The sequence below is a fragment of the Mycolicibacterium frederiksbergense genome, from assembly GCF_012223425.1.
Classification (GTDB): domain Bacteria; phylum Actinomycetota; class Actinomycetes; order Mycobacteriales; family Mycobacteriaceae; genus Mycobacterium; species Mycobacterium frederiksbergense.
Map to the genome: position 1 here is coordinate 4797741 of NZ_CP038799.1, position 56978 is coordinate 4854718.

At 68.0% G+C, this 56978-nt stretch carries 54 protein-coding genes and 1 tRNA gene (2 of these 55 cut by a window edge); 24 read left to right on the forward strand and 31 right to left on the reverse strand.

Annotated features, from left to right (window positions below; all coding sequences use genetic code 11):
- The 3 genes from EXE63_RS26270 to EXE63_RS26280 form a co-directional block, all read right to left on the reverse strand.
- Positions 1 to 31 carry the 5' portion of a bifunctional cytochrome P450/NADPH--P450 reductase gene (locus EXE63_RS26270; protein ID WP_168144358.1) on the reverse strand. It extends 3128 nt beyond the left edge of the window, so 31 of the gene's 3159 nt are visible here — the first part of the coding sequence; it begins with the start codon at positions 29 to 31; the stop codon falls past the left edge of the window.
- A 98-nt stretch (positions 32 to 129) separates the two neighbouring features.
- Positions 130 to 1263 (reverse strand): cellulase family glycosylhydrolase, encoded by a 1134-nt coding sequence (locus EXE63_RS26275; RefSeq protein ID WP_168144359.1) that lies wholly within the window; start codon positions 1261 to 1263, stop codon positions 130 to 132.
- 81 nt (positions 1264 to 1344) lie between these two features.
- A complete protein-coding gene (locus EXE63_RS26280) occupies positions 1345 to 2193 on the reverse strand; it encodes an SDR family NAD(P)-dependent oxidoreductase (RefSeq protein WP_168144360.1) in 849 nt (282 codons plus the stop codon).
- 69 nt (positions 2194 to 2262) lie between these two features.
- On the opposite strand from EXE63_RS26280, the gene EXE63_RS26285 reads away from it, so the two are divergent.
- A complete protein-coding gene (locus EXE63_RS26285; RefSeq protein WP_168144361.1) occupies positions 2263 to 3576 on the forward strand; it encodes an HNH endonuclease signature motif containing protein in 1314 nt (437 codons plus the stop codon).
- Between the two features lie 67 nt (positions 3577 to 3643).
- A complete protein-coding gene (locus EXE63_RS26290; protein WP_234904280.1) occupies positions 3644 to 4546 on the forward strand; it encodes an alpha/beta fold hydrolase in 903 nt (300 codons plus the stop codon).
- On the opposite strand, the gene EXE63_RS26295 is transcribed toward EXE63_RS26290, so the two are convergent.
- The 6 genes from EXE63_RS26295 to EXE63_RS26320 form a co-directional block, all read right to left on the reverse strand.
- Positions 4543 to 5622, reverse strand: coding sequence for a sensor domain-containing diguanylate cyclase (locus EXE63_RS26295; RefSeq protein WP_168144363.1), 1080 nt, complete (start codon positions 5620 to 5622; stop codon positions 4543 to 4545). The genes EXE63_RS26290 and EXE63_RS26295 overlap by 4 nt on opposite strands.
- A 205-nt stretch (positions 5623 to 5827) precedes the next feature.
- Positions 5828 to 8704, reverse strand: a complete 2877-nt coding sequence (locus tag EXE63_RS26300) for an MMPL/RND family transporter (RefSeq protein WP_168144364.1) — start codon at positions 8702 to 8704, stop codon at positions 5828 to 5830.
- Between the two features lie 93 nt (positions 8705 to 8797).
- Entirely contained in the window at positions 8798 to 9601 is an 804-nt protein-coding gene (locus EXE63_RS26305) for a transglutaminase-like domain-containing protein (protein WP_105365438.1), read from the reverse strand.
- 55 nt (positions 9602 to 9656) lie between these two features.
- Positions 9657 to 10352 (reverse strand): TVP38/TMEM64 family protein, encoded by a 696-nt coding sequence (locus EXE63_RS26310; protein ID WP_168144365.1) that lies wholly within the window; start codon positions 10350 to 10352, stop codon positions 9657 to 9659.
- Entirely contained in the window at positions 10349 to 11761 is a 1413-nt protein-coding gene (locus EXE63_RS26315; protein ID WP_168144366.1) for an NCS2 family permease, read from the reverse strand. The genes EXE63_RS26310 and EXE63_RS26315 overlap by 4 nt, the downstream gene beginning before the upstream one ends.
- A gap of 9 nt (positions 11762 to 11770) precedes the next feature.
- Positions 11771 to 14107 carry an AAA family ATPase gene (locus EXE63_RS26320; protein ID WP_168145786.1) on the reverse strand — a complete coding sequence of 779 codons (2337 nt, stop codon included), beginning with the start codon at positions 14105 to 14107 and terminating at the stop codon, positions 11771 to 11773.
- 239 nt (positions 14108 to 14346) lie between these two features.
- On the opposite strand from EXE63_RS26320, the gene EXE63_RS26325 reads away from it, so the two are divergent.
- Positions 14347 to 16116 carry a hypothetical protein gene (locus EXE63_RS26325; RefSeq protein WP_168144367.1) on the forward strand — a complete coding sequence of 590 codons (1770 nt, stop codon included), beginning with the start codon at positions 14347 to 14349 and terminating at the stop codon, positions 16114 to 16116.
- 18 nt (positions 16117 to 16134) lie between these two features.
- Here EXE63_RS26325 and EXE63_RS26330 read toward each other — a convergent pair whose 3' ends face one another.
- Positions 16135 to 16557 carry a hypothetical protein gene (locus tag EXE63_RS26330; protein WP_168144368.1) on the reverse strand — a complete coding sequence of 141 codons (423 nt, stop codon included), beginning with the start codon at positions 16555 to 16557 and terminating at the stop codon, positions 16135 to 16137.
- The gene (locus EXE63_RS26335; RefSeq protein WP_168144369.1) at positions 16557 to 17297 is read right to left on the reverse strand and encodes an SDR family NAD(P)-dependent oxidoreductase; all 741 of its coding nucleotides are present in this window, start codon (positions 17295 to 17297) and stop codon (positions 16557 to 16559) included. The genes EXE63_RS26330 and EXE63_RS26335 overlap by 1 nt, the downstream gene beginning before the upstream one ends.
- Positions 17298 to 17361: 64 nt before the next feature.
- Between EXE63_RS26335 and EXE63_RS26340 the strand changes: the two genes are divergently transcribed.
- The 3 genes from EXE63_RS26340 to EXE63_RS26350 all read left to right on the forward strand — a co-directional run bounded on the left by EXE63_RS26340 (position 17362) and on the right by EXE63_RS26350 (position 20654).
- Positions 17362 to 17898 carry a hypothetical protein gene (locus tag EXE63_RS26340; protein ID WP_168144370.1) on the forward strand — a complete coding sequence of 179 codons (537 nt, stop codon included), beginning with the start codon at positions 17362 to 17364 and terminating at the stop codon, positions 17896 to 17898.
- 73 nt (positions 17899 to 17971) lie between these two features.
- Positions 17972 to 19000, forward strand: coding sequence for an NAD(P)H-dependent amine dehydrogenase family protein (locus EXE63_RS26345; RefSeq protein ID WP_234904647.1), 1029 nt, complete (start codon positions 17972 to 17974; stop codon positions 18998 to 19000).
- Between the two features lie 37 nt (positions 19001 to 19037).
- Entirely contained in the window at positions 19038 to 20654 is a 1617-nt protein-coding gene (locus EXE63_RS26350; protein ID WP_168144371.1) for an Hsp70 family protein, read from the forward strand.
- Positions 20655 to 20673: 19 nt separating this feature from the next.
- Here the strand turns inward: EXE63_RS26350 and EXE63_RS26355 are convergent, their stop codons facing one another.
- Entirely contained in the window at positions 20674 to 21750 is a 1077-nt protein-coding gene (locus EXE63_RS26355; protein WP_168144372.1) for a class I SAM-dependent methyltransferase, read from the reverse strand.
- Between the two features lie 66 nt (positions 21751 to 21816).
- Here EXE63_RS26355 and EXE63_RS26360 point away from each other — a divergent pair, with 66 nt between their 5' ends.
- On the forward strand, positions 21817 to 22557 hold the full coding sequence (locus EXE63_RS26360; protein ID WP_168144373.1) for an SHOCT domain-containing protein: 741 nt from the start codon (positions 21817 to 21819) through the stop codon (positions 22555 to 22557).
- A gap of 12 nt (positions 22558 to 22569) precedes the next feature.
- Here the strand turns inward: EXE63_RS26360 and EXE63_RS26365 are convergent, their stop codons facing one another.
- The 3 genes from EXE63_RS26365 to EXE63_RS26375 all read right to left on the reverse strand — a co-directional run bounded on the left by EXE63_RS26365 (position 22570) and on the right by EXE63_RS26375 (position 25578).
- Entirely contained in the window at positions 22570 to 23703 is a 1134-nt protein-coding gene (locus EXE63_RS26365; protein ID WP_234904281.1) for a type III PLP-dependent enzyme domain-containing protein, read from the reverse strand.
- A 172-nt stretch (positions 23704 to 23875) separates the two neighbouring features.
- The gene (locus EXE63_RS26370; RefSeq protein ID WP_168144374.1) at positions 23876 to 24496 is read right to left on the reverse strand and encodes an MBL fold metallo-hydrolase; all 621 of its coding nucleotides are present in this window, start codon (positions 24494 to 24496) and stop codon (positions 23876 to 23878) included.
- Positions 24493 to 25578, reverse strand: a complete 1086-nt coding sequence (locus EXE63_RS26375) for an S-(hydroxymethyl)mycothiol dehydrogenase (RefSeq protein WP_168144375.1) — start codon at positions 25576 to 25578, stop codon at positions 24493 to 24495. Before EXE63_RS26375 ends, EXE63_RS26370 begins: the two co-directional genes overlap by 4 nt.
- Before the next feature lie 111 nt (positions 25579 to 25689).
- Here EXE63_RS26375 and EXE63_RS26380 point away from each other — a divergent pair, with 111 nt between their 5' ends.
- The 4 genes from EXE63_RS26380 (at position 25690) to EXE63_RS26395 (ending at position 29957) form a co-directional block, all read left to right on the forward strand.
- Positions 25690 to 27309 (forward strand): helix-turn-helix domain-containing protein, encoded by a 1620-nt coding sequence (locus EXE63_RS26380; protein ID WP_168144376.1) that lies wholly within the window; start codon positions 25690 to 25692, stop codon positions 27307 to 27309.
- A gap of 86 nt (positions 27310 to 27395) precedes the next feature.
- Positions 27396 to 28469 carry a class I SAM-dependent methyltransferase gene (locus EXE63_RS26385; RefSeq protein WP_168144377.1) on the forward strand — a complete coding sequence of 358 codons (1074 nt, stop codon included), beginning with the start codon at positions 27396 to 27398 and terminating at the stop codon, positions 28467 to 28469.
- Between the two features lie 10 nt (positions 28470 to 28479).
- Positions 28480 to 29334, forward strand: a complete 855-nt coding sequence (locus EXE63_RS26390; protein WP_168144378.1) for a serine hydrolase domain-containing protein — start codon at positions 28480 to 28482, stop codon at positions 29332 to 29334.
- Between the two features lie 110 nt (positions 29335 to 29444).
- Positions 29445 to 29957 carry a DUF3145 domain-containing protein gene (locus EXE63_RS26395; protein WP_168144379.1) on the forward strand — a complete coding sequence of 171 codons (513 nt, stop codon included), beginning with the start codon at positions 29445 to 29447 and terminating at the stop codon, positions 29955 to 29957.
- On the opposite strand, the gene EXE63_RS26400 is transcribed toward EXE63_RS26395, so the two are convergent.
- From EXE63_RS26400 to EXE63_RS26410, 3 genes are read right to left on the reverse strand one after another with little or no spacing between them, the layout of a single operon-like run.
- Positions 29954 to 30241 (reverse strand): DUF1905 domain-containing protein, encoded by a 288-nt coding sequence (locus tag EXE63_RS26400; protein ID WP_168144380.1) that lies wholly within the window; start codon positions 30239 to 30241, stop codon positions 29954 to 29956. The genes EXE63_RS26395 and EXE63_RS26400 overlap by 4 nt on opposite strands.
- A 9-nt stretch (positions 30242 to 30250) precedes the next feature.
- Complete coding sequence (locus tag EXE63_RS26405) at positions 30251 to 31153, reverse strand: diacylglycerol kinase (RefSeq protein ID WP_168145789.1); 903 nt, start codon at positions 31151 to 31153, stop codon at positions 30251 to 30253.
- Positions 31153 to 32721 (reverse strand): FAD-binding oxidoreductase, encoded by a 1569-nt coding sequence (locus EXE63_RS26410; RefSeq protein ID WP_168145790.1) that lies wholly within the window; start codon positions 32719 to 32721, stop codon positions 31153 to 31155. Before EXE63_RS26410 ends, EXE63_RS26405 begins: the two co-directional genes overlap by 1 nt.
- A gap of 50 nt (positions 32722 to 32771) precedes the next feature.
- Between EXE63_RS26410 and EXE63_RS26415 the strand changes: the two genes are divergently transcribed.
- Together EXE63_RS26415 and EXE63_RS26420 are read left to right on the forward strand one after the other, a co-directional pair.
- On the forward strand, positions 32772 to 33371 hold the full coding sequence (locus tag EXE63_RS26415; protein ID WP_210000902.1) for a TetR/AcrR family transcriptional regulator: 600 nt from the start codon (positions 32772 to 32774) through the stop codon (positions 33369 to 33371).
- Entirely contained in the window at positions 33368 to 34903 is a 1536-nt protein-coding gene (locus EXE63_RS26420; RefSeq protein WP_168144382.1) for a glycerol-3-phosphate dehydrogenase/oxidase, read from the forward strand. Before EXE63_RS26415 ends, EXE63_RS26420 begins: the two co-directional genes overlap by 4 nt.
- Positions 34904 to 34977: 74 nt before the next feature.
- On the opposite strand, the gene EXE63_RS26425 is transcribed toward EXE63_RS26420, so the two are convergent.
- The 7 genes from EXE63_RS26425 to aceE form a co-directional block, all read right to left on the reverse strand.
- Positions 34978 to 36399, reverse strand: a complete 1422-nt coding sequence (locus tag EXE63_RS26425) for an acyl-CoA carboxylase subunit beta (protein WP_168144383.1) — start codon at positions 36397 to 36399, stop codon at positions 34978 to 34980.
- Positions 36400 to 36452: 53 nt separating this feature from the next.
- Positions 36453 to 37649 carry a 3-oxoacyl-ACP synthase KasB gene (kasB, locus tag EXE63_RS26430; protein ID WP_436277725.1) on the reverse strand — a complete coding sequence of 399 codons (1197 nt, stop codon included), beginning with the start codon at positions 37647 to 37649 and terminating at the stop codon, positions 36453 to 36455.
- 111 nt (positions 37650 to 37760) lie between these two features.
- Complete coding sequence (gene kasA, locus EXE63_RS26435; protein ID WP_168144385.1) at positions 37761 to 39011, reverse strand: 3-oxoacyl-ACP synthase KasA; 1251 nt, start codon at positions 39009 to 39011, stop codon at positions 37761 to 37763.
- Entirely contained in the window at positions 39008 to 39301 is a 294-nt protein-coding gene (gene acpM, locus EXE63_RS26440; RefSeq protein WP_057169783.1) for a meromycolate extension acyl carrier protein AcpM, read from the reverse strand. Before acpM ends, kasA begins: the two co-directional genes overlap by 4 nt.
- A 69-nt stretch (positions 39302 to 39370) precedes the next feature.
- Positions 39371 to 40279 (reverse strand): ACP S-malonyltransferase, encoded by a 909-nt coding sequence (locus tag EXE63_RS26445; RefSeq protein WP_168145791.1) that lies wholly within the window; start codon positions 40277 to 40279, stop codon positions 39371 to 39373.
- 145 nt (positions 40280 to 40424) lie between these two features.
- The gene (locus EXE63_RS26450; RefSeq protein WP_168144386.1) at positions 40425 to 41711 is read right to left on the reverse strand and encodes a PucR family transcriptional regulator; all 1287 of its coding nucleotides are present in this window, start codon (positions 41709 to 41711) and stop codon (positions 40425 to 40427) included.
- Between the two features lie 79 nt (positions 41712 to 41790).
- The gene (gene aceE / locus EXE63_RS26455; protein ID WP_168144387.1) at positions 41791 to 44580 is read right to left on the reverse strand and encodes a pyruvate dehydrogenase (acetyl-transferring), homodimeric type; all 2790 of its coding nucleotides are present in this window, start codon (positions 44578 to 44580) and stop codon (positions 41791 to 41793) included.
- A gap of 152 nt (positions 44581 to 44732) precedes the next feature.
- Between aceE and EXE63_RS26460 the strand changes: the two genes are divergently transcribed.
- The 5 genes from EXE63_RS26460 to EXE63_RS26480 all read left to right on the forward strand — a co-directional run bounded on the left by EXE63_RS26460 (position 44733) and on the right by EXE63_RS26480 (position 47242).
- Positions 44733 to 45314, forward strand: coding sequence for an Rv2240c family protein (locus EXE63_RS26460; RefSeq protein WP_168144388.1), 582 nt, complete (start codon positions 44733 to 44735; stop codon positions 45312 to 45314).
- A 110-nt stretch (positions 45315 to 45424) separates the two neighbouring features.
- The gene (locus tag EXE63_RS26465; protein WP_168144389.1) at positions 45425 to 45859 is read left to right on the forward strand and encodes a DUF3052 domain-containing protein; all 435 of its coding nucleotides are present in this window, start codon (positions 45425 to 45427) and stop codon (positions 45857 to 45859) included.
- A gap of 2 nt (positions 45860 to 45861) precedes the next feature.
- Positions 45862 to 46323, forward strand: a complete 462-nt coding sequence (locus EXE63_RS26470; protein ID WP_168144390.1) for a peroxiredoxin — start codon at positions 45862 to 45864, stop codon at positions 46321 to 46323.
- A gap of 44 nt (positions 46324 to 46367) precedes the next feature.
- Positions 46368 to 46442: transfer RNA gene (locus tag EXE63_RS26475), tRNA-Val, on the forward strand.
- Positions 46443 to 46543: 101 nt separating this feature from the next.
- Positions 46544 to 47242, forward strand: a complete 699-nt coding sequence (locus EXE63_RS26480; RefSeq protein ID WP_168144391.1) for an SDR family NAD(P)-dependent oxidoreductase — start codon at positions 46544 to 46546, stop codon at positions 47240 to 47242.
- Positions 47243 to 47443: 201 nt separating this feature from the next.
- On the opposite strand, the gene EXE63_RS26485 is transcribed toward EXE63_RS26480, so the two are convergent.
- Complete coding sequence (locus EXE63_RS26485; protein WP_168144392.1) at positions 47444 to 47692, reverse strand: hypothetical protein; 249 nt, start codon at positions 47690 to 47692, stop codon at positions 47444 to 47446.
- A gap of 577 nt (positions 47693 to 48269) precedes the next feature.
- Between EXE63_RS26485 and EXE63_RS26490 the strand changes: the two genes are divergently transcribed.
- Positions 48270 to 48548: a hypothetical protein gene (locus tag EXE63_RS26490; protein ID WP_168144393.1), complete on the forward strand. Its 279-nt coding sequence runs from the start codon at positions 48270 to 48272 to the stop codon at positions 48546 to 48548.
- Positions 48549 to 48571: 23 nt separating this feature from the next.
- On the opposite strand, the gene EXE63_RS26495 is transcribed toward EXE63_RS26490, so the two are convergent.
- Together EXE63_RS26495 and EXE63_RS26500 are read right to left on the reverse strand one after the other, a co-directional pair.
- Positions 48572 to 49198, reverse strand: a complete 627-nt coding sequence (locus tag EXE63_RS26495) for an SOUL family heme-binding protein (RefSeq protein WP_168144394.1) — start codon at positions 49196 to 49198, stop codon at positions 48572 to 48574.
- Between the two features lie 29 nt (positions 49199 to 49227).
- Positions 49228 to 50055, reverse strand: coding sequence for an oxygenase MpaB family protein (locus EXE63_RS26500; protein ID WP_168144395.1), 828 nt, complete (start codon positions 50053 to 50055; stop codon positions 49228 to 49230).
- A 36-nt stretch (positions 50056 to 50091) separates the two neighbouring features.
- Here EXE63_RS26500 and EXE63_RS26505 point away from each other — a divergent pair, with 36 nt between their 5' ends.
- Entirely contained in the window at positions 50092 to 51054 is a 963-nt protein-coding gene (locus EXE63_RS26505) for a cobalamin biosynthesis protein (protein ID WP_168144396.1), read from the forward strand.
- Here EXE63_RS26505 and EXE63_RS26510 read toward each other — a convergent pair.
- The 3 genes from EXE63_RS26510 to EXE63_RS26520 all read right to left on the reverse strand — a co-directional run bounded on the left by EXE63_RS26510 (position 51008) and on the right by EXE63_RS26520 (position 53052).
- Positions 51008 to 51850, reverse strand: a complete 843-nt coding sequence (locus EXE63_RS26510) for an SURF1 family cytochrome oxidase biogenesis protein (RefSeq protein WP_168144397.1) — start codon at positions 51848 to 51850, stop codon at positions 51008 to 51010. The two genes, EXE63_RS26505 and EXE63_RS26510, sit on opposite strands and share 47 nt — an antisense overlap.
- 25 nt (positions 51851 to 51875) lie before the next feature.
- On the reverse strand, positions 51876 to 52304 hold the full coding sequence (locus tag EXE63_RS26515; protein WP_234904648.1) for a low molecular weight protein-tyrosine-phosphatase: 429 nt from the start codon (positions 52302 to 52304) through the stop codon (positions 51876 to 51878).
- 82 nt (positions 52305 to 52386) lie between these two features.
- A complete protein-coding gene (locus EXE63_RS26520; RefSeq protein WP_210000017.1) occupies positions 52387 to 53052 on the reverse strand; it encodes an HAD-IA family hydrolase in 666 nt (221 codons plus the stop codon).
- A 115-nt stretch (positions 53053 to 53167) separates the two neighbouring features.
- Here EXE63_RS26520 and cobC point away from each other — a divergent pair, with 115 nt between their 5' ends.
- The 4 genes in view from cobC to EXE63_RS26540 are tightly spaced (each overlapping or abutting the next) and all read left to right on the forward strand, a layout consistent with a single transcriptional unit that may run on beyond the window.
- Positions 53168 to 54118: an Rv2231c family histidinol phosphate aminotransferase CobC gene (gene cobC / locus EXE63_RS26525; protein ID WP_234904649.1), complete on the forward strand. Its 951-nt coding sequence runs from the start codon at positions 53168 to 53170 to the stop codon at positions 54116 to 54118.
- On the forward strand, positions 54115 to 55245 hold the full coding sequence (locus tag EXE63_RS26530) for a Nif3-like dinuclear metal center hexameric protein (protein WP_168144400.1): 1131 nt from the start codon (positions 54115 to 54117) through the stop codon (positions 55243 to 55245). The genes cobC and EXE63_RS26530 overlap by 4 nt, the downstream gene beginning before the upstream one ends.
- On the forward strand, positions 55242 to 55970 hold the full coding sequence (locus EXE63_RS26535) for a zinc ribbon domain-containing protein (RefSeq protein ID WP_168144401.1): 729 nt from the start codon (positions 55242 to 55244) through the stop codon (positions 55968 to 55970). The genes EXE63_RS26530 and EXE63_RS26535 overlap by 4 nt, the downstream gene beginning before the upstream one ends.
- Positions 55967 to 56978: the 5' portion of a bifunctional RNase H/acid phosphatase gene (locus tag EXE63_RS26540; protein ID WP_168144402.1), read on the forward strand. Its footprint extends 47 nt past the window's final position; only the first 1012 of its 1059 coding nucleotides appear in the window; the start codon lies at positions 55967 to 55969; the stop codon falls past the right edge of the window. Before EXE63_RS26535 ends, EXE63_RS26540 begins: the two co-directional genes overlap by 4 nt.

Consider the following 56978-nt stretch of genomic DNA (forward strand, 5'->3'; position numbering starts at 1 on the left):
TCGGCGGCAGCGACGGCGAAAAGTCGGGCATTGACGCAGCGTATGCGCTTGTCGGGGTGTGTCTCAGCCGATCGCCCGCAATTTACGACTTCGACATTTAATCGTTGGGTGCAGGGTGACCGGATGATGTCAGGCGGGTGGGGCCTTCGCCGTCAGCTTCTGGATGGTCGCGATCTCGCTTGCACGGTACGCGCTGCCGTCCGGCTGGATCAGGTCGTGGAACCAGGTCTTGGGGGCCTCTTTGTAGGGCTTGTCCCAGGAGTCCCACGGAAGGTAGGTCTGCGTGCGGCCCGCGATGAGTCCCCAGTTGTAGACGCCGACACCCCGCTTCTTCGCGATGGGGAGAATGCCCTCGACGGTGCTGCCCTCCTCGCGGGCCAGATACTCGGTGCACATCATCGGACGTCCCAGCGGCTCGAGTTCGTCTATGCGAGCGTCGAATTCGTCCGGGTTGCCGTAGCTGTGGAAGGTGATGACGTCGGAGTTGTCCAGCTGAATCGAGGCGATGGCGCTGCGGCGGCCGGAGGCCCAATTGCCCTGCCACACCCCGCTGGTCAGCGGTTGGACCGGATCAACCGACCGTGCCCACTCGAAGACCTGCGGCAGGAGTTTCGCGACCACCTGCTGCTTGTCGGCGCGTTCGACTTTGCGGTACTGCTTCGCGGGGTTGTCGGGTTCGTTCCAGAGGTCCCAGCCCAGGATGCGACTGTCATTGCGGAACGCCCCGATGACCCCGGTGACGTAGTCACGCAACACGGGACGGTAGGCGGGGTCGTCGATCAGGTCGGCGCCCGGGCCCTGCACCCAGCCCGAGTTGTGCACCCCCGGAGTCGGCGCGCGCTGCGGACCGACCTTCGGATGCGGATCCCAGCAGGAGTCGAAGAGCACGAACAGCGGCTTGATGCCTCGGTTGGCAGCTATGTTGACGAACTGCTGCACACGGCGCAGGAATCCGGCGCGGTCCTGAGCCCATAACTGATCGTGCAGGAACACCCGCATGGTGTTCATCCCGACCCGCCGCGCCAGCTGGAGTTCACCGTCGATGCGCCGCGGGTCATACGTGCCCGCCTGCCACATCTCGATCTGATTGCTCGCCGTCACGGGAACATAGTTGGCGCCGACCAGCCAGCCTTGGGCCTCATACCAACTGTTCGCACGGGCCGCCGGCCAGCGGGTCGCCGCCGCGGAGGCGGTGGGCAGGTGGGTCAGCGCGGAGCCCGCTGCCAGGAAAAGGGGGAGCTTGAGGGCCGTCCGACGGTGCACCTACAGAATCTACGGTGCGGCGATCGTCGACTTCGACCCCGCGAACTGCTTCGCAATCACTCGGAGGTCAAACCGTGATGATCAGTCCGTCTTCCCGAGCCCCTTGGCCATGAATTCCCCGATGGACACCACCGCACGCCGGCGTGACATCAGCCGGGTCTGGGCGAGCAGGAACAGCCGGTTGGGCAGGCTCGGCACCAGCATGTGCTTGCGGCCCACCGCCGTGAGCACCCGGCGCACCACCGCGTGCGGTTCGGAGATCAGCCACTGGGGATACCTGTCGAAGAGGTCACCCTGGGTGTTCATCAGCCCACCCACCATCACCAGCACGTCGACCCCGCTGCCGAGCAGTTCAAACCAGAGCGCCTCGCCGAGGCCGATCTGGAAGGCCTTATTCGCGCCGTAGGCACCCGTGAACGGACTCGAGGTGAGACCGACGCCGGATGCGACGATGACTATCGAACCCCTTCCCCGAGTGCGCATCTGATTTCCGAAGCGGTGCACGAGGTCGGTGTACCCGCGGGCATTGATATCGATCATGCGGCGGTGCACATCGAGCGGCATGTCCAAGATTCTCGGAGTGTCCGCGGGCGTGAACATGTGGTTGCACACCAACAGATCGATCTCGATGCCGCTGGCGGCTTGCTCGATCTGCTCAATCGCGTTGGTATCGGCCATGTCACAGGGCACTGCCCGCACGTCGATGCCGAACTCGGCGTGCAACTCCGCGGCGCGGGCGGTCAGCTCCTCGTCGAGCACGTCGACGAGAATCAGGTTCATCCCTTCGGCGGCCAACTGCCGTGCGAACGCGTAGCCGAGGCCGACCTCGCGGGCCGCGCCCGTCACGACCGCCCAACCGCCCCGGTAGGCGCGGATGCGCGAACGGCGCAGCGGCCTCAGACGCCGGCGGTGCGAAGCCGTGCGATCCATCGAAATCCTCCTCGCGGTAGCCCTGCGAAGGTAGCCGAACGTGTCGGACCATCTCGTTAGAATCGTGGTATGCCGCCGCCGACAACACCTTTCGCCGCACACGCACCTCGGGTGTCGCGGTTGGAGGTGTTGTTCGAGGAGATGGCGGAGTTGACCGGGCAGCGCAATGCGATCGATGGCCGGTTGGTGGAGATCGTCGCCGAGATCGACGGCAGAGGCACCGATGACGGGAACTCGTTGTGGGGTGCGACCGGCTGCCGATCGATCGAGGCACTGGTGGCGTGGAAGACGGGGGTCAGCCCGCGCCGGGCCGAGACCATGGTCGCCGTCGCGCACCGCATCGACGAACTTCCCCGCTGCACCCAAGGGTTGCGGGACGGCCGGGTGTCCCTCGATCAGCTCGGGGTCATCGCCGAAGGTGGTGGCCAGGGCTGCGATGAGCACTACGCCGAGCTGGTGAAGGTTGCCACCGTCAGCCAGCTACGCACCGCGGTCAAACAGGAACCCCGCCCCGACCCCGAGCCCAAGCCCGAACCCAAGCGCAGGATCACCAAGATCGAGGGTGAGGATTCCACGACGTGGCGGATCACCCTGCCCAAGGTGGAGGCCGCGAAGTTCGAGGCCGGCCTGCAATCCCACCGGGACAAGCTGGTCGCGGACTGGAAACGCGACCACGATGCGCACGACAGCATCGACCCCGAGGACGGCTGGGCACGCGACGGCGACGCCGAGACCACGGTTTCCGGGCAGGCCCCGCCGTTCCCCGACGCGGTCGATGCGTTCATGAGCCTGATCGAGGCCGGCTGGGACACCGACGTGGCGGCCCGCCCGCACGGCCAGCACACCACGGTCGTCATGCACCTCGACCTCGAGAAACGCGTCGCGGCCCTGCATCTGGGCCCCGCCCTCACCACAGACGACCGCCGCTACCTCACGTGTGACGCGACGTGCGAAGTCTGGTTCGAACGCCACGGCCGCCCCATCGGCGTCGGCCGGGCCACCCGCACCATCAACCGCCGGCTACGCCGCGCCCTGGAGCACCGCGACCAGACCTGCGTGGTCCCCGGCTGCGGGGCCACCCGCGGTCTGCATGCCCATCACCTGGTGCACTGGGAGGACGGCGGCCCCACCGAACTGTCCAACCTGGTCCTGCTGTGCCCGTTTCACCACCGCCTGCACCACAAGGGCGTCATCACCCTCACCGGGCCCGCCGAACAGCTGAAAGTCACCGACGAAAACGGTGACACCCTCACCGACAGCTCCCGGGCCCGCCCACCGACCACACCGCCACCGGACGTGCCACCGTGCCCCGGACCAAAGGGCGAACGCGCCCAATGGTGGTGGTACACCCCCTACACACCACCACCGACCACGACGAACTAGTCGACCGATGTGTGGGGCCGGACCGGCAGCCGCGGACCAGCCGAACGGGATCACTACAGTCACCCCCATGGGGACCGAGATGACAGAGCCCGGGCACGAGCAGGCCGGCTCCGGCGTCGAGCCACCGATCCCAGCCCATGTGCGGGAGCGGTTCGACCTGCTGGAGCGGTTCGCGCCCGGTGAGGGGGCCCGGTGGGCCACCGAATTGTGGTGCACCCCGCCGGCGGTGGAGATGAGTCTGCGGATGCCGCCCGGTGTCCCACCGAGTCAGGCCATCGAAGCGGCCTGGGACGGAAACCGGATCGTCGGCGAATCATGGGGCGAGGGTGACCCGGTGTACCTGGTGCACGGATGGGGAGGCTGCCAGGCCCACATGGGCGTCTTCGTCAAACCTCTCGTCGAGGCCGGCCACCGCGTCATCGCGTTCGACCTGCCCAGCCACAACGGTTCCGATCCGGGTGCGATGGCCCCGGGCCGCACCACCATCGTGGAGTGCGCGCGGGCCGTGCACGCCGTCGTCGACGAGTTCGGTCCCGCGCACGCGATCATCGGGCACTCGCTCGGCGCCAAGGCGACCTCGCTCGCGGTGGCATGGGGGACCGCCGCGCAACGTCTGGTGTTCCTCGCGCCGATGGGCGACTTCTCTTGGTACATGGACGTTTTCACGCAACGCCACGGTTTCGGGCCGCGCATCCGGGACGGGCTGCACCGTCGGCTGGACCAGAAGCTGAGGATGCCGCTGTTCGACACCGACATTTCCGCGGTGGCCGACCGCCCCGAGAACCCGCCGCTGCTGGTGATCCACGATCCCGACGATCCCGACAGCCCGTACCGGTTCAGCGAACAGATCGTCGCCGCGTGGCCGAACGCGAAGCTGCACACCACCAAGGGCCTGGGACGCCTGGCGCACTACCGCCTGTTGCGGCACCGCCCGGCCCTGGACGCGGCCGTCGCGTTCATCACGACCTAAGCCGTGCGGGCGTTCTTCGCCTCGTACATCAGCTCATCGGCGCGAGCCAGCAACTCATCGACGGTGCTGGTGTCATCGGCGGGCACGGCCATCAGCCCGATGCTGGTGGACACCTCGTAGGAGCGAACCTCGGTATCGTTGAAATGCTGCATCGCCGCGGTGATCCGCGACTTGAGGGCCGCCGGTTCGCCCTCCGCGCCGACGGCCAAGACGCAGAACTCGTCACCGCCCAACCGGGCCAGCACGTCGGACGTACGCAGCGTCGCGCGCAACACCTGCGCCACATCGATGATGAGGGCGTCCCCGACGACGTGCCCGTGCCGGTCGTTGACCTTCTTGAGCCCGTCCACGTCGATGAACCCGAACAGACAGTCGAGTCCGTCGCGGCGGGCGGCCAGCAGCACAGATTCGGCCAGCAGGTAGAAACCACGCCGGTTGGTGACGCCGGTCAGGTCGTCGGTGACCGAGAGTTGCAGCATCTCGTTGCTGACCCGCTCCAGGTCGGCGGTCCGGTCGAGCACCCTCTGCTCGAGCTCGGCATAGATCTGCACGTTCTCCATGGCCACCGAGGTGGCGTCGGCCAGCGCCTGTAGCAGCGACACTTCCTGTTCGGTCGGCATGTGCTCGTCGGCCCAGTAATTGCCGATCGCGCCCACCGGGTCGAGCGTGCGGATGGGCACCATCACCAGGCTCTGCACGAACGTCGGGCGGTACGCCTCGTGCGGGATGCGGCCATCGTCGTAGATGTTCTGCACGACGGTGGCTTCCCGGTGCAGCATCGTCCAGCCGCTGATGCACGTCTCCATCGGGAAACGGCTGCCCTTCCACAGCGGGGCGATGGCGTCCTCGTCGGCGTAGTAGCACATGCCGTTGTCCCGCAACACGAAAGTGGCGCCGTCGCAACCGGTGAGTGCACGGGCCGCCGCCCGCACGATCTGTTGGATCTCGGGCAGGCTGCGGGCCAGCGAGAGTTCCTGGACCGCGCGCAGCAGCAGCTGCATGCTGCCGACGTAGTCGGATTCGACGGACAATGCCTTGGTGGATGGGCCGGTGCGCGAGGGATTCTCGACGCTCATCCGGCCTCCGTCTGGTCTCGTGCGGTGCCCGGTGTGGGCGGTCCGATCAAAGCGTACGCAGACACTGCGCCGTTGGCTCAGCAGACTATTCGCTGAACGGAGATTTCGGTAGACCCTTACACGGCTTGCCTGCCTTCAAAGGCGGTGCCGGGCCGGATGTCTGACCCATTCAACATTTGCTGAAACCGTACCCTCGGGACGGAAGCTACGGGGCGGGCTCCAGCGGCCGCGGCGGCGTGGCCGGCTGCGCGGGCCGTTGCCGGACCCGCTGCGGCCACCAGAACCACTTGCCCATCAGCGCGGCGATGGCCGGGGTCATGAACGACCGGATCACCAGCGTGTCGAACAGCAGGCCGAGGCCGATGGTCGTGCCGACTTGCGCCACCACGGTCATCTCGCTGACCACCATCGCCATCATCGTGAGGGCGAATACCAGGCCGGCGGCCGTCACCACCGAACCCGTGCCACCCATCGCCCGGATGATCCCGGTATTGAGACCCGCGGAGATCTCCTCCTTCATGCGCGCGACGAGGAGCAGGTTGTAGTCCGCACCGACGGCGAGCAGCACGATCACGGCCATGGCCATCACCATGAAGTGCAGCTCGACACCCAAGATGTGCTGCCAGACAAGGACGGACAGCCCGAACGACGCACCCAGCGACAACACCACGGTGCCGACGATGACGGCCGCGGCCACCAGCGCTCGGGTGATGAGCAACATGATGATGAAGATCAGGCTCAGCGCTGCGATCCCGGCGATGACCAGGTCCCAGTTGTTGCCTTCCTGCATGTCCTTGAAGGCCGCCGCGGTACCGGCGAGGTAGATCTTCGACCCTTCCAGCGGGGTGCCCTTCACGGCTTCCTTCGCCGCGGTCTTGATCTCGTCGATCAGCTTGATGCCGTCGGAGGTCAGCGGGTCATCCTGGTGGGAGATGATGAACCGCACCGATTCACCGTCGGGGGAGATGAAGCTGTCCATACCGCGCTTGAAGTCTTCGTTGTTGAAGGTCTCCGGCGGCAGGTAGAAGGTGTCGTCATTCTTGGCGTCGTTGAACGCTTCGCCCATGGCGTGCTGGTTCTCCGACATCGCCATGCCCTGGTCCTGCATGCCCTTCTGGGTCTGATACATCCGCAGCATCATGTCGCGGGAGGACTCCATGGTCGCGATCTGCGCCGGCATCGTCTCCAGCATCTGCGGCATCAGCGCGTCGAGCTGCTGCAGGTCCGGAATGACCGATTCGAACTGCGTCGTCAGCCGGTCGGTGCCGTCGAGGGCGTCGAACACCGAGCGCATCGACCAGCACAGCGGGATGTTGTAGCAGTGCGGCTCCCAGTAGAAATAGTTGCGGATCGGCCGGAAGAAGTCGTCGAAATTCGAGATGTTGTCGCGCAGTTCCGCGACGTCGACGGCCATGTCCTCGGTCTTGCCGACCATGCTGTGTGTGGTCGCGCTCATCTCGCGCATGAGCGCCACCATGCGGTTCATCGTGTCGATGGTGGACTGCATGTCGTCGGCCTGCACCAGCATGTTGGCGAACATGTCTTCCTGGTACTTCTGGTTCATCTGTTGACTCGCGCCACTCATGCTCATCTGAGCGGGAATGGTGCTGAACTCCAGGGGCTCGCCGGACGGGCGGGTGATGGCCTGCACATTGCCGACGCCGGGCACCTTGAAGACGGCCTTGGCGATCTTGTCGATCACCAGGAAGTCCGCCGAGTTGCGCAGATCGCGGTCGGTCTCGATGAGCAGCAGTTCGGGGTTCATCCGGGCCACGCCGAAATGCCGTTCGGCCGCCGCGAACCCCTGCTGGGCGGGTAGGTCCTGCGGCAGATAATTGCGGTCGTTGTAATTGGTCTGGTAGCCGGGCAGCGCCAGCAGACCGATCAGCGACAGCGCGATGGTGGCCAGCAGCACCGCTCCGGGCCAGCGCACCACGACCGCGGCCACCCGTCGCCAGCTCCGGATGCGCATGGCGCGCTTGGGTTCCAGGACCTTCCCGAACCGGCTGGCCACGGTGACGATGGCCGGGCCAAGGGTGAGCGCGGCCATCACCACCACCACCATGCCGAAGGCCATCGGGACACCCAGGGTCTGGAAGTACGGCAGCCGGGTGAAGTGCAGGCACAGCATGGCGCCGGCGATGGTCAGGCCCGATCCGAGCACCACGTGGGCGGTGCCGTGAAACATGCTGAAGTAGGCCGATTCCCGGTCCTCGCCGACCGATCGCGCCTCCTGATATCGGCCGATCAGGAAGATCGCGTAGTCGGTGGCCGACGCCACGGCCAGCGTCACCAGCAATTGGGTGGCGAACGTGGAGAGCCCGATCAGCTCGTGATAGCCCAGGAAGGCGACGACGCCGCGCGCCGCGGTCAAGCCCAGCACCACCATGACCAGCACCAGGATCGTGGTGATGATCGAGCGATACACCAGCAGCAGCATCGTGATGATGACGACGAAGATCGCGCCCTCGATGATCTTGACGCTGCGATCACCGGAGATCTGCTGATCGGCGGCCAGCGCCGACATACCGGTCACATAGACCTTGACCCCCGGCGGCGGAGGTTCGGCCTCGATGATCTTCTTCGCGGCCTCCACCGATTCGTTGGCCAGCGATTCGCCCATGTTGCCGGCCAGATACACCTGGACGTAGGCCGACAAACCGTCCGAACTCTGTGCCCCGGACTCGGTCAGCGGGTCGCCCCAGAAGTCCTGAACGTGCTCGATGTGTGCGGGGTCGGCAAGCAACCGGTCGACCATGTCGTTGTACCAGTAGTGCGCATCGGCGCCCAGGCGCTCCTCGCCCTCCAGCACGACCATCACCGAACTGTCCGACTTGTACTCGTCGAACACCTGGCCGACCCGCTTGCTGGCGATCACCGACGGGGCGTACTCCGGGGTCATCGACACCGAGCGCATCTGGCCGACGGTTTCCAGCGGCGGAATCGTCAGGCTGAGCAGGGCGACGACGCCGATCCAGCCGATGATGATCAGGACGGCGAACTTGCGGATGAAACCGGCGATGCCGCCGCGTCGCTGCTCGTGATGGGGGGTGACGACCGTGGCCGCTGAAGAGTCGGGCACGTCCGGTCGCTCTCCTGATCATGTTTAGAGGTACTTAATTTTTACCAGATCCGTGATGCCGATGGCAGGACAGCCTGTCCTCACCTGAGTATGTCAGTGCAGCGTTGCCAGCTCGGCGGGTGAATCCGAGGGCAACATCCCGTCGGTGACGGCGCGGACGTTGAGCAGGCTGAGAAAGATCGACCCGTTGTGGTTGTCCAGGAACGCGGTGTCCGCGGCATCGCGTCCGGTGGCGATGCGCACCAGGCTGTCCCGCGGGGCCAGGAGCGTCGCGTCGACCACGCGCCACTGCCCGTCGACGAACGCCTCGGCGACGGCGTGGAAATCCATCGGGTACAACCCCGGCGCATAGACCGAGACCAACCGGGCCGGCACCTTGACCGCACGCAGCAGCGCGACCACCAGATGTGCGTAGTCCCGGCAGACCCCGGCGCCGGCCAGCATGGTGTCGACCGCGCCGTCGATCGGATCGCTGGAACCCGGCACGTACAGCAGGCGCTGTCCCACCCAGGAGGAGACGCGTTCCAGCAGGGTCGCCGAGTCGTTGAGCTGACCGAATTCGGTTCCGGCAAAACCGAAGAGCTTGTCGGACTCCGCGTAGCGGCTGGGTCGCAGATACATCGACTGGTCGTAATCGGTGACCGGCGGCGGATCGGCATAACCGACGATGGTGGCCGAATAGTCGACCCGCAGATGGCCGACCCCGGCATCGAACTTGTGGATGCGGTTGCCGTGGGTACCGCTGATCTCCAGGGGTGTGATCGGCTGCCCGTTCAGCACGAAGCTCAGCGACTCGGTCACCTCGGCACCGGGGTGTGGTGCCACCGCGATCTGAAACTCCAGTGTCGTCGGCGCATTGATCTCGACCTCGAGCTCGGCCCCGACATCCCGTTGCATGCCCCGATCATGCGTGAGTCGCGGCGAACATGCGAACTGGCGTGCCTTCGGTGCGCTACTCGGCCGAGTCGGTGCGGCTGGCGCGCCAGCCCCGATAGCCGCGGTGCGCGGCGAACGCGCCGATCACGGCCGTCGCGCACCACACGGCGATGGCCACGTACACCAGCGGTGAGGACAGGTCGCCCACCGACGCTCCCAGCGCGGTGTAGACGAACGCGCGTGGCGCGGATCCGATGAAAGCTCCGATCATCATCTGCCACAACGGAACTCCGAAGGCCCCGAACGCATAGGACGCCATTGCGTCGGAGATGCCCGGCACGAAACGCTGCCCGACCACAGCCCAGAGCCCGCCCCGGGCGATGAGAGCGTCGATACGGTCGGCCCGATCCGCACCGAGCAGACCGCGGGTGCTTTCTCGACCGGCACGGCGCCCGGCCAGGCTGGCGATCGTCGCGGTACCGACCGTCGACCCCAGGGTGACGAAGGTGCCCAGCACCGGACCGAAGAGCAGACCGCTGCCCGCGGCCAGCAGGGGCCCCGGTACGAACAAGCTGCCCAGCACCGCGGACACCGCGACATAGACCAGCGGGGCGGCCGGCCCGGTGGAGGCCACCGCATCGCGGATGTCGGTGATGTCGAGAACGCGGGCGACGCCGATCAGGTACCACAGCCCCAGCAGGAACGCGGCCAGCAGGACGAGCCGGACGATATGGGCTCGCCGGTCGGGCTTGACGACGTCGACGACCCTCACACCCCGATCAAGGAGTCGACCCAGCCGCGCGCGAAGTACAGCAGGAAGCCCGCCGCGACGACCCACAGCAGCGGGCTGACCTCACGGCCCTTACCCGCTGCCGTCCGCACGATGGCCCAGGAGATGAAACCGACACCGATACCGTTGGCGATCGAATAGCTCAGTGGCATCACCGCGACCGTCAGCACCACCGGCAGGGCGATGGAGAAATCGGCGAGGTCGATCTCACGCAGATGCGAGGCCATCATGGCGCCGACGATGACCAGCGCGGCGGCCGCCACCTCGGTGGGAACGATGGCGGCCAGCGGCGTGAGAAACATTGCGGCCAGGAACAATCCGCCGGTCACCAGGCTGGCCAGTCCGGTCCGCGCGCCCTCGCCGATACCGGCGCCGGACTCGATGAACACCGTGTTCGATGACGCCGAGGCCGCGCCGCCGACCACCGCGCCGGCACCCTCGACCACCAACGCCGACTGCAGCCGCGGGAAGTTGCCGTGCTCGTCGGCGACACCGGCCTGGCGGGACAGGCCGGTGAAGGTGCCCATCGCGTCGAAGAAGTTGGTGAACACCAGGGTGAACACCAGCATCACCGCGGCCAGGATGCCGATGCGCCCGAAGCTGTCCAGGCTGAACTCGCCGACCAGCGAGAGGTCGGGCAGCGCGAACGGGGATCCGCTCAGCGTCGGCACCGACAGCCCCCACCCGCCGGGCTTCTCGGTGGCCGACCCCAGATGCCAGATGGCCTCGACGATGACGGCGACGACGGTGCCGGTGATCAGCCCGATCAGGATGCCGCCGCGGACCTTGCGGGCGACCAGGATGCCGGTGATCAGCAGCGTGAAGACGAACACCACGGTGGGGATGCTGGTGACCGACCCCTCGCCCTGGCCGCCGAGGCCGACCGGTGGGGACGGGCTTCCGGTGGAGGCGACGAACCCGGCGTCGACGAGGCCGATGAACAGGATGAACAAACCGATACCGGCCGTGATGGCCAGTTTCAGCGGCATCGGCACCGCGTCGAAGATCATCCGGCGCAGCCCGGTGACCGCCAGCAGGACGATGATCAGCCCGTTGATGACCACCAGGCCCATGGCCTCGGGCCAGGTGAGCGATCCGACCACCGAGGACGCCAGGAACGAGTTGATGCCGAGGCCGGCCGCGAAGGCGAACGGCAGCCGGGCGACGACCCCGAACACGATGGTCATCACACCGGCGGCCAGCGACGTCACCGCCGAGACCTGGGTGAAGCCCAGCTGATCGCCCGCGACGTCCGGCGACCCCGACAGGATGATCGGGTTGAGCACGATGATGTAGGCCATCGCGATGAAGGTGACGACACCGCCACGCATTTCGGAGGCGATCGTCGATCCGCGCGCGGTGATTTCGAAGAAGCGGTCCAGCCGGTTCACGGTACGACCTTAAAGGTGCCCCGCGGGGTGCGCGCGCGATGGCCCGCCCGAAGTCACCCAGGCCAGGAAGTCGTCGGCCGAGATCACCGGCTTGCCCAGTTCGTGGGCCTTGCGGGCCTTGCCCGACTGGGTGCCGACCTCGGCGGTGATCAGCACCTCGCAGCGGGTCTTGGTGACCGTTTTCACCGGCGCCAGTCCGGCCGCCTCGGCGAGCCGCGACATCTCCTCCCGGGAGACCTCGCGGCCGGCGGCGTCCTGCGCGGTGCCGGTGAAACAGACGCGGGCACCCGGCACCAGCACCGATTCGATCGAGGTGCCGGCCAGCGCGGATTCGACGGTGTCATCCACGATCTCGACGCCGAGCAAGTGTTGCGCGACCCGTAGCCGGGCCACCGCGTCCGCGGTGAGGCGGACCCGGGTGGCCGCCGCGCGCAGCTGGCCGGCTACCGAATGCCGTGCACCGGCGATCCACGGGGTGGCCGGCAGGTCCTCGACGGGATGCTGCGCACCCAGCAGTGCGGGGCCGATCTGGCGGCTGACGGCCAGCAGCGCCGAGAGTGCGGGCAGCGCCGCCAGCGTCGGCGTCGCCAGCGTGTGGCTGCGGGTGACCAGATGCCCGGACCACGATTCCGGGGGATCGCCGAACGGGGTCGCACCCGAGGGGCCGGCACCCGATGCGGTGAACGCGGCCAGCGTGGCCGTCGCCTGCTCCAGCGCGGTGCCCGACGACGCGACCGCGCGGCGCCCCAGTTCCGCACCGAGCGGCATCACCGTGACCTGGCCGAGGCGTTTGAGCTCGAAGTCGATCAGGCCCAGCGTCTCGTCGATGCCCGCGCCCACCGGTGTACAGCCGGTCAGCATCGGGGCGATCACCCCCCATGCCTCGGCCAGCGTCGGTGCGAGCAGGATGTCGGACACGCCGATCCCGTACGCCGTGCGCGCGTCGGCCAGATCGCGTTGCGGGTTGACCAGGGTGCTCACCGCCGTGCCGTCCTCGAAGGCGACCGCGAGCTCCACCGGGCGGGGCCGCGACATCCGCCCCTCGTCGCCGACGGTCGATATCGCGATCGCACAGAACCGGCGCGGTCCGGCGTCGCCGCCGTCACCCTGCAGGAACCGCGCGATGCGGCGGTCGGTCTTCAGATCCTTGGGCAGCACCGGGCGTTTGAGCACCAGCCCGCTCATCGATGTGCACCGGCTGAGCGCCACATACAGCTGGCCGTAGGAGAACATGCCGCCGGTCAGATCGACGACGAGGCGGTCCAGCGTCTGGCCCTGGCTCTTGTGGATGGTGATCGCCCAGGCGAGCTTGAACGGCAGCTGGGTGAAGGTGCCGCAGACCTCGTGGCGCAGCGAGCCGCCGTCCACGACCGGTTGGGTGGCCTCCCAGGTGTTGAGCCCCACCTCGGCGCGGCTGCCGTCGGTGAACTCGACGACGACGGCGGCCTCCGGGCCGGCGACCCGGGCGATCACCTTGCCCAGCGTCCCGTTGACCCAGCGATCGGACTGGTCGTTGGTCAGCATCATGATCTGGGCGCCGACCTTGAACCGCAGGGTGTCGTCGGCCGGTGCGTCGAACAGGCTCAGGTCACCGGTCTGGCGGGCGTGCTGCACGATCTCCTCGCCGGCGAGGCGCTCCAGTTGCTGACGGTTGCGGGCGGTCACCAGCCGGTTCGTCGGCGCCAGCGTCAACCAGAACTCGTCATCGGGTGGCACGAAATCGGGATCGGTGCGCGCGTTGAGCTCCTCCTGGGCATGCCCGAGCAGCAGGCCCTCGCGGATCTCGTTGAGGATCGCGGTCATCCGGTCATCGCCGAGCTGGCGGAACACCGTCGTCAACGCCACCATCGGGAATTCGTCGCGGTGGAACGTGTCGGCGGAGAAGAAGTACGGGGTCGCGTAGCGGTCGGTGAAGAACGCGGCCTCGGCCTCGGTGACGACCGGGGGCAGTTGGTACAGATCGCCGACCAGGACGATCTGCACGCCCCCGAACGGGCTGCCCGGGTCGGGGCCGAAACGGTGCAACGCGGCGGCGATCTTGTCGAACAGGTCGGCGCGGACCATCGACGCCTCGTCGATGATGAGGGTGTCCAGCGCCTTGAGCGTCCGGGCGAACCGGCCGGGGTAGTAGCGGCCGGTGCTGATGTCGCTGAGGCTGGTGGTGCTGGTGAAGCCGAACAGCCGGTGGATGGTGTAGCCCTCGACATTGAGGGCCGCGATGCCGGTGGGCGCGACGACGACCACGTTGCGATCCGTCTGGGACATGAACCGGCGGATCAGCGTGGACTTTCCGGTGCCGGCCTTGCCGGTGAGGAAGACGTGTCTGCCCTGCGCCAACAGGGCCATGGCGGCGCGGAACTCGTCGGTCAGTACGAACTCGCGGGCGGGCACGCGACGATGGTGTCAGATCGCTCTGAGCGAACACGCGGCATTCTCCCGCTTCGGGTTGTAACACCGCGGCGTTCACGGCGATGAACTATTCGAGACAGCTGCTGGGCCAGAGGGCCGGTGTCGGGGGAGATGACTGCGAATCGCAGTAGTGGCTGAGAATTGCCCTGCTCCGGAAATCGAGGAGTCGAAGCACGATGGGTGCAGCGCGTGAGGAATTCCTGAGGCGAAGCATGGTGGCCGGATTGGCCTCCACCGTGGTGATATCGCTGACCGCACTCACCGCCGGCGTGGCACCGGCGGCCGCCGAACCCGAGATCGTGGCGACGACGACGGCGCAGGCTCCGCAGGAGTCCGGCGGATCGGGCGGCCAGGGACGTGGCGGTGGTCGCGGCAGCCAGGAGGAGTCGCCGTACGTCGAACCGGCCGTGACCGCGGAGGCGCCGGCGCAGACGCAGGCCCCCGCCGCCACCCAGGCCCCCGCGGCCACCCAGGCGCCGGCCCAGACCGAGGCACCCGTCGTGACGCAGGCGCCGGTGCAGACCGTCGCGCCGGTCGAGACGCCGCGCGCGACCGTCGCCCCCGAGACCGTGGCCCCGACGCCCAAGCCCGAGCCGGCACCCACGCCGCAGCCCGCCGTCGAGCAGCCGACGACCACCAGCACCAAGCGGCCGAGCACGCGGGTCACCACGTCCCCGTCGGCGCCGACCGCCGAACCCGAGGCCACACCGTCATCGCGGCCGGCGCCGTCCAGCTCGGCTGCCCCGAGCCCGGCATCCTCGTCCGCGTCCGCCGAGCCCGCACCGTCCAGCGAGGCGCCGTCCAGCACGGATGTGCCCCGGACCGCGGACGAGGCACCGGAATCCAGCGCGACCCCCACCGAGACGTCCGCTGAAAGCTCTGCCGAGACATCGGCCGAAACCTCTGCCGAGGAAGGGGTTTCCGAGACATCGGAGGTCGAGCAGCAGGCCGCGCGCGTCACCGAGACACTCAAGCCCGAGGTTCTGGACGCCCCGGTCGCCGACGTCCAGCTCGCCAGCAGCGCCAAGCCCGTGGAGGTCAACCCGGAGCCGGCGAAGCTCGAGGAGCTCGCGCAGCTGTCATCGTTGGTCGGCGTGTCGAATGAGCGGGACCGCCTCGACGAGGAGCGCCGTCAACTGCGGGAAGACCAGCGCGAGTTGCGGGACGACCAGCGGGAACTGCGGGACGACCAGCGCGAACTGCGCGCCGAGCAGCGCGACTGGGACAACCGGGTGCGCCAATGGAGCCCGGATTGGGTGCAGTACGACGAGTTCTACCGGCCCATGATCGTCAACCCCTACCGGGATCCGGTGCGGATCGTCTACGAGTACGAGAACCGGCCGCGGGTCGTGACGATCCCGCCGTTGCAGCGGATGGTCATGTACGTGGCCGACCTTGCGGCCTACAGCTTCACCGCGGTGGTGCTCAACACCGTCAACACGGTGGTCAGCACCGCGGTGGGCGTGGCGGTGGGCAGCTTCTTCGGCGGCGGCTTCATCCCGAACATCGCGAACATCGGGAACTTTGCGCCGCCGCCCCCGCCGCCGCTGTTCCGCTATGACGACGTGCCGGTGCAGGTGCGTTACTCGGACGCGGTGTACGAGCCCTTCCGGGTGCAGCGCATCGTCGACGTCGGCGACGACGCACGCTACGGCGAGCGCCGGGTGCTGCTCGACGGAGTGACGCCGGCCTGGGGCGTGTGGAAGCAGAACGCCGCCGGCGAACGGCAATTCGAGATCCACCGCACCCAGCAGTACCCGGGCCTGGACACCCCGCGTGAGGGCCCGCTGCCCGGTGACTACCGGTTGCGGCTGGCGTCGGAGGAGGCTCCCTCGAGCTCCGGCGGCGGGCAGACCGCATTGATCATCGCGGCCGTCGCCTGCGCGGTGCTCAGCCTGGGAGCTTTCGGTGCGGCGGGTCTGATGGGTCGGCGCCGACAGCTGTAGCCGGGCCCCTCGGCGCGCTCAGGCGTGCACGTTGCGCAGGCCGACGGCACCGCGCAGGCCCGAGCAGTTGACACATCCGACGCAGCCCACGCAGTCGGTGCAGGCCACGCAGCCGATGCAGGCCCGGCATTTCTGGCAGGCCACGCATCCGACACAGGCCACGCACCCGACGAGCGCCGCGCACAGCAGCAGGAACGCGCTGCCCACCACGGCGAAACCGCCGGCGACCCCGGCGCTGCCGCCGGTGCCGATCGAGCCGGCGACACCGGCGCTCTGCACGGTGGCGATCGACCCGGCCACTGCGGCGCTGCCCACGGTGCCGACCGAACCCGCCACCGCCGCGCTGCCGACGGTGGCGATGGAACCCTGCACCGCGATGCTGCCCACGGTCGCGAGGGAGTCGGAGCCGACCGCGTCTGTCCCGGAGCGGATCTCGTCCACTAGTCGGCACCCTTCCCGTTGTCGACGCGGTACACCGCGCCGTGGATCGCGGCCGCGTCATCGCTGGCCAGGAAGGCGATGGTCTTCGCGACGTCGACCGGATCCATCATTCCGCGCGGGGCGGCGATCCGCATGATCAGCTCCCAGTCGGCGTCCTCCGGCGCGGAGAACTCGGTGACCTGCGCGGTCAGCATCCCGCCCGGGCACACCGCGTTGACCCGCAGCGTCTCCTTGGTGAACTCGACGGCCATCGCGCGGGTCAACCCGATCAGTCCGTGCTTGGCCGCGCAGTAGCCCGCCGAATACACCTCGCCTTCGACACCGGCCACCGAGGAGACGTTGACGATGTTGCCGCCGGATTCCAGCAGATGCGGCAGCGCGGCCCGGCTCAGGTAGAACGGCCCGTTGAGGTTGACCGCAAGATCGAGATCCCAGTCCGCGTCGGTCACCGAGGCGGTGCGCCGCATCTGATGGAAGCCCGCCACATTGGCCAGCACGTCGATGCGCCCGAACGCCGCGACACAGTCTTCGACGGCCTGCGTGCACGCGTCGGCGGTGCCGATGTCATAGGACCCGAACCGGCCGCCGGGCACCTCGGCGAACACGTCGGCCATCCGATCACTGTCACGGGCCACCCCGTACACCGTCGCGCCGCTTTCGGCGAACAGCTTTGCCGTCGCCGCGCCGAGCCCGGCCGACGCGCCCGTCACCAATGCCACTTTTCCGTCCAATGAGGTCATGTTCGTGACTCTCTCACGGGGCAAACCGCGGACGTGCCCGAGGCGTGCTGCAATACTGCGAGGCGTGAACATACTTCGCGGGTTGTTCAGTGTCGTGTTGCTCGCCCTGGGCATGGTCGGGTTTGCCGCACCGGCCCAGGCGAACCCGCAGCAGCAGGTGCTGGAGGGGAACTACACCTTCCGTCAGGACGGACTGCCCGAGGCCAATTGGTCGATCTACCCGGTCTGTGTGCCGGTGGTGGGTGACCTGCGGGCTGAGATCCGCGACCCGGTCGCCTGCATCCTGCATGTCAGCTCCACCCCGACCGCGGTGGCCAAGGGCGGCGACGCCAAGCTCACCGGTGGCATATGGGCCTACAACGTGAACACCATGGACGGCTTGACCTGCCCGGACGGCAGCACGGCGCCGCTCTACGAGACGTTCAAATTCGACACCAGAACCATGACCGGCACCCGCACCATGTCGCACAACCAGGTGTGCGGGCTGCCGGCGACGCTGGACACCAAGCCGTTCTCGATCAGCTTCCGCGACCCGTTGCCGATCCCGGTCAACAAGTACCCGCTGGTCTGCGAGCCCGGCGGCCTCAAGCGCTGCTGGTAGATCGGCCGTTGTCTCCGAGAGGAAGTACGTGACCAAACGCGTCGTGGTCTGGGGTACCGGTTTCGTCGGGACGATGGTGATCGCCGAGATCGTCAAACACCCGCACTTCGAGCTCGTCGGGGTGGGGGTGAGCAACCCCGACAAGGTGGGCCGCGATGTCGGCGAGATCTGTTCTCTGGGCGCGCCCTTGGGGCTGACGGCCACCGACGACATCGACGCGCTGATCGCCCTGAAAGCCGATGCCCTGGTGCACTACGGGCCGACGGCCGCGCAGGCCGACGCCAATATCGACCTGATCACCCGGTTCCTGCGGGCCGGTATCGATGTCAGCTCGACGGCGATGACACCGTGGGTGTGGCCGAAGATGCACCTCAACCCGCCGAACTGGATCCAGCCGATCACCGATGCCTGCGAGGCCGGGGGAGCGTCGTGCTTCACCACCGGTATCGACCCGGGATTCGCCAACGATCTGTTCCCGCTGACGCTGATGGGCCTGTGCTCGGAAGTGAAGACGGTGCGGGCCTCGGAGTTGCTCGACTACACCAACTACACCGGCGATTACGAGTTCGAGATGGGCATCGGCCGCCCACCGGAGTACCGGCCGCTGCTGGAAAGCCCGGAGATCCTGATCATGGCGTGGGGCGCCACGGTGCCGATGATTGCCCACGCGGCCGGCATCACGCTCGACGACATCACCACCAGCTGGGAGAAATGGGTGACCCCGGAGGACCGTAAGTCCGCCAAGGGAGTCATCGAGGCGGGCAAGGTGGCCGCGGTCCGGTTCACCATCAACGGCCGTTTCCGCGGTGAGACCCGCATCCAGCTCGAGCATGTCAACCGGATCGGGCTCGACGCCGCCCCGGACTGGCCGACCGGCAACGACAGCGATGTGTACCGCGTCGATATCGAAGGCACGCCCAGCATCTCACAGGAGACCGCCTTCCGCTTCACCGACGGTTCCGGGCGTGACGCCGCCGCCGCGGGTTGTCTGGCCACCGGACTGCGGGCGCTCAACGCGGTGCCCGCCGTCAACGATCTGCCGCCGGGCTGGGTGACCGCGCTGGATCTGCCGCTCATCCCGGGTGCCGGCACCATCCGTTGAGTAACGCCTACGGCGCGGGACGCGATTTGACGGTGTGATGAAAGCACCGGTGGGGCTGTCGGTCGGTGCCACCAATGTGACGGCGGTCGCGGTGGGCCGCACCTCGGTCACCCGACCGGCACAGGTCGGCGCCTCCGGCCGGGAAGTGACCGACTTCGTCGACCGGTTGGGCGACCCGGTCGGGATTCTGGCGCCCGACGGGTCATCGCACCGCCCGGAGGCGCTGCTGGCCGAGGCACTGCGCACCATGCTGCACAGCGTGGGCGGCGCTGCGCAGCTGGCGGTGACCCATCCGGTGCACTGGCGCCCGGTCGCGATCGACGCCCTGCGGGCGGCGCTGGCAACGGTGCCCGAACTGGCCGATGCCGCACTGGTCGACGACGCGTGGGCCGCCGCGACCGCGCTGGCCGATGACCCGGGCCTGCCCGCCCGTGGTGCCATCCTGGTGTGCGATTTCGGTGGGTCGGGCACCAGCATCACCTTCGTCGACGCCGCCAACGGCTATCGACCGGTCGGGCCCACGGTGCGCCATCTGGAGTTGTCCGGAGCCCTGATCGACCAGGCGTTGCTGCGGCGCGTGCTGGCAGATCTACCGGGTGCCGTGACCAACGCGGACGGGACCTCGGCGCTCGGTTCGCTGTCGCGGTTGCGAGATCAGTGCCGGGCGGCCAAGGAACGGCTGTCCGATGTCGTCGCCACCGCGCTCGTCGTCGATCTGCCGAATCACCGGACCGAGGTGCGGCTCACCCGAGACGAGGTCGACGCGCAACTGCGCGCACCGCTGGCCGAGTTCGTGGTTGTGCTGCAGGATGCCATGCACCGCAACGGAATCCGTTCGGGAGATCTGGCGGCCGTGGCGAGTGTCGGTGGCGGGGCGCGAATCCCGGTCATCACCACCACGCTGTCCGAACATCTGGGTGTCCCGGTCGTCACCCAGGCGTTTCCGGGACTGTCCGCCGCGATCGGAGGCGGTCTGCTGGCGGCGGCTCGTGCCGACGACGGTGTGACGGCGCTGGCGCCGGTCGCATCGCTGGTCGAAGCGCCTGCGCCGGCGCCCGGTCCACCCCAGTTGGCCTGGTCGCAGGACACCGGTGCCATCGCAGAACCCGCGCCGTGGTCCGGTCCGGCGGACGACCCTCGGCCGGAACTGCGGTTCTCCGACGGTGACGACCCCGAATCCCTTCCCGCCGTGCCCGTTCCGTGGTACCGCCGTCCGCAGGTCGTCCTCAGGCTGGGGGCGGCCGTGGTGCTGACGGCCGCCGTGGCGGCGGCGATCCTGGTGCTACGCGCCGATGAAACGCCTTCTCCGTCCATCAATTCGACCGTCACGACCACCACCGACACCCCGGTGACCTCGGAGCCGCCCTCGCCGGTGCAGCCTCCCGCGTCGCAGGCCCCGGCCCCGACACGGACCCGGACCGTCGCACCGCCGCCCCCGGTCGCCCAGGCACCTCCGCCGGCGACCGCGACCGAGCTACCGCCGGCGAGCGAGCCGCCCCCGCCTACGACGCCACCACCGCCGCCCACGACGCCAGCACCCCCGCCGGAGACGACACCGCCGCTCATCCCGACGATCCCCACCATCCCGCCGATTCCCACAATTCCCGGGTTGCCGCCGTTCCTTCCACAACCCGGGCAGCTGGTTACGCCGTAGGCAGCGGCGGGAGTCGGATCTAACGCACCCGGGGGCGCTTGTGCAGCACCACCTGGGCCATCGGGATCTGCATCTGTTCCGGGGCGTCTGCCAGCCGGGCCGCCACCCCGGATTCGAGCGCATCGCAGAACTGCGCACGCAGATCGGCGTCGAGGGCGCCGGCCAGCGTCTGGAATACCGCCGCTCGCAGGAAGGAGGCCCACTGGGATCCGAAAGCTGTTGCATCCCGGTCTTTTTGGTACTGTCTCCAGAACCGGTCCTCGGCGTCGAAGACCTCCAGGTGTTCAATGGTGAGCTGCTCCAGGCGCCCGGACGGGGCGAACGGGGTGGTGAAGTCGACCGCCCGGCGCCCGCTGATCGGGATGCACATCCCGGTCAGTTCGTCGGCGGAGATGACCTCGCGCTGCACCAGTTCGGCCAATTCGGCCATCAGCGCCGCGAACAACGGCCGATAGCCGAACTCGCCGTTCTCGGCGACGGCCATCGTCATCACCACCACCCGTCCGCCCGGACACAGTTCGCGCCCCCGGTAGGCGACGAACTCGTGCCAGTCGCGGGCGGCGAGCCGCTCGTGGGCCGCACGCGTCTCCTCGTCGGCGCTGAACGAGGCGTGGACATGATCGGTGACGGGCGCGGGCAGCCTGCTCAGCCACAGCACCGACCACGAGGACCAGCCCAGGCTGACGGTGTTGGATGGCAGGATCTGGCTGTAGAACGACCGGCCGACGGCCGAGGAGAACGCCGCCTGATCGTGGCGCAGATAGCTGTCGGGATCCTCGCGCAAGGTGCTGAACAGGGCGCTGAAGTCGTTCTCCGGTACATCGGTGTGCGTGACCAGCACGGACTGATCGGGACGGGTCCGTTTCCGCAGCGCCGAGATCGCCGCGTTGATCGGCAACAGCGAATTGTGGCCGTTGGCGGCGCCGTAGTCCGCGATCACGATCGGCAACGGCGCCGGTGGGATCGGTATCGCCCGGGCGGCCTCCTCGAACAATGCGATCGCCTGCGTCAGCCCGGCGGCCTGCAGCCGTGCACTCGCGCTGTAGTCACCGCTGCCTACCGGCACCGGACGCACCACCACGCTTGATTCGGGCATGCCGTGAGGGTAGTCCCGTCCCGCGGTACGCGCCGTCAAAGCCGGCGTCGTGCCAGACTTCCAGCCATGAGTCCGGCAACGGTTCCGCGTGTGCTCACCATCCTGGCCGGGGTGGGCATGGTGGTGGCCGGCATCGGGTTCATCGTGGCACTGATTCTCAACGCTTTCGTCTTCGACAGGTACAACGCGTACGGCGAGGTGCCGATCCCCGGCGCGGCGACACTGCAGCTCCCCGCCGGCGAGGTCACCATCAGCTTTCACACCCAGATCATCGGCAGCACCAGCGGTGGTGGCCTGCCGATACCGGACCTGCAGATGGGCATCGACCCACCGGCCGGGGCGCCCGAACCCGTGATCGCCGAGAGCATCGGCGGCACCACCACGGTGAACAACGATGCCCGGGTCCGGGTGTGGGTGGCCCGGATCGCCGAGGACGGCGCCTACCGGATCCGCACCGACGGCAATGTCGGGGCATACCTGAGCCCGCGGCTGGCCTTCGGTCACGGCAGTCAATGGGGCGCGCTGCCGTGGTGGTGCGCGGCGGCGTTCGGGGTCGCCGTCGTGGGGCTGGTCATCGCGCGGGTCTGGGCCGCCAAGGTGCGCCGCGCGCCGCGCCCGGTACCCACCGGTCCTCCGCCGCCGACCTTCTCGATCGGTGACACACCCGCGGTGGGGCACTCATACATCCCCACCGAGGACGGTATCCGCATCGAGCAGCTGAAAAACCTGGCCGCCCTGCGTGATTGCGGCGCGCTGACCGACGCCGAGTTCGAATCCGAGAAGCGCAGGCTGCTCGGCGGCCGGTGATGCGCGGAAGCGTCAGCCGGGGGCGGTCCCGACCAGTCGCATCAGCGGGTCGGCAGGCCCGATGTCGAGGGTGCATTCCCGGGGCCGCGGGTCCGGGACGAAGGCCCAGAACATCGCCCCGGCGGTGCCCTGCCTGCGCATCTCGGTGAAGGCGTCGCGGAGGACTCGTTCCCGCTCGTCCAGCGATCCGCAGGAGCCGGCCGCCATCCCGATCTCGGTGATCAACAGCGGCTTGTTCAACGCTCGGGCCTGCTGCGCGCGCCGCGCGAGCCCGTCGAACGCGTTCCCCGGCAGGTAGTCGATGCCGTGGTAGAAGTGATATTCCAGCACGTCGACCCCGGGTGAAGCGTTGACGTAGGCGAACGCCGCACCGGCCGAACCGCACTGACCGCCACCGGCGTGCCCGCTGAATATCGTTGTGCCGGGATCCAGTTCGCGGATTCGGGCGCCGGTGGCGTCGTAGAAGGCGCGCAGCACGTCCGCCGAGTCCGGGTGACAGTAGCGCCGGGTCCAGTCGCACTGCGGATCCCGGCAATCCGACGGTTCGGGTTCGCCCACGGCCGTCCAGCCGGCCAGCGCCGGTGAATCGGCCCAGCGCCGCACCGCGGCGTCCATCCACGCCTGGAAGGTCATCGGCAGGCCGGGCGCGATCTCGGTGTGCCAGCCCCCGGCGTACCACCCGTAGTCCTTGAAGGAGTCGCCTTCGCAGCTGCCCTCGTTGCTGGAGAGCACCGCGATGAGCAGTTGGCCGTGGCGTTCGGCGGCGCGGACCACCGCGTCGAGCGCGCTGAAGTCGAGGAGCCCGGTGTGCTTGTTCACCGCGAGGCTGGAGAACGCATTGAATCGGGTCAGCGAATGTGGTTGCAGCTGACTGAAATACGTGTCGAGATCCACCTGGGCGCCGCATCCGGCATTGACCGACCAGTCGGTGGCCAGCTGGTAGGCGTTGATGCCGATCGGCCACCAGGGTTGGCCGTCCAGGGTCAGCGACGTCCCCGACACCCCGAGACTGGGGATCTGCGGTGCGGGCGCCGCCGTCGTGCTCGGCGCGGCCCGGTGCTGGTCATCCGGCGGCGGTCCGGCGCACGCGATGGCCAACGCCATGATCAGGCACAGCGTGAGAGTCCGTAAAGACCGGCGTGCCATGAGCCGACTCTAGCGCCCGCTGAGCATCTTTCGCGCGCCTGACCAGCAGATTTGATTGTCGGCGGCGAGCGGCGCCGTCTCAGCAACGTCAGTGACGGGGCGTCATCGGCGAGATGCACGAAATGGTCGCTCGTGGTGTCGTCGCAGCAACCATTTCGAGGATCTCGGTGGCTCAGTGGCCGCGCGCCACCCATTCGTCGTAGTGCACGATCTCGCCGCCGATCGTCGTCGTATCGCCGTGGCCGGTGTAGACGACGGTCTCACCGGGCAGCGTGCCCAGCTTCTTGGAGATCGAGTCCAGGATGGTGGGGAAGTCGGAGTAGGACCGCCCGGTGGCGCCCGGTCCACCCTGGAACAGGGTGTCGCCGGACACGACGGCATTCAGTTCGGGAGCCGACCAGCAGACCGAACCCGGTGAGTGTCCGGGGGTGTGCAGGGCGTGCAGTTCGATACCGCCGGCGGTGAGCACCAGGCCGTCTTCGACGCGGTGGAAGTCCTTGTCCGGGTGGATCTCACGCCACAGCATCTCGTCGGCCGGGTGCAGGAACACCGGGGCGTCGAGGGTCTTGGCGAGTTCGGGGGCCACGGTGATGTGGTCGTTGTGCCCGTGGGTACAGATCACCGCGACGACGTTGCGTCCCGCCACGGCGTCGACGATCGGTGCCGCGGTGTGGGCGGCGTCGAAGACGATGACGTCCGAGTCGTCGCCGACGAGCCAGATGTTGTTGTCGACGTCCCAGCTGCCGCCGTCGAGTTCGAACTTTCCGCTGGTGACCACCCGTTGCACGCTCACAGCACGACCACCGATCGCAGCACCTCGCCGGCGTGCATCTTGTGGAAGGCGTCCTCGACGGCGTCCAGCGTGATGCGTTCGGAGACGAACTTCTCCAGCGGCAGCCGGCCCTGCAGGTAGAGGCTGATCAGGGTGGGGAAATCGCGTTCGGGCAGGCAGTCGCCGTACCAGGAGGACTTCAGCGAGCCGCCGCGGGAGAAGAAGTCGACCAGCGGCATCTCCAGCTTCATGTCCGGGGTCGGCACCCCGACCAGGACCACGGTGCCGGCCAGGTCGCGGGCGTAGAAGGCCTGCTTCCAGGTCTCGGGACGCCCGACCGCGTCGATGACGACGTCGGCACCGAAACCGTCGGTGAGGTCCTGAATGGTCTCGACCGCATCGAGGTCCTTGGCGTTGATGGTGTGGGTGGCACCGAATTCGCGCGCGGTGTGCAGTTTGCGGTCGTCGACGTCGACGGCGATGATGCGGCGCGCGCCGACCAGGGCGGCGCCGGCGATGGCGGCATCCCCGACGCCCCCGCAGCCGATCACCGCGACGGTGTCATCGCGGTTGATCGCACCGGTGTTGATCGCGGCGCCGATGCCGGCCATCACACCGCAGCCCAGCAGACCGGCGACGGCCGGGTCGGCGGCGGGATCGACCTTGGTGCACTGGCCCTCGTGCACCAGGGTCTTGTCGGCGAACGCGCCGATGCCCAGCGCGGGGGACAGCTCGGTGCCGTCGGTCAGGGTCATCTTCTGGGTGGCGTTGAAGGTGTCGAAGCACAGGTGCGGGCGGCCGCGCTTGCAGGCCCGGCACTCGCCGCAGACCGCGCGCCAGTTCAGGATGACGAAATCGCCGACCTCGACATGGGTGACGCCCGCCCCGATGGTCTCCACGATGCCGGCGGCCTCGTGGCCGAGCAGGAACGGGTACTCGTCGTTGATGCCGCCCTCGCGGTAGGTCAGATCGGTATGGCAGACACCGCAGGCCTGGATCGCGACCACGACCTCGCCGGGACCGGGATCGGGGATGACGATATCGACCAATTCGACGGGCTGACCTTTGGACCGGGAGATGACACCTCGCACTGTCTGACTCATGCCTATAACCTAATACGCGCCTCCCGCAACCGCCGGACAGGTGTCCAGTTCGGGGCTTTGGTGCCGCATATTGCCTGATGCCAGGGCCGCGCCGTACTACCGTGAGAACAAATGACTGCCTTTCGCAGTGTCGAGGATCTGCTGCACGATGCGCGTGCGGCGCATCAGCGACTGGATTGGCAGCAGAGCTATCAGGGGTTCGAATCAGCAAGCCGGCACACGGCGTTGCGCACCGACGACCTCGAGGCGTTCGCGTTCGCGGCCTGGCGGCTCGGACATGTCAAAGAGTCCAGCCGCGCCGCGGAGCGGGTGTTCGCCGAGTTGACCCGCACCGACCCGGTCGCCGCCGCGATGAAGGCCAACGACCTGGCGCTGGCCTGGCTGATCCGCGGCGACGTGAACATCGGGCAGGGCTGGATGAACCGGGCCCGCCGGCTGCTCGCCGACACCGAGGAGAGCCCCGCTCACGGCTACCTGGCCTATCTTGACGCCGCGGTGGCTGCCGTGTCCCTGGACCTCGACGGCCTGGCGGTCTCGGTGCGGGCACTGCGTGAACTGGGCGGGCGGCTGGACGCGCCGGCGATCTCGGCGCTGGCCCTGATCGCCGGTGGCATCGAAGCAATCCTGCACGCGCGCACGGCCGATGGTTACGCATTGATCGACGAGGCGATCCTGCCGCTTGTTGCCGACCAGGTTCCGATCGAATGGGCCGGCGACATCTACTGCATCGTGCTGCACCACTGCCACAAGCTTGCCGACCTGCCGAGGATGCGGGCCTGGACGCAGTCGATGGAGCAATGGTGTGGCCTGTCGGGTTCGGTGCCCTATGGCGGGGTGTGCGATGTGCACCGGCTGCAGGTCCAGGTGGCCACCGACGACTACCGCGGTCTTGAGGACAGACTCGTGCTGGCCAGTCGGGCGCTCGAAGAGGCCAACGCCTGGGCCGCAGCCGAGGGGTACTACCAGCTCGGTGAGGTGCGCCGACTGTTGGGTGACTTCGACGGCGCGGCAAGCGCATTCGCTCAAGCTCGGTCGATGGGCCTGGATCCACAACCCGGGGAGGCATTGCTGGCGTGCCGGCGCGGCGACGCAGCGGCCGGGTGGACGTCGATCCGGCTTGCGCTGGCCGGCGGCGATCGGCTGGGCCGAGTCCGATTGTTGCGCGCCGCAGTCGAGATCACGTTGGGCCGGGACGCGCTCGATGAGGCCGAAACCTATTGTCGCGAACTGGAAGCCGATGCCAAGGCCTACTCCACCCCGGGGTTTCGGGCCTGGGCGGCGCATGCCCGCGGCGCCATCGCGGTGCGCAGGGGAGAGTTCGAACCCGCACTGGAGTCTCTGCAGATCGCCTTGCGGGAATACCGAACCCAGCAGTCCCGCTACGAGACGGCCGAGGTGTACGAGTGGATGGCGCTGGCGCGGTCCGGGCTCGGTGACAACGCCGCCGCTGCTGCCGACGCCGCGACGGCCGACGCCATCTATGCGCAACTCGGCGTGGAACCCGCGGGCATCTGCGGCACGGCCGCACCCGGCGGGCTGACCCGGCGCGAGCTCGAAGTGCTGGTCGGCATCGCCCGCGGCGCCACCAATCGTCAGGTGGCCCAGGAGATGCACCTCTCGGACAAGACCGTGGGCAGGCACCTGGCCAATATCTATACCAAGCTCGGGGTCTCGACCCGCACCGCCGCAGTTTCCTGGGCTCATCAGAACAAGGTCATTCGGGAGGGCTGACTACATCATTCGCACCACACGCTGACCTGGTGAAACGCATCATCTGCCCGATGATGAGAACGCCTCGTCCGCCTAACGTTCGAGCTATGACTGAAACCATCGAGGCCATGACCGAATCCACCGAAGAATTCGCCGGACGCATCGTCGGCACCATCGACGCGGCGAGTATCGCGCTCCTGCTGTCCATCGGGCACCAGACGAAGCTGTTCGACACGCTGGCGAGCCTGCCGCCCGCCACCAGCACCCAGATCGCCGACGCGGCCGGACTCAACGAACGGTATGTGCGCGAGTGGCTCGGTGGCGTGGCGGCCGGCCAGATCGTCGACTATGACGCGCCCACCCAGACCTATTCGCTCCCACCGCACCGTGCGGCCGCCCTCACCCACGCCGCGGGTCCGGACAACCTGGCCCGGGTGGCGCAGTTCATCCCACTGCTCGCCGAGGTCGAGCAACAGGTGATCGGCTGCTTCCACCACGGCGGCGGACTGTCCTACGCTGAATATCCCCGCTTCCACCGTTTGATGGCCGAGGAGAGCGGGGAGGTCTTCGACGCCGCGCTGGTCGACGGCATCCTGCCGATGGTCGAGGGGTTACCGCAACGGCTGCGCGACGGAGCCGATGTCGCCGACTTCGGTTGCGGCAGTGGCCACGCCGTGAACGTGATGGCCGCTGCCTTCCCGGGCAGCCGGTTCGTCGGCATCGACTTCTCCGAGGAGGGGCTGTCGGTGGGCATGCGCGAAGCGCAACAGCGCGGGCTGGGCAACGTGCGTTTCCAGGCATCCGACGTCGCCGGATACGACGTCGCGGAGGCCTTCGATGTCATCACGGCGTTCGACGCCATCCACGACCAGGCCCACCCGGGCCGGGTCCTGCAGAACATCCATCGCGCCCTGCGCCCGGGCGGCACCTTCCTGATGGTCGACATCAAGTCGTCCAGCCGGGTGGAGGACAACATCGGGGTGCCGTTCGCGCCCTACCTGTACACGGTCTCGACGATGCACTGCATGAGTGTGTCGCTGGGGCTGGACGGCGACGGACTCGGCACCTGCTGGGGGCGCGAGCTCGCCACCGCCATGCTTGCCGACGCCGGGTTCGCCGATGTGCAGGTGCGCGAGATCGAGTCCGATCCGATCAACTTCTATTACGTGGCGCATAAGTAGCATCTGCCCGGTGGGCGCACTCGAGCTTCTCGATGACTGGCCGGTCCCGACTGTCGCCGCCGCGGTGGTGGGGCCGGCCGGTCGGGGCGAGCGAAGCGACGGGAGAGTTGCCGTACTCGCGACCCACGGTGACACCACCCACCGGTTCCGGCTTGCCTCGGTCACCAAGCCGCTGGTCGCTCGCGCCGCACAGGTCGCGGTGGAGGAGGGCGCCTTCGAACTGGACACGCCGGCCGGCCCGCCGGGTTCGACGGTGCGCCATCTGCTGGCGCACGCCTCCGGGGTGGCCATGCAGTCCGGTGAGCTCTTGGCTGCGCCCGGGTCGCGGCGCATCTACTCCAATCACGGATTCACCCTGCTCGCCGAGGCGCTGGAGGACACCACCGAGATCGAATTCGGGGAGTACCTGCGTGAAGCGGTGTTCGAACCGCTGGGGATGACGGCATCGACGCTGGCCGGGGGCGCGGCGGCCGCCGGGTACGGCGGCGAGTCCTCGGTGGACGATCTGGTGCGTTTCGCCGCCGATCTGCTGCGGCCGGCGCTGGTGACGCCCGAGTTGCACGCCGAGGCGACGACGGTGCAGTTCGCCGGCCTGAACGGGGTGCTGCCCGGGTTCGGATCCCAACGCCCGAACGACTGGGGGCTCGGGTTCGAGATCCGGGCTGAGAAAGAGCCGCACTGGACCGGTACATCCAACTCGGCCCGGACCTACGGGCATTTCGGCCAGTCCGGGACGTTCCTGTGGGTGGATCCTGCGGTTGACCTGGCCTTTGTGGTATTGACCGACCGGGACTTCGGGGAGTGGACGTATCCGCTGTGGCCGGCCATCTCTGATGGAGTCCTGAGAGAATTCGGCGCACACTAGCGCAACACGCGTCCCACGGGGCACAATAGACACGCACGAAACAGCTGCACAGTTCGGTAACACCAGGTCGTTGGGGAAGACGTCCCTAGTGGAGCCGAAGGAGCAGAAGTATGCGTGCGTCGAACCAGTTCGCCGAGGCGACAACTGGCGTGGTCTACGTTCACGCCTCGCCCGCGGCGGTATGCCCACATGTCGAGTGGGCTCTTTCGTCGACCCTGTCGGCGCGGGCGAACCTCAAGTGGACGCCCCAACCAGCCATGCCCGGACAACTGCGGGCCGTCACCAACTGGGTGGGTCCGGTAGGTACCGGGGCCCAGTTGGCCAACGCCCTGCGGTCCTGGTCGGTGCTCCGCTTCGAGGTGACCGAGGACCCCAGTGAGGGTGTCGACGGACACCGCTGGTGCCACACCCCGCAACTCGGTCTGTGGAGCGGCGCGATGAGCGCCAACGGCGATGTGATGGTCGGCGAGCAGCGGCTGCGCTCCCTGATGGCCTCCGGCGCCGACGCGCTGGCCGCCGATCTGGACTCGGTGCTCGGCACGGCATGGGACGAATCGCTGGAGCCCTACCGCGGCGGTGGCGACACCGGCGAGGTCAGCTGGCTGAACAGAGGTGTCGGCTAACCACCGACACTGAGGCGCACCCGCACCACATCGCCGTCATCGATGCCCTCGGGCCGGCGTAGCGCCACCTTCAACGGCACCAGGTACACATCGTCTTTCGGGATCAGCGAGGTCGTCACCTCGGTGGCCCCGATGCGCACCCGTGCCGGGATGACACCCCAGCCGTAGGTCAGCTCGCCCAGATGCGCGTGCAGGAAATCGTCGACCTCTGCCGGTGTGGCGACGAAGAAGTACGGTGCCGGTCCGCGCCACTGGAACACTTCACCGTCGAACTCCCAGTCCACGGCTCGATGCTAAGGCGTGAGGACCTTCAGCGCGCCCGGTACCGCGGTCACGGTGACGGGCAGCGGGCACACATATTCACCGTCGGCGTAGGCGTTGATCCCGGGTGAATCGACCGTGATCGTCTTCGCGCGTGCGGTGCGCACCTCGTCGAGATCGACATGGGTGCCCTTGAACACGGTGGGGAACAGGCGGATCAGCTTCATCCGGGATGCCGAGGCCACCATCGTCGCGTCGAGCAGACCGTCCCGTGGGTCCGCGCCCGGGCAGATCTTCATCCCGCCGCCGTAGCTGCGGGTGTTGCCGAACGCGGCGAGGGTCAGCTCGGTGACGAGTTCTCGGTCACCGTCTGGGCAACCCGTGAACGTGAGCCGGAACGGCAGCAGCCGCAGCTTGGAGATCTCGGCCACCATGGCGAGGTTGTAGCGCATCCGGCCGTGCGGCCAGGTCATCCGGTTGGTGCGGTCGGTGACCAGCGAGTCGAACCCGGCTGCCATCACGGTGCCGAACCAGCGGTCGGTGCCGTCGGAGCCGGAGATCCGGCCGAGATCGACCTGGCTGATGTTCCCATTGGCGATGACATCGGCGGCGGCCTCGGGATCCTTTGCCGGGATGCCGAACTCGCGGGCGTGATCGTTGCCGGTGCCCGCCGGCACGATGCCCAGCGGGATATCGGTCTGGGCGAGCACCTGCAACGCCAGCGAGATGATGCCGTCACCGCCGACGACGACGAGCGCGTCCATGTCGCGTTCCAGCGCGCCTTCGACGAGCTGGCGGGCATGCGTGGAGTCGCGCCCGGCAATGGCCACGACGTCCACACCGCGCCGGTGCAGCTGGGTGATGGCGCGCTCCGCGGCATGAGACGCGCTGCCGTGCCCAGAGGCCGGGTTGGTCAGGACGGTGACCCGCTTGATCACGGAATCAGCTTGCCGGGGTTGAGGATTCCGGCCGGGTCCAGGGCCGCTTTGACCGAGCGCAGGATCTCCACTCCGAGTTCGCCGATCTCGGCCTGCATCCACGGCCGGTGATCGGCGCCGACGGCGTGATGATGGGTGATGGTCGCTCCGGTGCGCACCATGGCATCGGAGGCGGCGGTCTTGGCGCGGCGCCACTGCTCGATCGGGTCGCCCTGCTGGGCGGCGACGACCGTGAAGTACAGCGACGCTCCGGTGGGGTACACATGCGAAATATGGCACATCACCAGTGCCTGTCCCAGCGATTCGGACAGCGCCGCGGTGACGGCGGCCTTGAGGGCGGGCACGTTGGACCAGTTGGTCGCGGTCTCCAGGGTTTCGCACAGCGCGCCGGCCGCCAGCAGCGAGTCCCGCAGGTACGGAGCGCCGAACCGGCCGTGTTCCCAGCCCCTGGCCGGCGCTTCGCCCAGGGAGGTGGCGCCGTGGGCCCGCAGCAGCGCGGCGGTCTCGGCGTGGCGGCTCTCGGCGTGGGCCGCAGTGCCCTCGAACGCGGTGATCGCCAGACAGCCGCCGGTGATGGTCTGCTCGCCGATGCTCTCGGTGGTGGCCAGGTTGACGCCGGTTTCGGCCTCGTCGGACAGCCGGATCACGGTGGGGCCGGTGCCGGTCTGGATGACGGCGCGCAACGCGTCTGCGCCGGTGGCGAAATCGGGAAAGGACCAGGCCTCGTAGCGGGTGGACTCCGACACCGGGTGCACCCGGACCCGCACGCTGGTGATGATGCCGAACACGCCCTCGGATCCGACGATGAGCTGGCGCAGGTCGGGGCCGGCGGCCGAGGCCGGGGCGCGGCCCAGGTCGAGCACGCCGGCCGGTGTCACCACGCGCAGCCCGCGGACCATATCGTCGAATCTGCCGTAGCCGGCGGAATCCTGGCCCGAGGATCGGGTGGCGGCGAACCCGCCGATGGTGGCGAACTGGAAGCTCTGCGGGAAATGCCCGAGTGAAAAGCCGTGTGCGCCCAACAGTTCCTCGGCCCGGGGGCCGGTGGCTCCGGCGCCGAGTTCAGCCTCCCCGGAGACCGCGTCGATGCTGTGCAGGTCGTCCAGGCGTCGCAGGTCCAGTGAGATGACCGAGGCGAATCCGCCGCGCTCGGGATCCACACCGCCCACCACGGTGGTGCCGCCGCCGAACGGGACGACCGCGATCCGGCGCTGCGAACAGATGCGCAGCAGCTCGACGATGTCATCCTCCCCGCCGGGAAGCAGCACCGCGTCCGGGGCATCCTGCACGCCGGTGTCCTTGCGGCGCAACAGGTCCAGGGTCGACTTGCCGCCGGCGTGCAGCAGTCGGCTGGTGTCGTCGGTGCGGCAGAACTGCGCCCCGACGACCCCTTCCAGGGCCGCGCGGTCGCTGTCGGTCAGCGCCGACGGGCGCACCTGCACCTCGGTGATCGCCAGTTCGGGGGTTGTCGGGCCCTCGATGCCCAGCGCCTGCTTGAGCAGTGCCTTGATGCCGTCGGAGAGCGGCTTGGCGGCCTGCGGGTCGCCCCAGGCATTCCACTTCATCGGGGGCTGCAGGGCTACATCGGCGTGCGTCATGCGTTACAGTATTACACATCATGTCAATCAGTAACGATGAGGCTCAAGCCGATGAGGGCGACGTTTCGGTAGCCGCTCGGATCCTCGACGCCGCCGCCGCCTGCGTGCTCGCCTACGGCATCGACCGCGTCACGCTCGCCGAAATCGCCCGCCGCGCCGGCGTCAGCCGCCCGACCGTGTACCGGCGCTGGCCGGACACCCCGTCGATCCTGGCCGCGCTGCTCACGTCCCGGGTCACCCGCGTGCTCGACGATGCCGGTGACCGCGAGATCGGCCGGGAGGCGCTGGTGGCCCGGATCGTCGCGGTCGCCGAACGGCTGCAGCACGACGAGATCGTGATGTCGGTGCTGCACAGTGCCCCCGAACTGGCGATGGTCTACATCGCCGAACGGCTGGGCACCAGCCAGCAGATCCTCATCGATGCCACCGCCGCCCAGATCGCACTGGCGCAGCAGCACGGCAGCGTGCGCGCCGGCGATCCGCGCCGGCTGGCAGCGATGTGCCTGCTCATCACCCAGTCGACCGTGCAGTCTGCGCAGATGGTCGAGCCCATCCTCGGCTCCGCGGACCTGGCCGCCGAACTCGCCCACGCTCTGAACGGATACCTGCAGCCATGAACCCTGCGCCCCTCAAGGACAGCGCCCTCAACCGCGAGCGCCGCGGCGCAGAGCTCGAGGCCCTGGCCGACGGCAAGCCCGTCGACGTCCTGGTGATCGGCGGCGGGATCACCGGCACCGGTATCGCCCTGGACGCGGCCACCCGCGGGCTACGTGTCGTGCTTGTCGAGAAACACGATCTGGCGTTCGGGACCAGCCGCTGGAGTTCCAAACTCGTACACGGGGGGCTGCGCTACCTGGCGACCGGCAATGTCGGCATCGCCCGCCGCAGCGCCATCGAGCGCGGAATCCTGATGACCCGCAACGCACCTCACCTGGTGTCGGCCATGCCGCAGCTGGTGCCACTGCTGCCCGGTATGAACCGCGCTTCCCGCGCCCTGGTCCGGGTCGGCTTCGTGGCCGGCGACGGGCTGCGCAGGCTGGCGGGGACCTCGGTGGCGACGCTGCCGCGATCGCGCCGGATCGATGCCGCCCGCGCGGTGCAACTGGCGCCGACGGTACGCCGCGACGGACTCGACGGCGCCTTCCTGGCCTACGACGGTCAGCTGATCGACGATGCCCGGCTGGTCACCGCCGTGGCCCGCACCGCCGCGCAGCACGGAGCCACCGTGCTGACCCGGGTGTCCGCGCAGGCCGCACAGGGCGATTCGGTTCACCTCGTCGACGAGCTCACCGGTGATTCCGTGGACGTGCGCGCCCGTGCGGTGATCAATGCCTCCGGTGTATGGGCGGGGGAGGTGGACCCGTCGATCAGGCTGCGGCCCAGCCGCGGCACCCACCTGGTCTTCGACGCCGCCGCATTCGGTAATCCCACTGCGGCCCTGACGATTCCGATCCCCGGGGAATTGAACCGGTTCGTCTTCGCGATGCCCGAGCAGCTGGGCCGGGTCTATCTCGGGCTCACCGACGAGGATGCGCCCGGACCCATTCCCGATGTGCCGCAACCCACTCCGGCCGAGGTGTCGTTCCTGCTCGACACCGTCAACACGGCCCTGGACACCGCGCTGACCCAGTCCGACGTGCGCGGGTCCTACGCCGGGCTGCGCCCACTGATCGAATCCGGCGGGCACACCGCCGATGTGTCCCGGGAACACGCGGTGACCGAGTCACCCAACGGCGTGATCAGCGTGATCGGCGGCAAGCTCACCGAATACCGCTACATGGCCGAGGACGTGCTGGACCGGGCGGTGGCGCTGCGTGGGCTGGCGTCCGGGCGGTGCCGCACCCGTAACCTGCCGCTGGTCGGTGCACCGGCCAACCCGGTCGCCACGCTCCGGGAGTCGGTGGAGATGCCGTCCTCGCTGGTGGCCCGCTACGGTGCGGAGGCACCGAATGTGATCGCCCGGGCCACCTGCGACCGGCCGGCGGAGCGGGTCGCCGAGGGAATCGACGTCCTGCGTGCCGAGTTCGAGTACGCCGTGAGCCACGAGGGCGCGCTGACCGCCGAGGACATCCTGGACCGGCGCACCCGCATCGGCCTGGTGGCCGCCGATCGTGAGCGGGCCGAGACGGTGGCCGCCGAGTTCGTCTGAAACGCCGAATTGCCAGTTATCACACGACTTTTCGATGAAAGTGTGCGATAACTGGCCACTCGGGCGTCGAAAGGTTACAGCGGGATGTTCTTGTGGCGACCGCGCCGTGCGGGCGCCTCGGCCAGGGCCTGGGTGATCACGCTGCGAGTGTGGGCGGGATCGATCTTGGCGTCGACCACGCCGATGTCGATGGCGCTGTCCACGCCACCGGCGATCCGCTCGTGCTCGGCGGCCAGTTCCTCGTGCAGGGCGTCGCGCTCGTGATCGGCGGCGGCGGCCAGCTTGCGCTTGTGCAGGATGCCCACCGCGGCCTTGGCGCCCATTACGGCGACCTCGGCGTCCGGCCAGGCGAAGACCTTGGTGGCGCCCAGCGAGCGCGAGTTCATCGCGATGTAGGCGCCGCCGTAGATCTTGCGGGTGACCAGCGTGACGCGCGGAACGGTGGCCTCACCGAACGCGTGCAGCAGCTTGGCGCCGCGGCGCACGACGCCGCCCCACTCCTGGTCCACACCGGGCAGGTAACCCGGGACGTCCACGACGACGACGAGCGGGATGCCGAAGGCATCACACAGGCGCACGAAACGCGCCGACTTCTCTGCACTTTCGGAGTTCAGGCAGCCGCCCAGGCGCAGCGGGTTGTTGGCGATGACGCCGACGGTGCGACCGGCCAGCCGGCCCAGGCCGACCACGATGGACGGGGCCCAGCGGGACTGGAACTCCTCGAAGTGGGAATCCTTGTCCAGCAACGCTTCGACGATCGGGTGCACGTCGTAGGCGCGCCGCGCGGAGGCGGGCATCAGGGCCTTGAGGTCGGTATCGCCGGCCTCGGCCTTGGCGCGGTCGAAATGGCCCTGCTGGCAGAAGAATCCGACGAGGCGACGGCCGCGCTCGTAGGCGTCGAGCTCATCATCGGCGACGATATGGCAGACACCGGACTTCTTGTGGTGGGCTTCCGGGCCGCCGAGGGACACCATGTCGACGTCCTCGCCGGTCACGCTGCGCACCACATCGGGTCCGGTGACGAACACCTTGCTGTCCGGCGCCATCACGATGACGTCGGTCAGCGCCGGACCGTAGGCGGCGCCACCGGCGGCGAAGCCGACGACCACCGAGATCTGCGGGACATACCCGGAGGCACGGATCATCGCCTCGAAGACCAGGCCCACCGCGTGCAGGGCCTTGACACCCTCGGCCAGGCGCGCGCCCCCGGAATGCCAGATGCCGACGATCGGGCTCTGCTCCTCGATGGCGAGGTCGTAGGCGTTGACGATGTGCGCGCAACCCTCGACGCCCATCGCGCCACCCATGACGGTGCCGTCGGTGCAGAACGCGACGGTCTTCACCCCGTTGACGGTGCCCGAGGCGGCGAGCACACCGGACTTGTCACGCTCGTGCAGCACCGTCACGCTGCCGTCGTCGAAGAACGTCTTCAGCCGGAGCAGTGGGTCGCGCGGGTCGAGCGACTCAGCTGCTGCTTCGGGAGCCATCGTGGTCATCCAGTCCTCCTGGTTACGCGTCGGAATGGTGACCGGCGCCTTCGGTACTTCTGTCAGTACTTTCCGAAGGTGAGCGCCACATTGTGCCCACCGAATCCGAACGAGTTGTTGATCGCGTACTTGTAGTCACCGGTACGGGGCTCGCCAGCCACCACGTCCAGGTCGATCTCGGGATCCAGATTCTTAAGGTTAAGCGTTGGGGGGACGATCCCGTCACGCAAGGCGAACACTGTGAGAATGGACTCCACCGCGCCGACGGCGCCCACGGAGTGGCCCAGCGCCGATTTCGGTGCGTACACCGCGGGCTTGTGGCCCTTCATCGCATTGTTGATGGCCACACCCTCGGCGACGTCGCCGACGCTGGTGCCCGTCGCGTGCGCGTTGATGTGGTCGATATCGCTCGGCTGCAGGCCCGCGAGCTGGATGGACCGCGACATCGCGTGGCCGGCCTGCTCGCCGTTGGGATCGGGCGCCACGATGTGGAAGCCGTCCGAGGTGACGCTGGCACCCATGATGCGGGCCAGGATGTTGGCGCCGCGGGCCTTGGCGTGCTCCTCGGTCTCGATGACCATCATGGCGCCGCCCTCGCCGAACACGAAACCGTTGCGGTCCCGGTCGAACGGCCGGCAGGCACCGGCCGGGTCGTCGTTGGTGTTGGAGAGCACGATGCGCATCTGGGCGAAGCCCGCGATCGGCACCGCTTCGATCTTCGTCTCGACGCCGCCGCAGATGGCGATATCGGCCTCGCCGAACACGATGTTGCGCCAGGCGTTGGCGATACCTTCCGAACCCGACGCGCACGCCGAGATCACGGTGGTGACACCGGCTTTGGCCTTGCGCTCCAGGCCGACGGCAGCGGCCGCGCCGTTGGGCATGTACATCTGCACCACGAGCGGCGAGACCGCGCGCAGGCCCTTGGCCCGCATGCCGTCGTAGGCGAAGACGAGTTCCTCGGCCGATCCCAGGCCGGTGCCGATGGAGACCATCAGCCGCTTGGGATCGACCTCGGGGGAGCCTGCGTTCTCCCATACCCGACGGCCGATGACCGTCGACATCTTCTGCAGGTATGACAGGCGACGCAGTTCGACCCTGGTCAGCTCGCTGTCGAAGTCCTCGAGCAGATGGCCGCCGATGCGCACCGGCAGGTCGTACATCTCGATGAAATCGTCTTCGAGTGTCCGGATGCCGCTTTCACCCGCCAGCAGCTTCTTCCACGTCGTATCGGCGTCGGTCGCCAACGCGGTCGTCATGGCAACGCCAGTGACGACCACGTTGGGAAGACCGTTCCCCGTAGAGAGCCCAGTCACGCTGTTCCCCACCTCTTTACTGCCGCATTGCTTGGAGGACTCTCCCCTGAATCCTCAGTAACGTCCGAACGCCAATGCCACATTGTGGCCACCGAAACCGAACGAGTTGTTGATGGCGTACTGGTAGTCGCCATAACGAGGCTCGCCCGCAACAACATCGAGATCGATCTCAGGATCGGGGGTCTCGTAGTTGAGGGTCGGCGGGATGACACCGTCACGCAGTGCCAGCACGGTCAGGATCGACTCGAGGGCGCCGACGGCACCGATCGAGTGGCCCAGCGCCGACTTGGGCGCGTACACCGCGGCATGACCGACTCCGGCGACGCGCAGCGCATTGGCCTCTGCGGTGTCACCGATGGGGGTTGCCGTGGCGTGTGCGTTGACGTGGCTGATGTCCGAGGGGGACAGCCCCGCCGTCTCCATCGCGCGCTTCATCGCGTGGCCGGCCCGAAGACCGTCCGGCGCCGGCGCCACCATGTGGAAGGCGTCCGACGAGATGCCGGCACCCATGAGACGGGCCAGCGGCTTGGCGCCGCGAGCCTTGGCGTGCTCCTCGGTCTCGATGATCATCATCGCCCCGGCCTCGCCGAAGACGAAGCCGTCACGGTTCTTGTCGAACGGTCGCGACGCCCCCTCCGGGTCGTCGTTCTTGGTCGACATGGCCCGCATCATCGAGAACGCCGCGATGGGCAGTGCCTCGATCATGCCTTCCACGCCACCACAGACCGCGATATCGGCATCGCCCATGACGATCTGACGCCATGCGTGCGCGATGGCCTCCGAACCGGACGAACACGCCGACACCGGGGTGATGACCCCGGCGCGGGCGCCGAGTTCGAGACCGACGACGGCGGCGGCACCGTTGGGCATGACCATCTGAACGGCGAGCGGGGACACCTTGCGGGGCCCGCCCTCGTTCATCGCGTCATACATCTCGACGATCTTCTCGCCGCCACCGAGGCCGGTGCCGATCACGACCGAGAAACGGTCGGGATCGACCTCGGGCTTACCGGCGGATTCCCACAGTTGATTGCCGACGTACTTCGACATGCGCTGGACGTACGACATGCGTCGCAGTTCCAGGCGGGACATCAGCGGATCGAGGGGCTCCGCGAGGTGCCCGCCGATCTTCACGTTCAGATCCCACTTGCCCACGAAGTCGTCTTCGAGGACGCGAATGCCACTCTCGCCCGCCAGCAGACCCTTCCACGTGCTCTCGATGTCCGGCGCGAGCGCAGTGGTCGCCGTGACGGCGGTCACGACGACGTTGGGGAAACCGCCATTAGCAGTGGAAGGACGTGTCACTGTGCGAACTTCTCGCGCAGTGCGGCGGCGGCCTCGGGGTTCTCTTCTTCGAGCTTCTGGATGTAGGAGACGACGTCACCGACGGTGCGCAGGCCGGCCAGATCCTCATCGGGGATCTTCACGCCGTACTTGTCCTCGGTCTGCACCGCGATCTCGACCATCGACAGCGAGTCGATGTCCAGGTCGTCGACGAAGGACTTCTCCATCGTGACCTCGGACGGCTCGATGCCGGTGACCTCTTCGATGATCTCGGCGAGACCGGCGATGATTTCTTCTTGGTTGGCCACAATGGCTCCTTCTTGTTACGGCACTCCGGCTGTCGGAGTGAGGTTGAACGTCTTTATCGGTGTTACCCGGACTCAGAGCTCGGCGAGTCCGTCCAGGTCTGACGGGGCCTTCACCGCATGTGTCGGTGTGCCCTTCAGTTCTCGTTTGGCGATGCCGACCAGGGTTCCCGCGGGCGGGAACTCCACGATGGCCGTCACCTCCAGGCCGCGCAGCGTCTCGTTGCACAGATCCCAGCGCACCGGCCGGGTCATCTGGGCGACGAGCTTGGTCATCGCGTCCGCCGCCGATTCGACGGGCTTGCCGTCGGCGTTGGACAGCAGTGTCGCGGTGGGCTCGTTGGTGGCCACGGTGGCGGCCGCCGCGGCATAGCCCTCGGCGGCGGGGGCCATGTAGTGGGTGTGGAACGCCCCGGCGGTGGCCAGCACGCGGACCCGGGCCTTGGCCGGCGGATCCTCGGCGAGCTTCTCCAGCGCCGCGACCGCTCCGGCGGCGACGATCTGGCCGGCGGCATTGCGGTTGGCCGGGATGAGATCGAGGGACTCCAGGCGGGCCAGCACCTCGGCCTCGTCACCACCGAGCACGGCGGCCATGCCGGTCGGCTCCAGTGCGCAGGCCTTGGCCATCTCCGCACCGCGGGTGGCGGCCAGCTTCACCGCGTCATCGGCGGAGATGACCCCGGCGATGGCGTAGGCCGCGATCTCGCCGACCGAATGTCCGGCCACGGCGGCGGACTTGCCGCTGATCAGGCCGCGCTTGGTCAATTCTTCGTGTGCCAGCAGGGTGGCGGCCACCACGAGCGGCTGGGTCACCGCGGTATCGGTGATCTCCTCGGCGGTAGCGGTGGTGCCCAGGCGGGCCAGATCCAGCCCGCTGATCTCCGACCACACGCTCAGCCGGTCGACCGCCCCGGGCAGCTCCAACCACGAGGTGAGCATGCCGGGGGTCTGCGAGCCCTGTCCGGGCGCAAGCAGGGCAAGCACATTCTTTTGGGGCACGGATTAAGAAAACACTGTGAGAGGCCCATAGTGCGGTGTAAGAGATTATGAACCTTGTCTTATTCTTTTGTGGAGTTTCCACAAAAGCGCACGTGAAGCGACCGCGCCGAGACCTGGCCGCAACCTGGGCTCACGGGTTATATCCGCCCCACCGGGTGAGCTGTTGTCCACCTGACGCGCCGGAATAGCCATTTGGCGAGCTGAAGTGGCTTGCGTCACCTTTCAGCCGTCCCACCGTGGTGGCGACCCGCAGCACGTACGCATCGCGGGGGACCGTCGGATCCCGGCCCGTGAAATCGGTGATTCGCTTGAGGCGATATCGCACGGTGTTTGGATGAACCGTCAATTTCCGCGCGCACGCCTCGATGGCGCCGCCGGAGTCGAGGTAGGCGTCGAGCGTCTTGGTCAGCGCAGGGTCGGCATCGGCGAGCGGTCGCATCACCTCGGTCGCCAGCACGGCCACAGCGCTGGGGTCGCCCAGCAGGGCTCGCTCGGGGAGCAGCTCCCGTGACGACACGGGACGCGGTGCGCCGCTCCAGCCTGCGACGGCGTTCATACCGGCAATGGCCTCGGCGGCGCTGCGATGGGCCGCCCCCAGCGTCGGCACCGTCGGCCCGATGACCACCGGACCGTCGCCGAACACCGTCATCAGCTCCGACAGGAACCGCTCGGTCGGCGACAGTCCACCGGTGACGATGGTGACCAACCAGGTGCCGTGCACATCCGACAGGGCTGCCCGGCCGCATTTCCTGGCCGCGGCGTGCACGTCGTCACCGGTCTGCTCAAGGCGATCCGGGCGCGGCAGCCCGACGATGACGGTGGCCGGTGCGGTCGCGTCCCAGTTCAGGGCGGCCGCCTGGGATTGCAGTTCGGGTCCCATGTCCCCGCGCACCACGGCGTCGACCAGGTTGGCTTCCATCCGGGTGTCCCAGGCGCCGCGGGCCTCGGCCTGATCGGCGTAGGCGGTGGCGGCGGCGAACGCCAGGTCGCGGCTGTAGCGCAGGATGCCCGCGGTCAGTGCCGTGAGCTGCTCCTCGTTTCGGGCCAGCAGGGGCACGACTTCCTCGAAGTACTCCATGGTGACCCGCACCATCTCCACCGACTGGCGCAGCGCGACGCGGCGGCGCAGGTCCTGGGGCACCACCTCGAAGGCCTGGGCGGTGTAGCCGACATCGCTGTTGGGATCGCGCATCCACTCGACGAAGTTGATCACCGCGGTCTGCACAACGAGCTGCACGCTGGCGCGCTGGGAGGCCTCCAGGTCGGCGAAGAACGGCAGCCGGGTCTCCAGGGCGTGCACCGCCTCGGTCGCCAGGCGGCCCGAATACTGCTTGAGGCGGCGCAGCGCCGACTCGGGGACGCTCTGCAGCACTTCCAGCGTCGACGCCGGAGGCGGGGCAAACCGATTGTCGGGCATCCCCAAAAGATACGCCTGATTTTTGTAGAGGTTTGTGGAGCGTCAGCCGTCACGAGGGCGGCTGACGCTCCACAACTCGCTAGGCGCTTCCGGTGTCGGCGTAGGAGACGCCGGCGGCCTTCACGTCGTCGATCTGGTACTCCTTGGCCGCGGCGATGGCCACCGACGGATCGATCTCACCGTCGCGGGCCAGCGCCTCCAATACAGCCACCACCACCGACTCGGCGTCGGTGTTGAAGTAGCGGCGTGCCGCCGGCCGGGTGTCGGAGAAGCCGAACCCGTCGGTCCCCAGCGTCACATAGGTGCCCGGCACCCAGGGCCGGATCTGCTCGGGCACCGCACGCATCCAGTCCGAGAACGCCACGACCGGTCCGGTGGCATCGGCGAGCACCTGGGTGACATACGCCGTCGGTGCGGGCTGATCGGGGTGGCGCAGCCGTTGCTTCTCCACCGCGACACCGTCGCGGTTGAGCTCGCCCCAGCTGGTCACCGACCAGACGTCGGCGGCGACATCCCATTTCTCGGCCAGCATGTCCGCGGCCTTGATGGCTTCGGGCATCGACACCCCGGACGCCAGGATCTGCGCGGTGCTGCTGCGCTTCTCCGGGGCGGCCCGGAACCGGTACATCCCGCGCAGCACACCCTCGGGATCGAAGTTCTCCGGCTCGGCGGGCTGCACGTAGGGCTCGTTGTAGATGGTGATGTAGAAGAACACGTTCTCCGGGTTCTCCCCGTACATCCGCGTGAGGCCACTCTCGACGATGTGCGCGATCTCGTAGGCGAACGCCGGGTCATAGGTGACCGCCGCCGGGTTCGTCGAGGCGAGCAGCAGCGAGTGCCCGTCGGCGTGCTGCAGTCCCTCGCCGGTCAGCGTGGTGCGACCGGCGGTGGCGCCCAGCACGAAGCCGCGGGCCATCTGATCGGCGGCCGCCCAGAACCCGTCACCGGTGCGCTGGAACCCGAACATCGAATAGAAGATGTAGATCGGGATCATCGGCTCGTTGTGCGTGGCGTACGAGGTGGCCACCGCGGTGAACGATGCCGTCGAGCCGGCCTCGTTGATGCCCTCGTGCAGGATCTGGCCGATCTCGGATTCCTTGTAGGCCAGCATCAGCTCGGAGTCCACCGCGGTGTAGAGCTGCCCGTTGCGGTTGTAGATCTTCAGGCTCGGGAACCACGAGTCCATCCCGAACGTGCGGGCCTCGTCCGGGATGATCGGCACGATGCGCGGCCCGATGTTCTTGTCGCGCAACAGTTCCTTGAACGTACGCACGGTCGCCATGGTGGTGGCCACCGGTTGCTTGCCCGAACCCTTCTTCAAGGCCTTGTAGGTGTCGCCGGGCGGGAGCTTGAGCGCCTTGGACTTGGTGCGGCGCTCGGGCAGGAACCCACCCAGGGTGCGCCGCCGGTCCAGCAGGTAGCGGATCTCGGGGGCGTTGGGCCCGGGGTGGTAGTACGGCGGCAGATAGGGATCCTTCTCCAGATCGGCATCGCTGATCGGTACCCGGGTGACATCGCGGAACGCCTTGAGGTCTTCCAGGGCAAGCTTTTTCATCTGGTGCGTGGCGTTGCGGCCCTCGAAGTGCTGGCCCAGCGTGTAGCCCTTGATGGTCTTGGCCAGGATGATCGTGGGCTGGCCCTTGTGCTCCATCGCCGCCCGGTAGGCCGCGTACACCTTGCGGTAGTCGTGGCCGCCGCGCTTGAGGTTCCAGATCTCCTTGTCGGTCATCGGATCCACCAGTGCCTTGGTGCGCGGGTCCCGACCGAAGAAGTGATCGCGGACGTAGGCGCCGTCGTTGGCCTTGTAGGTCTGGTAGTCGCCGTCGGGCGTGGTGTTCATCAGGTTGACCAGCGCGCCGTCGCGGTCGGCATGCAACAGGGCATCCCATTCGCGGCCCCACACCACCTTGATGACGTTCCAGCCGGCACCGCGGAAGAACGATTCCAGTTCCTGGATGATCTTGCCGTTGCCGCGGACCGGGCCGTCCAGGCGCTGCAGGTTGCAGTTGACCACGAAGGTCAGGTTGTCCAGCGCCTCGTTGGCGGCCACCTGGATCAGGCCGCGGCTTTCGGGTTCGTCCATCTCACCGTCGCCGAGGAACGCCCACACGTGCTGATCGGAGGTGTCCTTGATGCCGCGGTCGTTGAGGTAATGGTTGTAGCGCGCCTGATAGATCGCGTTCATCGGGCCCAGGCCCATCGACACGGTGGGGAATTCCCAGAAGTCGGGCATCAGCCGCGGGTGCGGATAGGACGGCAGTCCGCCGCCGGCATGGGAGTGCTCCTGGCGGAAACCGTCCAGTTGGTCGGTCGACAGCCGGCCTTCCAGGAAGGCGCGTGCGTAGACGCCGGGGGAGGCGTGGCCCTGGATGAAGATCTGATCGCCACCACCGGGGTGGGACTTGCCGCGGAAGAAGTGGTTGAACCCCACCTCGTACAGCGACGCCGACGATGCGTACGTCGAAATGTGGCCGCCCACACCGACTCCCGGGCGCTGCGCGCGGTGCACCATGATGGCGGCGTTCCAGCGGATCCAGGCCCGGTAGCGTCGTTCGACATCCTCGTCACCGGGAAACCAGGGCTCCAGTTCGGTGGGGATGCTGTTGACGTAGTCGGTGGAGGTCAAGGCGGGAATGGCGACACGCTGCTCGCCGGCGCGTTCCAGCAGACGCAACATCAGGTAGCGCGCCCGAGCGGGACCGGACCGTTCAACCAACTGGTCGAACGACTCCATCCACTCCGCGGTCTCCTCGGAATCGATATCGGGCAGATAGGAGGCAACGCCCTCCCTGATCACGCGAACCCGGTCGGGTTCGCCTGTGGTGCCAGAGTTTTGGGCCAGGTCTTGGCGCGCGAACTCGGTGGTCAACTACGGCTCCTCGGTTGAAAGGTGCTTGGTGTCGGATAATTGATGCTTGTGGCACCCTCTATCGTCCCCCTATCCTGCCGCAGATCACCGGGCGGGGTTGCCTACTGCAATGATCTGCCCATCACGGCGGCGAACCGGTAAGTTTGGCGACGATGCTGAACAGTTGGCGGAGGTCCGCGGCACCGAGGCGGACGCGCATCGCCGCGCTGGCACTGGGCGTGCCCGCCGGCCTGGCCATGATCGTGGTGGGATGCTCAAGTGTCACCAGCGGTACCGCAACGGTGAACACGGCCGACGCGCCGATCTATCAGGCCTCGGTGTCGGCATCTGCTGCCGAGTCGGCGGCAAGTTCGAGCGCCAAGGAGTCCGAGCGCCAGGTGTCGATCACCAAGAGCGCGGTGCACTCCTCGTGCGAGGCGATCAGCAACAGCAGCGCGGACGCCATCAGTTCGGTCAACGCCTATGTCGACGCGTACAACCAGAACGCCGACGCGGCGGCCACCGCGGGGCCGGCGATCGACGCGCTGAACGGCAGCGCGGACCTGGTCGCGGGCAGTCTGTCCGATCCGCTGGGGCCCGAGTTGAGGGGTGCGCTCACCCGCTGGGTCGACGCCGCGCGGGCGGTGGCCTCGGCGATCGCGACAGATATCGGGCCGAGTCCCTTCAATGACGCCATCAACGAATTGAACGATTCCCGGACGGTGGCGCTGGACCTCTGCGACGCGGCTTACTGACGAACTGGGTCAAACTTGCCGCCAGGGGGCGGCTACCACAACACGACGTGCGACGATAAGGCTCCAGAAGTTCGGAGGCGCATACGAAGCAGGATGAGGGAGGACAGAAGGTGGTCGCGGCGGGGAAGGATTCCGACCCGAATTACGCCCAGAAGTTGGGTATCGAGAAGGGTCAGGTCGTCCAGGAGTTGGGCTGGGACGAGGACACCGACGACGATATCCGGTTTGACGTCGAGGATGCGTGCGGCGGTGAAATGCTGGACGAGGACTCCGACGAGGTTGTCGACGTGGTGCTGCTGTGGTGGCGCGATGACGATGGTGACCTGGTGGACCGGCTGATGGACGCCATCACCCCGCTCGCCGATGACGGCGTGATCTGGGTGGTGACGCCGAAGACCGGCAAGCCCGGCCACGTGCAGCCGGCCGAGATCGCCGAGTCCGCGCCCACCGCGGGGCTCATGCAGACCTCGTCGGCGAATCTGGGCGACTGGAGCGCCAGCCGGTTGGTGCAGCCGAAGTCCAAGGCCGTCGCGAAAAGCCGGTAGGCATGCTCGCTGTCGGCGACAGCGCGCCGGACTTCACGCTCAAGGACCAGCACGGCCGCGCCGTCACGCTCTCGACGATGCGTGGCAAGAACGTGCTGCTGGTGTTCTTCCCGCTGGCGTTCACCGGGGTGTGTCAGGGCGAACTCGGGGAGATCCGCGACCAGCTGCCCGAGTACCAGAACGACGACACCGCGGTGCTCACCATTTCCGTCGGACCGCCACCCACCCACAAGGTCTGGGCCACCGACAACGGCTTCGACTTCCCGGTGCTGTCCGATTTCTGGCCACACGGTGCGGTGACGCAGTCCTACGGTGTCTTCAACGCCGACGCCGGCTACCCCAATCGGGGCACGTTCGCCGTCGACCGCGACGGCATCATCCGTTTCGCGGAGATGATGCAGCCCGGCGAGCTTCGCGACCAGTTGGTCTGGCGACAGGCGCTGGCGGCCTTGCGGGGCGGCTGAGGATTTCACCGCACGCGGGCGCGACGTGTAAGTTGCCTGCGACGGGGCGCGTAGCTCAGTGGTAGAGCTCTGGTTTTACACACCAGCGGTCGGCGGTTCGATACCGTCCGCGCCCACCAGTGTTACTGCAGTTCCAAGGATGCCGGGGCCGGGGTATTCCCGGCCACGGGGGTACAACCGATCCCTGCCTGCGCCCAATGAACTGCGCCGTACTCGATGCATGGCCAACAATGACACCCTCATCGCGCTGGTAACCGGAGCCAACACCGGTATCGGATTCCACCTGACGCAACAACTCGCCCGCACCGGGGTCCGCGTGCTGCTGGGATCCCGCGATACGGCGCGCGGTTCACACGCTGCCGGCCAACTGAGCGCGGACGGGCTCGACGTGGATCACCTCACCGTCGATGTCACCGACGACCGGACGATCGGGGGCGCAGTCGAACACGTAGCCGCGACCTACGGCCGGCTGGACATCCTGATCAACAACGCCGCCATCGTCGGTGACGGACTGCCGGCCTCAAAGGTCAGCCGGGCGTCGCTGCTACAGACATTCGACACCAATGCCGCCGGGATCGTCGCCGTCACCAATGCGTTCCTGCCCCTGCCGCGGAAATCCGGAAGCCCCAGGGTTCTGAATGTGCCGAGCGAACTGGGATCGACCCGCCTGGTCAACGATCCGGACTGGGCGCACAGTTCCGTCGCCGCGGCCGCGTATCAGGCCTCCAAGAGCGGCCTGGACATGCTGACCGTTCTCTACGCCAAAGAGCTTGCCCACGAGAAGATCTCGGTACTGCCGGCGATCCCGCCGAGGGTGCGGCCGGCATCGTGGCCATTGCGCTGGCCGCCGGGCCCGCCACCGGCCAGTTCTTCAATTGGCAGGGCGAGGTGGTCAATTGGTGATCGGTTTACCGCCTGAACTGCGTGTGGATCGTGCACATCGCGATGAGACAGGACAGGACCAGGGCGGCACGGCGGGCCGAAGGACGTGCTCTTAGTGGCGGCCGACACAATGGATGTGAACCCGCCCGCGCGCACTATTGACACCGCACGGGTCGGACAGAAAAAGCAGGGCGGGCCCGAATGATATTCGGACCCGCCCGTACTTAATGGAAATCGGTCAGTCGTTCGGACCTTCGACGGTCTGCTGCGGCGCCGTCACCGGGGGAGTGAATACGCCACCGCCGGGGTTGAGCGACTTCTCGGTGGGGGTCAGTGAGACCTCCGTGGTGGTCGTGGTGGTGGTGGGCGTCTCTTCGGGCGTGTCGCTGTCACTGCTGCACGCTGCGGTGAAGCCGATCATCGCGATGATGGCGCCACCGCCAACCGCTGCCGAAATCCGACGACGAGCCAGACGATTTGTTGCCATCTTCATGTCCTTTACGTGTGGTCAATGTGGTGAAACGTGGGTCGGCGCGATGGTCTGGGAAAACCGGCGATCCGATGTCACAAACTGTAACGCAGCACCTGCATCGGTACATTCCCTATCCTGTGCTCCGCGCGTATGGATTGGCGCGGCCAGAGGTTGAGTAAGTGGCCGTATATCGAATCCGTGACATTTGTTGTCGACGTACAAAACGGGCCTCCCCGGGGCCACACCTGGGCCTGGACTCCGCCGGTCCTGGGGATAACCCCCGGATGACACGCGGGATTCCCACCTGGACAACCACCTTGGTGAAATTCGACCATAGATGTGGAATGTCCACCGGCCGAGAAGTGTTGGTGATTGGTGTGAGTGCCGTGCCAGTGATGACGCGGGCTCATACGTTGAGAGACAGCACACGTCTGGTTCAGCGGAAGGCGGGTCACGTGCCTGAAACCTACTGATATGCCGATAGATAACTCCTAGAAACCACAAGTCACAACTTCAGAAATCACAGAGTCACGCCCCGGGTGTCCCTTGCGCGCCGCCGGGTGGTTGAACTGTGCCGGAAAGGAACACGAAAATGCAGAAAATCCTCCTGGCCTCGGCAGCCTTCATGGCATTGGCGGGCGGCTCATTCGGGTTGGCGGCCACCGCGTCGGCGGCCCCGGCTGGAGCGTCGTCGGTCGAGAAAACTATCTATGACCTGCGCACTCAGGGCTACAACGTGCAGCTGAACGGCACCCGCAACGGGCCGTTGTCCAATTGCTCGGTCGACTCCGTGCGCGGAGCGTCCGACGCGAGCGTTCCGGGTGCGACGGTCTACGTGGACCTGTCCTGCCCCGCCGAGTACCAGTACTGATCGCTACCGGGTCGCGGTGCCGCTCACCCCGTGAGCGGCACCGCGACCTCATTGCGGCGCCGGAAGGGCAGCGTCCATGGCGGGTCGTAAAACCATGCCACCGGCTGCCCGTCGGTCTTGAAGTCGGTGCCGTGCAGGGCCGTCAGGAGCTCGGCCGATTTGGCCGTGATGGCCGTCGAACTGCGGTCACCGCTGAAGCGCAGCACGGCGAAGCGTTCGGATGGCACCTCCACCACCGTCACTGAACTGTCGTCGGGTTCGGGCAGCGTCTCCATCGACCACTTCGAGGGCATGTAGAACCGGATCACCGAATCGCCGGTGCCCCCGGTTTGGGTCTGTGCGACCGGAGCCGTCATGGCGATCTTCTCGCCGTGCTGCGCCACCGGGGCCGTCATCGCGATCGTCGTCTTGCGGTGATTGCCGCCGAAGATGTAGCCGGCCAGCCGCCGGAAGCCCTCGCTGCGCGCATCCTGACCGTCGCCGTGCACGCTCGTCTGTGCCGCAACGCGCGGACCATACCGACGGATCTCGATCTCACCGAGGTTGTCCTCGTGAACGTAGAGCGGTTCTTCGGTACCCGCACGGATACCGAAGACACCCCCGACTCCCTGGACGAACTGGGTGGCAGCACCTGCGATCTTCGTCAGCATGACCTAGCAAGTACCCGCTCGCGCGTCCCTCACACCACCGGTTTGCCGCGTCGCGCACGCGATCGCATATCCCAGAGATAGAGCTGGTAGCCGAACAACCACAGATCGCGCGGGACGACGCGGTCGGCGATCCGCAACGCGACGAGCAGGGCGTCGAACGCCCGTTGCTGGCGGCCGGTCCAGCGCAACCGCATCAGGGTGCGGAACTCGGCGGGCAGGAATCCGGTCGTCGCGAACAGGTTCAGCGGGCCGGCCACCTGGCGCAGCGGGGTCGGCAGGAACACCAGCGCCGCCACTCCGTAGAGATGCCTGCGCACGGGCTCGTCGATCCGCAGATCGTCCAGTGATCGTTTCCAGTACTCCTCGAACGCGACCCGATCCGCCGGCCACATGTCCTCGCGTACCTGCAGCGTGGTGCCTAGTCGTGCGGCGTCCCGGTACACCGCATCGGCGGACTCGTCATCGAGTGGGCCGTAGAGGAACTCGTGCTGATCGAGGTAGTAGCGGTACAGGCAGGCCGCCACCCACAGTTGCAGCGCGGGATCGAATGCGTGGTAGCGCACGGGGCTGTCCGCACGGGACCGGATCTGGCGGTGCGCGGTGTCGACGGCCCCGCGGATCAGTGCTCTGTCGCCCTCGGTTCCCACGGTGGCCGCCGCCAGATAGGTGCCGGTGGTGCGGGCCCGTTTGAACGGATGCTGATAGACGTTGCCGCGGTCCACCGGGCTCTCCAGGACGCCGTACCCGACGCCGGGGGACGCCAGCTGCATAATGACGTTCGCGGCAGGTGCCAGCGCCGCGGCCGGATTGATCAGATCGGCGACACGCCTCGGATTCCGTGGGGGACCGAGCCTCATGCAACCGAGTACACCACCTTGTGAGACGCTGCCGACGTGTTTGCGTCCAATGGCTGTGCCCGCGCGATCGGCCTGGCGGCCGGTTACCTGGCCGACGTGTTCCTGGCCGACCCGCAGCGCGGTCATCCCGTCGCCGCATTCGGGTCCGCCGCCGCGGCGCTGGAGCGCCGCACCTACGCCGACAACCGGGCCGCCGGCGCCGCCCACACCGCCGCGCTGCTCGGCGCCCTGGCGGTACTCGGGGTGGCCGTCGAGCGCACCGCGCGCCGGCGCGGCCCGGTGTGGGTGGCCGCGGCCACGGCGGTGAGCACCTACGTGGTGCTCGGCGGAACATCGTTGGCCCGTACCGGTGCCCGGCTGGCGGACACCCTGGAACACGACGATATCGACGGGGCCCGTGCGCTGCTGCCGTCGCTGTGTGGCCGTGACCCTTCGGCCCTGGACGCCGACGGTCTGGCCCGTGCCGCGCTGGAATCGGTCGCGGAGAACACCTCCGACGCGCAGGTCGCGCCGATCCTGTGGGGAGCGGTCGCGGGCGTGCCCGGCCTGCTGGTCTACCGAGGCGCCAACACCCTGGACGCGATGATCGGGCACAAGTCGCCCAGATATCTGCAGTTCGGTTGGGCAGCAGCCCGATTCGACGATGTGGTGAACTATGTGGGGGCGCGTGCGACCGGGCTTGTCGTGGTGGCGGTCAGCGGCACACCGAGCGCCGCCTGGCGGGCCTGGCAACGCGACGCCGGCAAGCATCCCAGCCCCAACGCCGGTGTGGCCGAGGCGTCCTTCGCCGGGGCGCTGGGGGTGCAGCTCGGTGGCCCCACTCAGTACGCGCACCGCCTCGAGATACGTCCCACCCTGGGTGAAGGGCCGGCCCCCGACGCCGCCGACCTGCGTCGCGGGGTGCGCCTCTCGCGGGCGGTGCAGGCCGGGGCGACCGTGCTGGCGGTGGCTGTCAGTGCCGTTTGCCGTACCGGTCGGCGAGCTTCTGCTCGGTGCTGACCGGCTTCGGGGCCGTCGTCTCGGGCTCGGAATCCTTCTGCGGGTTGGCCAGAGCCTTCTCCCGGCGCCGGACCTTCACCTCGGCGAGGATGAAATACCCCACGCCGATCGGGGCGATGATGCCGAACGCGATCCACTGGATTCCGTAGGACAGGAACGGGCCGGCATCCAGCACGGGCAGCGGGATCACGCCGAGCCCGCCGGGCTGGTCCTCGACCAGTTGCAGATACGAGCCCGTCAGCGGGACACCGGTCACCTGGGAGACCTGCCCCGGATTGATCGAGTAGACCTGCATTGCGCCCTCGGCCCGGAACGGCTCCCTGCCGACGGCCAGCATCTCCGAATCACGCAGCCGCCCGGTGATGGTGACCGGCTCGACCGGCGCGGGCGCAATGGTCGGCACCGCGGTGCCCTGGTCGGGTTTGACGTAGCCGCGGTTGACCAGCACGGTCGGGCCGCCGTCGACGACGAACGGGACCAGCACCTCGTAGGCCGGCGCACCGTCCACCGACCGCAAGCGGGCCAGCACCTGCGCCTCGGGCAGGTAATGGCCCGACGCCGTCACCCGCTGCCACTGATGCTCGTACGCCGACGAATCCTGCTGCGGCAGATAGTTTGTCAGCGGCACCGGATCCGTATTCAGCGAGTTGGCGATCTGAGTGTTCTCGCGTGAGGTCGTGGTGTTCTTGCCGAGCTGCCAGGGCGCCAGCACAGTGAAGCACAACCAGGCGAAGGCCGCCACGACGACATAGAGCGCCAGCCATTGCGGCCGGAACAGAAATCCGAAACGCTTCATGGCTGTTTCCTCTTTGCGCAAGCGCTCATCGGTGCCGCCCCAATTGCTCGTCGATCCAGTCGTGCAGGCCGGGCAGCGCGGCCTCGATGACGGTGAAGACGGCCTCGAAATCCTCCGGACCGCCGTAGTAGGGGTCCTCGACATCCAGGGTGAAAGCGCCCGAGCGTGGGTCGAAGGAACGCATCATCCGCAGCCGCTCCGGCGGGACACCCATGTCGGCGAGCATGCGGGCGTGGTTTCGCCCCATCGCAACGACCATGTCGGCGGCCAGGTGATCGTCGTCGAGTTGGGCCGCGCGGTGAGTGGTCGGATACCCGTGCGCCAGCAGAACGGCGTTGGTGCGGTGATCGGCGCCGTCACCGGCATGCCAGCCGCCGGTCCCGGCGCTGGTCACCCGCACCTGTTCGGCCAGACCGCGGCCCGCGATCTGATGGGCCAGCATCTTCTCGGCCATCGGGGACCGGCAGATGTTGCCCGAGCAGACGAATGTCACATGCACCAACTGTTCCCCGGGTCGCTGCGCTCCTGCCCGCCGACTAGACACCCAGGACCCTCCGCAGTTCAGCCATGGTGGCCACCCGGTGCAGCGGCGCGGGGGCATCGGGCCCGTCGAAATCGGTGCCGCCGTATCCCCAGTCGACCACCACGGTGTCGATACCGTGGAAGGAGGCGCCCTCGACATCATGGCTGCGGTCACCCACCATCAGCACCCGCTGCGGTCGCGGGCCCAGCTGCGCCAGCGCATAGGCGATGACCTCGGCCTTGGCGGCCCGACTGCCGTCCGGGCTGGCGCCGGCGATGACCTCGAAATACCCGTCCATCTCGAAGTGGGTCAGGATGCGCTGCGCGGTGGGCTGTGCCTTCGACGTCGCCACCGCGAGCCGCACGCCCGCGCGCTTCAGGTCCGCCAACAGCTCGGGGATGCCATCGAAGAGCCGGTTCATCGACCAGCCGCGGGTGGTGTAGTCGGCGCGATAGGCGGTCATGGCCTCGTCGGCGCGGTCGCCGAGGCCCATGGACGTCAGCGTGTGATGCATGGGTGGGCCGACGATCCGGCCGGCGAGATCGCCGTCGGGGACGGAGGCGCCGATGCTCTCCAGCGCGTGCCGGAAGCTGGCGACGATGCCGTCCGCTGAGTCCGTCAGGGTGCCGTCGAGGTCGAACAGCACCAACTGGGGAGCTCGGGTCACGGTTTCAGTCACCCCACCATTGTCGCCGATGTTCCGGTGCCGCTGGTCGGCGCACTACTGTCGTGCTGTGGTTCATGAGGTTCGGCAGGCGGCGCGCTATCACGGCGACCAGGCCGTCACGCCCGGGATGCTGGACTTCGCCGTCAACGTCCGGGCCGCCGGGCCGCCGTCCTGGCTGGTCGAACGCCTCGGCGGGCGGCTCAGCGACCTGGGGCACTACCCGAGCGCGGCCGACGTCGCCCGCGCCACCGAGGCGGTGGCCGCGCGGCACGGACGCGAGGTCGACGAGGTGGCGCTGCTGGCCGGCGGTGCCGAGGGTTTTGCGCTGCTCCCGAACCTGGACCCGCGGTTGGCCGCGCTGATCGCGCCGTCGTTCACCGAACCGGAGGCGGTGCTGAGCGCCGCCGGGGTGCCGATTCAGCACGTGGTTCTCGACCCGCCGTTCGGGCTGGCCGGCGCGGCGGTGCCCGCTCGGGCCGACCTGGTCGTGGTCGGCAACCCCACCAACCCGACCTCGGTGCTGCACCCGGTGCGGGACATCCTCGCGCTGCGCGCGCCCGGCCGGATCATCGTCGTCGATGAGGCCTTCGCCGATGCCGTGCCCGGCGAGCCCGAATCGCTGGCCGGGATGTCGCTGCCCGATGTGGTGGTGCTGCGCAGCCTGACCAAGACCTGGTCGCTGGCCGGTCTGCGCGTCGGCTACGCACTCGGTACGCCGGAGGTGCTGGCCCGGCTGACGGCCCGGCGCGCACACTGGCCGCTGGGCACCCTGCAACTGGAAGCTGTCGCGGCCTGCTGCTCCCCGGACGCGGTGGCCGAGGCGGACGCCGGCGCGCGCAGGCTTGCCGCCCTGCGTGCGGAGATGGTCACCGGGGTGCGGGCCACCGGGGTGGACGTGGTGGACGGCTGCGCACCGTTCGTGCTGCTGCGTGTCGAGGATGCCGAGCTGACCCGAAAGCAACTGGAAACCAAGGGGATTGCGGTGCGCCGTTGCGACACCTTCGTCGGTCTGGACGGCGAGTATCTGCGGGCGGCGGTGCGTCCCGAATGGCCGCGACTGGTGGAGGCCCTGACATGAGTGTCTCGCTCGCCGAGGTGATGGACGTGCTGGACGCGGCGTATCCGCCTGCGCTGGCTCATGACTGGGATTCGGTCGGGCTGGTGGCCGGTGACCCGACAGAGCCGGTCACCTCGGTCACGGTGGCGGTGGACGCTACCGACGCCGTGGTCGCCGAGGTTCCCGAGGGCGGACTGCTGCTGGCACACCACCCGCTGTTGCTGCGTGGTGTGGACACGGTGGCCGCCTCGACCGCCAAGGGCGCCCTGATCCACCGGATGATCCGGTCCGGGCAGGCGCTGTTCACCGCACACACCAACGCGGATTCGGCCTCACCGGGCGTCTCCGATGCGCTCGCCGAGACGCTGGGCCTGGTGGTCGAGGACGTCCTGTCGCGTGGGCCTTCCGGACCCGAACTGGACAAGTGGGTGGTGTTCGTTCCGGTCGAACAGGCTGCGCAGGTGCGGGATTCGATGTTCGCCGCGGGTGCCGGGCAGATCGGTGACTACTCCTGCTGCAGCTGGAGTGCCACCGGCACCGGCCAGTTCCTGCCGCACGTGGGTGCCACGCCGGCCATCGGCGAGGTGGGCACCGTCGAACAGGTCACCGAGGACCGGGTCGAGGTCATCGCCCCGGCGCGGCTGCGCGCACGGGTGCTCACCGCGCTGCGCGCCGCTCATCCCTACGAGGAACCTGCCTTCGACGTCTTCGCGCTGGCACCGCTGCCCGCCGACGTCGGGATCGGCCGGATCTGCACACTGCCCGATCCGGAACCGTTGTCGGCGTTCGTGTCTCGGGTTCGCGCCGCACTGCCCGCGACCACCTGGGGTGTGCGCGCCGCCGGCGTCGCCGACGCCGTGGTGTCCCGGGTCGCCGTCTGCGGCGGCGCGGGCGACTCGCTGCTCGGGGCGGTTGACGGCGCCGGGGTACAGGCTTATGTGACCGCAGATCTGCGGCACCACCCGGCCGACGAACACGGCCGGATCTCTGATGTGGCACTGGTCGACGTCGCGCATTGGGCAAGTGAGTTCCCCTGGTGTCACCAGGCGGCATCGCTGCTGCGCGGCAGTTTCGGCGAGGCATTACCGGTGCGCGTGAGTACCGTGCGCACCGATCCGTGGAATATCGATGGAGGTTCCCAATCATGAAAGCCGAAGTGAGTCAGCAACGTTCACTATTGGATCTGGCCGAAGTCGATGCCGAATTGCGTCGCGTCGACCATCGTGCCGCCAATCTGGCCGAGCAACAGGAATTCGAACGGGTGCAGGCGTTGTACCAGGAGGCCAACGACCAGCTTGCGGTGGTCGGGATCGCCCTGGAGGACCTCGACGGCGAGATCACCAAGTTGGAGGGCGAGATCGATTCGGTGCGCCAACGCGAGGACCGTGACCGCACACTGCTGCAGGGCGGCACGGTGAACGCCAAGCAGCTCAGCGAACTCCAGCACGAGCTGGAGACATTGGAGCGACGCCAGTCCTCCCTGGAGGATTCGTTGCTGGAGGTGATGGAACGCCGGGAGGAGCTGCAGCGGCAGCAGTCCGAGCACCTGGCCCGCATCGACGCCTTGCAGAACGAGTTGTCGGCGGCTCAGTTGGCGCGCGACGCGGCACTGGTGGACATCGAGAACGTCCGCCAGGTGTCTGCGGGTCGGCGCACCGAGCTGGCGTCGCTGCTGAATTCGGACCTGGTCGCCCTCTACGAGAAGCAGCGCGCCGGTGGCGGCGCCGGGGCCGGCCTGTTGCAGGGAAAGCGTTGCGGGGCATGCCGTATCGAGATCGACCGTGGTGAGATGGCCAGGATCCTGGCCGCCGATGACGACGAGGTGCTGCGGTGCCCGGAATGTGGAGCGATCCTGTTGCGGGTCAAGCAGTGAAGGTCGTCGTCGAAGCCGACGGCGGATCGCGGGGGAATCCAGGTCCGGCAGGCTACGGTGCGGTGGTGTTCAGCGGGGACCGATCGGCGGTGCTCGCCGAGCGTCAGGAGTCGATCGGGCGGGCCACCAACAACGTCGCCGAGTATCGCGGATTGATCGCCGGCCTGACCGCGGCGGCCGAACTGGGTGCCACCGAGGTGGTGGTGTTCATGGACTCCAAGCTGGTGGTGGAACAGATGTCGGGGCGCTGGCGGGTCAAGCATCCCGACCTGCTGGAGCTCAATCGGGAAGCGGCGCAACTGGCCCGGCAGTTCGGGCAGATCGAGTACGGCTGGATACCGCGGGCGGAGAACTCCCATGCCGACCGGTTGGCCAACGCGGCGATGGATGCTGCAGCGGCTCCCGTGTCGGCGCCGGCCTCGCCGGGTTGGAGCGGCGCTCGTGGCGAACCGACCCGGCTGATGTTGTTGCGCCACGGGCAGACCGAGCTCTCGGTGGACCGCCGGTACTCCGGCCGGGGCAACCCTTCGCTCACCGAACTCGGACGTAGCCAGGCCGCGGCGGCGGCTCGCTACCTGGGGGAGAAGGGCGGCATCGACGCGGTCGTCTGCTCGCCCTTGGGGCGCGCCCGGGAGACAGCCGGTGCTGCCGCGAAGGAACTCGGCCTGGACGTGGTCATCGACGAAGATCTCATCGAAACCGACTTCGGTGGATGGGAGGGCTTGACGTTCTCCGAAGCGGCGCAACAGGATCCGGACCTGCACGGCAGGTGGCTGCGTGATACCAGCGTGACGCCGCCGGGTGGGGAGAGCTTCGATGCGGTGGCGGAGCGGGTGCGCAGGGCCCGCAACCGGATCGTCGAGGAGTACGCGGGGTCGACGGTGCTGGTGGTATCGCATGTCACGCCGATCAAGACCATGTTGCGGCTGGCGCTGGACGGTAGCGCCGGGATTCTGTACCGGCTGCACCTCGATCTCGCATCGCTGAGCATCGCCGAGTTCTATCCCG

Bases quoted from the DNA above. Each gene is read 5' to 3' on its own strand.
- EXE63_RS26480 (WP_168144391.1), top strand. From the start codon at position 46,544: ATGGCCAACAATGACACCCTCATCGCGCTGGTAACCGGAGCCAACACC.
- EXE63_RS26485 (WP_168144392.1), bottom strand. From the start codon at position 47,692: ATGGCAACAAATCGTCTGGCTCGTCGTCGGATTTCGGCAGCGGTTGGC.
- EXE63_RS26425 (WP_168144383.1), bottom strand. From the start codon at position 36,399: ATGACCACGATGGCTCCCGAAGCAGCAGCTGAGTCGCTCGACCCGCGC.
- EXE63_RS26345 (WP_234904647.1), top strand. From the start codon at position 17,972: ATGGTGATCGCCGAGATCGTCAAACACCCGCACTTCGAGCTCGTCGGG.
- EXE63_RS26365 (WP_234904281.1), bottom strand. From the start codon at position 23,703: ATGGCACGCCGGTCTTTACGGACTCTCACGCTGTGCCTGATCATGGCG.
- EXE63_RS26460 (WP_168144388.1), top strand. From the start codon at position 44,733: ATGCTGAACAGTTGGCGGAGGTCCGCGGCACCGAGGCGGACGCGCATC.
- EXE63_RS26410 (WP_168145790.1), bottom strand. From the start codon at position 32,721: ATGAAGTGGAATGCCTGGGGCGACCCGCAGGCCGCCAAGCCGCTCTCC.
- kasB (WP_436277725.1), bottom strand. From the start codon at position 37,649: ATGACGACCGCGTTGGCGACCGACGCCGATACGACGTGGAAGAAGCTG.
- EXE63_RS26295 (WP_168144363.1), bottom strand. From the start codon at position 5,622: ATGAGCGTCGAGAATCCCTCGCGCACCGGCCCATCCACCAAGGCATTG.
- EXE63_RS26510 (WP_168144397.1), bottom strand. From the start codon at position 51,850: ATGAAGCGTTTCGGATTTCTGTTCCGGCCGCAATGGCTGGCGCTCTAT.
- EXE63_RS26355 (WP_168144372.1), bottom strand. From the start codon at position 21,750: ATGCCCGAATCAAGCGTGGTGGTGCGTCCGGTGCCGGTAGGCAGCGGT.
- EXE63_RS26350 (WP_168144371.1), top strand. From the start codon at position 19,038: ATGAAAGCACCGGTGGGGCTGTCGGTCGGTGCCACCAATGTGACGGCG.
- EXE63_RS26490 (WP_168144393.1), top strand. From the start codon at position 48,270: ATGCAGAAAATCCTCCTGGCCTCGGCAGCCTTCATGGCATTGGCGGGC.
- EXE63_RS26305 (WP_105365438.1), bottom strand. From the start codon at position 9,601: ATGCAACGGGATGTCGGGGCCGAGCTCGAGGTCGAGATCAATGCGCCG.
- EXE63_RS26495 (WP_168144394.1), bottom strand. From the start codon at position 49,198: ATGCTGACGAAGATCGCAGGTGCTGCCACCCAGTTCGTCCAGGGAGTC.
- EXE63_RS26450 (WP_168144386.1), bottom strand. From the start codon at position 41,711: ATGCCCGACAATCGGTTTGCCCCGCCTCCGGCGTCGACGCTGGAAGTG.
- EXE63_RS26535 (WP_168144401.1), top strand. From the start codon at position 55,242: ATGAAAGCCGAAGTGAGTCAGCAACGTTCACTATTGGATCTGGCCGAA.
- EXE63_RS26290 (WP_234904280.1), top strand. From the start codon at position 3,644: ATGGGGACCGAGATGACAGAGCCCGGGCACGAGCAGGCCGGCTCCGGC.
- EXE63_RS26385 (WP_168144377.1), top strand. From the start codon at position 27,396: ATGACTGAAACCATCGAGGCCATGACCGAATCCACCGAAGAATTCGCC.
- EXE63_RS26395 (WP_168144379.1), top strand. From the start codon at position 29,445: ATGCGTGCGTCGAACCAGTTCGCCGAGGCGACAACTGGCGTGGTCTAC.
- EXE63_RS26470 (WP_168144390.1), top strand. From the start codon at position 45,862: ATGCTCGCTGTCGGCGACAGCGCGCCGGACTTCACGCTCAAGGACCAG.
- EXE63_RS26515 (WP_234904648.1), bottom strand. From the start codon at position 52,304: ATGGCCGAGAAGATGCTGGCCCATCAGATCGCGGGCCGCGGTCTGGCC.
- EXE63_RS26335 (WP_168144369.1), bottom strand. From the start codon at position 17,297: ATGACCTCATTGGACGGAAAAGTGGCATTGGTGACGGGCGCGTCGGCC.
- EXE63_RS26325 (WP_168144367.1), top strand. From the start codon at position 14,347: ATGGGTGCAGCGCGTGAGGAATTCCTGAGGCGAAGCATGGTGGCCGGA.
- EXE63_RS26320 (WP_168145786.1), bottom strand. From the start codon at position 14,107: ATGGCCCTGTTGGCGCAGGGCAGACACGTCTTCCTCACCGGCAAGGCC.
- EXE63_RS26530 (WP_168144400.1), top strand. From the start codon at position 54,115: ATGAGTGTCTCGCTCGCCGAGGTGATGGACGTGCTGGACGCGGCGTAT.
- cobC (WP_234904649.1), top strand. From the start codon at position 53,168: ATGCTGGACTTCGCCGTCAACGTCCGGGCCGCCGGGCCGCCGTCCTGG.
- EXE63_RS26280 (WP_168144360.1), bottom strand. From the start codon at position 2,193: ATGGATCGCACGGCTTCGCACCGCCGGCGTCTGAGGCCGCTGCGCCGT.
- EXE63_RS26500 (WP_168144395.1), bottom strand. From the start codon at position 50,055: ATGAGGCTCGGTCCCCCACGGAATCCGAGGCGTGTCGCCGATCTGATC.
- EXE63_RS26380 (WP_168144376.1), top strand. From the start codon at position 25,690: ATGACTGCCTTTCGCAGTGTCGAGGATCTGCTGCACGATGCGCGTGCG.
- EXE63_RS26375 (WP_168144375.1), bottom strand. From the start codon at position 25,578: ATGAGTCAGACAGTGCGAGGTGTCATCTCCCGGTCCAAAGGTCAGCCC.
- EXE63_RS26285 (WP_168144361.1), top strand. From the start codon at position 2,263: ATGCCGCCGCCGACAACACCTTTCGCCGCACACGCACCTCGGGTGTCG.
- EXE63_RS26420 (WP_168144382.1), top strand. From the start codon at position 33,368: ATGAACCCTGCGCCCCTCAAGGACAGCGCCCTCAACCGCGAGCGCCGC.
- EXE63_RS26360 (WP_168144373.1), top strand. From the start codon at position 21,817: ATGAGTCCGGCAACGGTTCCGCGTGTGCTCACCATCCTGGCCGGGGTG.